This is a genomic window from Streptomyces lancefieldiae, assembly GCF_031845825.1.
Taxonomy (GTDB): Bacteria; Actinomycetota; Actinomycetes; order Streptomycetales; family Streptomycetaceae; genus Streptomyces; species Streptomyces lancefieldiae.
This window is the reverse complement of record NZ_JAVRFH010000022.1, coordinates 57,672-115,035: the sequence shown is the minus strand read 5'-3', so window position 1 is coordinate 115,035 and position 57,364 is coordinate 57,672. Positions and strand designations below refer to the sequence as shown.

At 73.2% G+C, this 57,364-nt stretch carries 47 protein-coding genes (1 of these 47 running past the window's edge); 19 read left to right on the top strand and 28 right to left on the bottom strand.

The annotated features are described in order from the left end of the window. Positions 1–1,238, top strand: the 3' portion of a protein-coding gene (locus tag RM812_RS21975; RefSeq protein WP_311574934.1) for a S28 family serine protease. It extends 187 nt beyond the left edge of the window; the window shows 1,238 of its 1,425 coding nt (coding positions 188–1,425); the start codon falls outside the window, past its left edge; it ends in the stop codon at positions 1,236–1,238. A gap of 67 nt (positions 1,239–1,305) precedes the next feature. Here RM812_RS21975 and RM812_RS21970 read toward each other — a convergent pair whose 3' ends face one another. The 3 genes from RM812_RS21970 to RM812_RS21960 all read right to left on the bottom strand — a co-directional run bounded on the left by RM812_RS21970 (position 1,306) and on the right by RM812_RS21960 (position 5,460). Continuing rightward, positions 1,306–1,956 carry a hypothetical protein gene (locus RM812_RS21970; RefSeq protein WP_311574933.1) on the bottom strand — a complete coding sequence of 217 codons (651 nt, stop codon included), beginning with the start codon at positions 1,954–1,956 and terminating at the stop codon, positions 1,306–1,308. A 124-nt stretch (positions 1,957–2,080) separates the two neighbouring features. Continuing rightward, positions 2,081–3,928 carry a glycoside hydrolase family 3 protein gene (locus tag RM812_RS21965; RefSeq protein ID WP_311574932.1) on the bottom strand — a complete coding sequence of 616 codons (1,848 nt, stop codon included), beginning with the start codon at positions 3,926–3,928 and terminating at the stop codon, positions 2,081–2,083. A 581-nt stretch (positions 3,929–4,509) separates the two neighbouring features. Beyond that, positions 4,510–5,460, bottom strand: coding sequence for a LysR family transcriptional regulator (locus RM812_RS21960; RefSeq protein WP_311574931.1), 951 nt, complete (start codon positions 5,458–5,460; stop codon positions 4,510–4,512). A 130-nt stretch (positions 5,461–5,590) separates the two neighbouring features. Between RM812_RS21960 and RM812_RS21955 the strand changes: the two genes are divergently transcribed. Together RM812_RS21955 and RM812_RS21950 are read left to right on the top strand one after the other, a co-directional pair. After that, positions 5,591–6,535 carry an EamA family transporter gene (locus RM812_RS21955; RefSeq protein WP_311574930.1) on the top strand — a complete coding sequence of 315 codons (945 nt, stop codon included), beginning with the start codon at positions 5,591–5,593 and terminating at the stop codon, positions 6,533–6,535. Then, positions 6,532–7,215, top strand: coding sequence for a GNAT family N-acetyltransferase (locus tag RM812_RS21950; RefSeq protein WP_311574929.1), 684 nt, complete (start codon positions 6,532–6,534; stop codon positions 7,213–7,215). The genes RM812_RS21955 and RM812_RS21950 overlap by 4 nt, the downstream gene beginning before the upstream one ends. Here the strand turns inward: RM812_RS21950 and RM812_RS21945 are convergent. Beyond that, a complete protein-coding gene (locus RM812_RS21945) occupies positions 7,199–7,999 on the bottom strand; it encodes a sugar phosphate isomerase/epimerase family protein (protein ID WP_311574928.1) in 801 nt (266 codons plus the stop codon). The genes RM812_RS21950 and RM812_RS21945 overlap by 17 nt on opposite strands. A 168-nt stretch (positions 8,000–8,167) precedes the next feature. Beyond that, entirely contained in the window at positions 8,168–9,214 is a 1,047-nt protein-coding gene (locus RM812_RS21940; RefSeq protein WP_311574927.1) for a LacI family DNA-binding transcriptional regulator, read from the bottom strand. A gap of 195 nt (positions 9,215–9,409) precedes the next feature. On the opposite strand from RM812_RS21940, the gene RM812_RS21935 reads away from it, so the two are divergent. The 3 genes from RM812_RS21935 to RM812_RS21925 are packed head-to-tail and all read left to right on the top strand — an operon-like array spanning position 9,410 to position 12,557. Continuing rightward, positions 9,410–10,561, top strand: a complete 1,152-nt coding sequence (locus RM812_RS21935) for a Gfo/Idh/MocA family protein (RefSeq protein ID WP_311574926.1) — start codon at positions 9,410–9,412, stop codon at positions 10,559–10,561. Continuing rightward, complete coding sequence (locus RM812_RS21930) at positions 10,558–11,706, top strand: dihydrodipicolinate synthase family protein (RefSeq protein WP_311574925.1); 1,149 nt, start codon at positions 10,558–10,560, stop codon at positions 11,704–11,706. Before RM812_RS21935 ends, RM812_RS21930 begins: the two co-directional genes overlap by 4 nt. Then, positions 11,706–12,557 (top strand): sugar phosphate isomerase/epimerase family protein, encoded by an 852-nt coding sequence (locus RM812_RS21925; protein WP_311574924.1) that lies wholly within the window; start codon positions 11,706–11,708, stop codon positions 12,555–12,557. The genes RM812_RS21930 and RM812_RS21925 overlap by 1 nt, the downstream gene beginning before the upstream one ends. 184 nt (positions 12,558–12,741) lie before the next feature. Here the strand turns inward: RM812_RS21925 and rbsD are convergent, their stop codons facing one another. From rbsD to RM812_RS21895, 6 genes are all read right to left on the bottom strand, one after another. Beyond that, on the bottom strand, positions 12,742–13,131 hold the full coding sequence (gene rbsD, locus RM812_RS21920) for a D-ribose pyranase (protein ID WP_311574923.1): 390 nt from the start codon (positions 13,129–13,131) through the stop codon (positions 12,742–12,744). Between the two features lie 58 nt (positions 13,132–13,189). After that, a complete protein-coding gene (locus RM812_RS21915; RefSeq protein WP_311574922.1) occupies positions 13,190–14,095 on the bottom strand; it encodes a ribokinase in 906 nt (301 codons plus the stop codon). Positions 14,096–14,250: 155 nt separating this feature from the next. Beyond that, a complete protein-coding gene (locus tag RM812_RS21910; protein ID WP_311574921.1) occupies positions 14,251–16,206 on the bottom strand; it encodes an ABC transporter permease/substrate-binding protein in 1,956 nt (651 codons plus the stop codon). Next, positions 16,196–17,725 (bottom strand): sugar ABC transporter ATP-binding protein, encoded by a 1,530-nt coding sequence (locus tag RM812_RS21905; RefSeq protein WP_311574920.1) that lies wholly within the window; start codon positions 17,723–17,725, stop codon positions 16,196–16,198. Before RM812_RS21905 ends, RM812_RS21910 begins: the two co-directional genes overlap by 11 nt. Continuing rightward, positions 17,722–18,774 carry a LacI family DNA-binding transcriptional regulator gene (locus tag RM812_RS21900; protein ID WP_311574919.1) on the bottom strand — a complete coding sequence of 351 codons (1,053 nt, stop codon included), beginning with the start codon at positions 18,772–18,774 and terminating at the stop codon, positions 17,722–17,724. The genes RM812_RS21905 and RM812_RS21900 overlap by 4 nt, the downstream gene beginning before the upstream one ends. A gap of 537 nt (positions 18,775–19,311) precedes the next feature. Then, positions 19,312–19,797 carry a carboxymuconolactone decarboxylase family protein gene (locus tag RM812_RS21895; protein WP_311574918.1) on the bottom strand — a complete coding sequence of 162 codons (486 nt, stop codon included), beginning with the start codon at positions 19,795–19,797 and terminating at the stop codon, positions 19,312–19,314. A 175-nt stretch (positions 19,798–19,972) separates the two neighbouring features. Between RM812_RS21895 and RM812_RS21890 the strand changes: the two genes are divergently transcribed. After that, positions 19,973–20,941, top strand: coding sequence for an RNA polymerase sigma-70 factor (locus RM812_RS21890; protein WP_394816500.1), 969 nt, complete (start codon positions 19,973–19,975; stop codon positions 20,939–20,941). 45 nt (positions 20,942–20,986) lie between these two features. Here the strand turns inward: RM812_RS21890 and RM812_RS21885 are convergent, their stop codons facing one another. Continuing rightward, entirely contained in the window at positions 20,987–21,160 is a 174-nt protein-coding gene (locus RM812_RS21885; protein ID WP_311574917.1) for an SRPBCC family protein, read from the bottom strand. 138 nt (positions 21,161–21,298) lie between these two features. On the opposite strand from RM812_RS21885, the gene RM812_RS21880 reads away from it, so the two are divergent. Beyond that, entirely contained in the window at positions 21,299–21,916 is a 618-nt protein-coding gene (locus RM812_RS21880) for a TOPRIM nucleotidyl transferase/hydrolase domain-containing protein (protein WP_311574916.1), read from the top strand. 78 nt (positions 21,917–21,994) lie between these two features. Here the strand turns inward: RM812_RS21880 and RM812_RS21875 are convergent, their stop codons facing one another. Continuing rightward, on the bottom strand, positions 21,995–22,567 hold the full coding sequence (locus tag RM812_RS21875) for a Uma2 family endonuclease (RefSeq protein WP_311574915.1): 573 nt from the start codon (positions 22,565–22,567) through the stop codon (positions 21,995–21,997). Positions 22,568–22,633: 66 nt separating this feature from the next. Between RM812_RS21875 and recD2 the strand changes: the two genes are divergently transcribed. Together recD2 and RM812_RS21865 are read left to right on the top strand one after the other, a co-directional pair. After that, positions 22,634–24,895 carry an SF1B family DNA helicase RecD2 gene (gene recD2 / locus RM812_RS21870; protein WP_311574914.1) on the top strand — a complete coding sequence of 754 codons (2,262 nt, stop codon included), beginning with the start codon at positions 22,634–22,636 and terminating at the stop codon, positions 24,893–24,895. Positions 24,896–25,132: 237 nt separating this feature from the next. Continuing rightward, entirely contained in the window at positions 25,133–26,431 is a 1,299-nt protein-coding gene (locus tag RM812_RS21865; protein WP_311574913.1) for a citrate synthase, read from the top strand. A 681-nt stretch (positions 26,432–27,112) separates the two neighbouring features. Here RM812_RS21865 and RM812_RS21860 read toward each other — a convergent pair. Continuing rightward, the gene (locus tag RM812_RS21860) at positions 27,113–29,452 is read right to left on the bottom strand and encodes a heavy metal translocating P-type ATPase (protein WP_311574912.1); all 2,340 of its coding nucleotides are present in this window, start codon (positions 29,450–29,452) and stop codon (positions 27,113–27,115) included. 102 nt (positions 29,453–29,554) lie between these two features. Further along, entirely contained in the window at positions 29,555–29,794 is a 240-nt protein-coding gene (locus tag RM812_RS21855) for a heavy-metal-associated domain-containing protein (RefSeq protein ID WP_311574911.1), read from the bottom strand. Positions 29,795–29,950: 156 nt separating this feature from the next. Between RM812_RS21855 and RM812_RS21850 the strand changes: the two genes are divergently transcribed. Continuing rightward, positions 29,951–30,988, top strand: coding sequence for a zinc-dependent alcohol dehydrogenase family protein (locus RM812_RS21850; RefSeq protein WP_311574910.1), 1,038 nt, complete (start codon positions 29,951–29,953; stop codon positions 30,986–30,988). Here RM812_RS21850 and RM812_RS21845 read toward each other — a convergent pair. Both RM812_RS21845 and RM812_RS21840 read right to left on the bottom strand, forming a co-directional pair. Beyond that, complete coding sequence (locus RM812_RS21845) at positions 30,975–31,577, bottom strand: GNAT family N-acetyltransferase (protein WP_311574909.1); 603 nt, start codon at positions 31,575–31,577, stop codon at positions 30,975–30,977. The genes RM812_RS21850 and RM812_RS21845 overlap by 14 nt on opposite strands. Before the next feature lie 50 nt (positions 31,578–31,627). Further along, entirely contained in the window at positions 31,628–31,819 is a 192-nt protein-coding gene (locus RM812_RS21840; RefSeq protein WP_311574908.1) for a helix-turn-helix transcriptional regulator, read from the bottom strand. Between the two features lie 671 nt (positions 31,820–32,490). Between RM812_RS21840 and RM812_RS21835 the strand changes: the two genes are divergently transcribed. After that, on the top strand, positions 32,491–32,622 hold the full coding sequence (locus RM812_RS21835) for a hypothetical protein (RefSeq protein WP_311574907.1): 132 nt from the start codon (positions 32,491–32,493) through the stop codon (positions 32,620–32,622). A 14-nt stretch (positions 32,623–32,636) separates the two neighbouring features. Next, positions 32,637–34,139, top strand: coding sequence for a CoA-acylating methylmalonate-semialdehyde dehydrogenase (mmsA, locus tag RM812_RS21830; RefSeq protein ID WP_311574906.1), 1,503 nt, complete (start codon positions 32,637–32,639; stop codon positions 34,137–34,139). A gap of 66 nt (positions 34,140–34,205) precedes the next feature. Here the strand turns inward: mmsA and RM812_RS21825 are convergent, their stop codons facing one another. Next, on the bottom strand, positions 34,206–35,078 hold the full coding sequence (locus tag RM812_RS21825; RefSeq protein ID WP_311574905.1) for a hypothetical protein: 873 nt from the start codon (positions 35,076–35,078) through the stop codon (positions 34,206–34,208). Positions 35,079–35,420: 342 nt separating this feature from the next. Here RM812_RS21825 and RM812_RS21820 point away from each other — a divergent pair, with 342 nt between their 5' ends. From RM812_RS21820 to RM812_RS21805, 4 genes are all read left to right on the top strand, one after another. Then, positions 35,421–36,881 carry an APC family permease gene (locus tag RM812_RS21820; RefSeq protein WP_311574904.1) on the top strand — a complete coding sequence of 487 codons (1,461 nt, stop codon included), beginning with the start codon at positions 35,421–35,423 and terminating at the stop codon, positions 36,879–36,881. A gap of 134 nt (positions 36,882–37,015) precedes the next feature. Continuing rightward, positions 37,016–39,667: an alpha/beta fold hydrolase gene (locus RM812_RS21815; protein WP_311574903.1), complete on the top strand. Its 2,652-nt coding sequence runs from the start codon at positions 37,016–37,018 to the stop codon at positions 39,665–39,667. Further along, positions 39,664–40,590 (top strand): ABC transporter permease, encoded by a 927-nt coding sequence (locus tag RM812_RS21810; RefSeq protein WP_311574902.1) that lies wholly within the window; start codon positions 39,664–39,666, stop codon positions 40,588–40,590. The genes RM812_RS21815 and RM812_RS21810 overlap by 4 nt, the downstream gene beginning before the upstream one ends. Positions 40,591–40,936: 346 nt before the next feature. After that, positions 40,937–41,905 carry a chaplin family protein gene (locus RM812_RS21805; protein WP_311574901.1) on the top strand — a complete coding sequence of 323 codons (969 nt, stop codon included), beginning with the start codon at positions 40,937–40,939 and terminating at the stop codon, positions 41,903–41,905. Positions 41,906–42,082: 177 nt separating this feature from the next. Here RM812_RS21805 and RM812_RS21800 read toward each other — a convergent pair whose 3' ends face one another. Then, positions 42,083–43,348, bottom strand: a complete 1,266-nt coding sequence (locus tag RM812_RS21800; RefSeq protein ID WP_311574952.1) for an NAD(P)-binding domain-containing protein — start codon at positions 43,346–43,348, stop codon at positions 42,083–42,085. 2 nt (positions 43,349–43,350) lie between these two features. Then, a complete protein-coding gene (locus RM812_RS21795) occupies positions 43,351–44,619 on the bottom strand; it encodes a carboxylate--amine ligase (RefSeq protein ID WP_311574900.1) in 1,269 nt (422 codons plus the stop codon). Between the two features lie 167 nt (positions 44,620–44,786). Here RM812_RS21795 and RM812_RS21790 point away from each other — a divergent pair, with 167 nt between their 5' ends. Next, the gene (locus tag RM812_RS21790) at positions 44,787–46,028 is read left to right on the top strand and encodes a glycoside hydrolase family 26 protein (protein ID WP_311574899.1); all 1,242 of its coding nucleotides are present in this window, start codon (positions 44,787–44,789) and stop codon (positions 46,026–46,028) included. 191 nt (positions 46,029–46,219) lie between these two features. Here RM812_RS21790 and RM812_RS21785 read toward each other — a convergent pair whose 3' ends face one another. The 8 genes from RM812_RS21785 to RM812_RS21750 all read right to left on the bottom strand — a co-directional run bounded on the left by RM812_RS21785 (position 46,220) and on the right by RM812_RS21750 (position 56,077). Beyond that, entirely contained in the window at positions 46,220–46,879 is a 660-nt protein-coding gene (locus RM812_RS21785) for a YveK family protein (RefSeq protein WP_311574898.1), read from the bottom strand. After that, positions 46,876–48,024: a glycosyltransferase gene (locus RM812_RS21780; protein ID WP_311574897.1), complete on the bottom strand. Its 1,149-nt coding sequence runs from the start codon at positions 48,022–48,024 to the stop codon at positions 46,876–46,878. Before RM812_RS21780 ends, RM812_RS21785 begins: the two co-directional genes overlap by 4 nt. Position 48,025: 1 nt before the next feature. Then, a complete protein-coding gene (locus RM812_RS21775) occupies positions 48,026–48,790 on the bottom strand; it encodes a polysaccharide deacetylase family protein (protein WP_311574896.1) in 765 nt (254 codons plus the stop codon). Continuing rightward, positions 48,774–50,360 carry a murein biosynthesis integral membrane protein MurJ gene (gene murJ / locus RM812_RS21770; RefSeq protein ID WP_311574895.1) on the bottom strand — a complete coding sequence of 529 codons (1,587 nt, stop codon included), beginning with the start codon at positions 50,358–50,360 and terminating at the stop codon, positions 48,774–48,776. The genes RM812_RS21775 and murJ overlap by 17 nt, the downstream gene beginning before the upstream one ends. 503 nt (positions 50,361–50,863) lie before the next feature. Beyond that, a complete protein-coding gene (locus RM812_RS21765) occupies positions 50,864–52,207 on the bottom strand; it encodes an O-antigen ligase family protein (RefSeq protein WP_311574951.1) in 1,344 nt (447 codons plus the stop codon). 11 nt (positions 52,208–52,218) lie between these two features. Further along, positions 52,219–53,652 (bottom strand): exopolysaccharide biosynthesis polyprenyl glycosylphosphotransferase, encoded by a 1,434-nt coding sequence (locus RM812_RS21760; protein WP_311574894.1) that lies wholly within the window; start codon positions 53,650–53,652, stop codon positions 52,219–52,221. After that, positions 53,649–54,941 carry a glycosyltransferase gene (locus tag RM812_RS21755; RefSeq protein ID WP_311574893.1) on the bottom strand — a complete coding sequence of 431 codons (1,293 nt, stop codon included), beginning with the start codon at positions 54,939–54,941 and terminating at the stop codon, positions 53,649–53,651. The genes RM812_RS21760 and RM812_RS21755 overlap by 4 nt, the downstream gene beginning before the upstream one ends. Before the next feature lie 44 nt (positions 54,942–54,985). Next, positions 54,986–56,077 carry a DUF3344 domain-containing protein gene (locus tag RM812_RS21750; RefSeq protein WP_311574892.1) on the bottom strand — a complete coding sequence of 364 codons (1,092 nt, stop codon included), beginning with the start codon at positions 56,075–56,077 and terminating at the stop codon, positions 54,986–54,988. A gap of 402 nt (positions 56,078–56,479) precedes the next feature. On the opposite strand from RM812_RS21750, the gene RM812_RS21745 reads away from it, so the two are divergent. Then, positions 56,480–57,241, top strand: a complete 762-nt coding sequence (locus tag RM812_RS21745) for a hypothetical protein (protein WP_311574891.1) — start codon at positions 56,480–56,482, stop codon at positions 57,239–57,241. Positions 57,242–57,364: the final 123 nt, after the last annotated feature.

The following is a 57,364-nucleotide window of genomic DNA, read 5'->3' as shown; positions in this document are numbered from 1 at the left end:
CCCAGCCGGTCGACCACCGGCGCCCGTCCAAGGGCACGTTCCAGCAGCGGATCACCGTGCTGCACAAGGACGTGACGCGTCCGACGGTCTTCTACACCGGCGGCTACAACGTCTCCACGAACCCCAGCCGCCGCGAGCCGACCCAGATCGTGGACGGCAACCAGGTCTCCATGGAGTACCGCTACTTCACCCCGTCCCGGCCCGCGCCGGCCGACTGGTCCAAGCTGGACATCTGGCAGGCCGCCAGCGACCAGCACCGCGTCTTCGAGGCGCTCGAGCCCGTCTACTCCCGGAACTGGATCTCCACCGGCGGCTCCAAGGGCGGCATGACCGCCACCTACTACGAGCGGTTCTACCCGCGCGACATGGACGGCGTCGTCGCCTACGTCGCCCCCAACGACGTGGTGAACCGCGAGGACTCGGCCTACGACCGCTTCTTCGCCCGCGTCGGCACCGAGGAGTGCCGCGACCGGCTGAACGGGGTGCAGCGCGAGGCGCTGGTGCGCCGGGCGCCGCTGGAGAAGAAGTACGCGGCGTACGCGGCGGAGAACGGCTACACCTTCGACACCATCGGCAGCCTCGACCGCGCGTACGAGGCCGTCGTCCTCGACTACGTCTGGGGCTTCTGGCAGTACAGCACCCTGGAGGACTGCGCCGACATCCCGGCCGACGCCGAGAACGCCACCGACGACGTGATCTGGGACTCCGTCGACACGATCTCCGGCTTCTCCGCCTACACCGACCAGGGCCTGGAGACCTACACGCCGTACTACTACCAGGCGGGCACGCAGCTGGGCGCGCCCACGATCCACTTCCCGCACATCGAGAAGAAGTACATCCGGTACGGCTACCAGCCGCCGCGCAACTTCGTGCCCCGGTCGATCCCGATGACGTTCGAGCCGCGGGCGATGCGGGACGTCGACACCTGGGTGAAGAACAACGCCCGCCGGATGCTCTTCGTCTACGGCGAGAACGACCCGTGGGGCGCCGAGCCCTTCCGCCTCGGCCACGGCGCGCGGGACTCCTACGTCCTCACCGCGCCCGGCATGAACCACGGCGCCAACGTCGCCGGCCTGGTGCCCGAGCAGAAGGCCCTCGCCACGGCCCGCATCCTGGACTGGGCGGGCGTCGCCTCGGCCAAGGTCCAGGAGAACCCGTCGGCGGCCAAGCCGCTGGCGGCCTTCGACGCCGAGCTGGACCGGCGGGACGTGCAGCGCGAGCAGTCGCTGCGCCCGTAGCCGGCCCGTGAGTCCGTAGTCGGTCCGTAAGCAAGTCCGCAGCCGTGCCCGGCCGTTGCTGAGACGTTCACAGCGGCCGGGCGCAGCCCACCGGCCGTTCGCCGCCGAGGCGGACGTACAGGCCGGTCGAGGCGGGGCAGTCCGCCCGGACGGTGACCGCGTCGACCACCTTGAACTGCGGTTTCCGCTCGCCCGTTCCGTCGCACGCGGCCTCGCGGACCTTGCCGTCCCCGGCGTCGCGGACGCAGTCGCCGACGATGGTGCGCGGGCCGCCCCCGCCGCCCGGGTCGCCGGGGTGCGGGGGCTGAAGCCTCCGCATGCAGGCGTAGCCCTGCGGCACGGCGCCGTCGCCGTCCTCGTCGGCGGAGGGCCGCTGCTCGCTGATGTGCAGCACGAAGTCCGTGGTCGCCGGGCACGGCGGCCCGTCGCCCGCCCGGCCGCCCTCCCGGGCCACGACCCGCGCCGCCGCCCGCTCACTGCCGCACGGCACCTCGGTGAAACCGGCCGTCCCGAACGAACTGCACTCGTCGATCGCCAGGAACACCGCCCCGTACCCGGAGGGCCGGACGGCCGCCGAGGCCGGCGTCGACGACCCGCCGAGGCGTCCCTCCCCGCCCGCGTCCCCCGCGCCGGACGGGCCGCGGCAGCCCGTCAGCAGCGTCGTGGCGCACAGTGCCGACAGCGCGCAGAGCACTCCCGCGGCCCATTTCTCACGCATCGCCGTCCCCCCGGATCCCCGGTCCAGCGTGACCCGCCGCAGCGGGCGCACGCCAGACGCGCGGGGTGCATTGCGCCCGGGCGACGGGGGCGCCCCCGGCGCGTGGCGTAGGGCGCGCTACGTCCTACGACCGGTACGACAGCCCGTGCCCGAGGGGGAGGAGCACCGTCGCCGGATCGTCCGCCCGCACCACGGGCACCGGCAGCTTCCCGCGCGGCCGTACCCGCCCCGCGATCACCCGGGCCGCCGCCCGCACCTCGACATCGGTCCAGGAGTAGGCCGCGAGGTAGGCGGGGACGTCCGGGAGCTGGGCCACGTCGTACGGATTGCGGATCGCGACCGCGACCACCGGCTTCCCGGTCGCCAGCAGCCGTGTGACGAGGGTCCGCTGGCTGCTGCCCGCCGTGACGTTGTAGGTGGCGACGACCACCGCGTCGGCGTCCCCGGCCACCGCGACCGCGCGGTCGATGACGGCGGCGGAGGGCGCGGTGCCCGTGGACAGGGCGGTGGCCGTGAAGCCCAGTTCCGTCAGCGCGCCCGCGAGGACGCCCGTGGGCGGGCCGGTCGTGCCGGACGGGGAGGCGGGATCGGCGCCGACGACGAGCAGCCTGCGGTGGTCGGACCGGGACAGCGGCAGCAGCCGCCCCTCGTTGACCAGCACCGTGGTGGTCCGCTCGGCGATCCGGTCGGCCGCGGCCAGGTGCGCCCGGGTGCCGACGGTGCGGTCGACGTCCCGCCGGCTGGTGTAGGCGTCCCGGAACAGGCCCAGCTTCGCCTTCAGCCGCAGCACGCGCAGGATCGATTCGTCGAGCCGCGCCTCGGTGAGTTCGCCCTCGCGCACGGCCGTCAGCACGGCGTTCCAGGCGAGGTCCAGGTCGGGCGGGTTGAGGAGCTGGTCGACGCCCGCCTTCAGCGCCAGCACCGGTACGCGCTCGTCGCCGTACTTCGACCGTACGCCCTCCATGCCGAGGGAGTCGGTGACCACGACCCCGTCGTAGCCGAGTTCCTCACGCAGGATGCCGGTGAGGATGGGGCGCGAGAGGGTGGCCGGGTCGCCGGAGTCGTCCAGCGCGGGGACCATGAGGTGGGCGGTCATGATCGCGTCGATGCCGGCCTCGATGGCCGCGCGGAAGGGCGGCGCGTCCAGCTCCTCCCACTGCTCGCGGCTGTGCGTGATGACCGGGAAGCCGGTGTGGCTGTCGGTGGCGGTGTCCCCGTGCCCGGGGAAGTGCTTGGCACACGCGGCGACACCGGAGCGCTGGTACCCCGTCACCTCGGCGGTCACCATCCCCGCCACCGCGTCGGGATCGGCGCCGAAGGAACGGACGCCGATCACCGGATTGGCCGGGTTGACGTTCACGTCGGCCACGGGGGAGTAGTCCTGGCGGATGCCCATCGCGTGCAGTTCGGCGCCCGCGATCCGGCCGAGCGTGCGGGCGTCGGACCGCGACCCGCCGGCGCCGACGGCCATCGCGCCGGGGAACAGGGTCGCCGGCTCGCCCACGCGAGCGACGATCCCGTACTCCTGGTCGGTGGAGACCAGCACCGGAAGGCCGCGCGGCAGCTCCAGGGACGCCTTCTGGATGCCGTTGGACAGGTCCGCGATCTGGTGCGGGTCGCGGGTGTTGTGCGCCCAGGCGAAGTAGATGACGCCGCCCACCCGGTACCTGGCGATCAGCTCGGCCGCGGTGCGGACGCCGAGCTCCTTGAGGTTGGCGTCGATGTCGGCCTGGTCGGGGGCGGTGGCGGAGTGTCCGTACACCCGCGTCACGAAGACCTGTCCGACCTTCTCCTCCAGTGTCATGCGGGAGATGAGGGCGCGGAGCTTGTCGTCGTCGGGCCCGCGGCCGTCGGCGTACGCGGTGCCGCCGCCGGCCGCGAGGGCCGCGGTGACGACCGCGGTGGCGGTGAGGACGGTACGTCTGGAGGGCTGTGCGGTGCTTCCCGGGCCGGCCGTGCTGCTGTGGTGCACGTGCGCTCCTTCCGGAGTGATCCGCTGGGGAATCGCTGGAGAGCTGCTGAAGGAAACTTCCAAGGAGCCACCAATATCCGGGAAGTTTCTGCCAGTCAAGGGAGCGCACAGGAGTCGCCCGAAGCGGTGGCGAGGAGGCCCGAGGGGCCGCCGTCGGCGCCAGGGAGGGGGGCGCGCCGACGACGGCGTGCTGCCGGCCGCGGTACGGCGGAGAGGGTGGTCGGCGATCGCAGCCGGCAGCGAGGCCGACACCGCACCGTTCGGACTCGTCCGGCAGCGTGCGGATTGGACGGACGCGGCCCGGACGGGGTTCCCGGCCGGGCCCGGGAATCCCAAGTCGGTACGGGCGGGGTCACCGTGACGGATGAGGCGGCGCCGGGCGATGGGCACGGCTACGGGCGATGGGCACGGCTACGGGCGATGGGCACGGCTACGGGCGATGGGCACGGCTACGGGCGGCGTGGCGCGGCGGGGTGCCTTCGCGGGCCCGCCCGCTTCCCGGCCCACGCCTTCCTCCCTTCGCCGCGGACCGGGGCCCACCCGGTCCGCGCGGAGCCGCCCCCGCGCGGCGCACCACCTGGTCAGGCGGGGGTGGGGCCGTGTGAGGGGGGTACGGTCGGGGCGGCGTGGGCCGACACGGTCGGCCAGTGCTCCCGCAGCGTGCGCACCGTCTCCGCGATCGCCGGACGGCGCGCCGCACCCGTGCGCCACAGCGCGTACAGCCGCCGTACGGGCATCGGGTCGAGCGGCACCTCCACCACCCCGGCGGGCAGGGGCCCGCGCCCCAGGCGGGGGATCAGCGCGACGCCGAGCCCGGCCGCGACCAGCGCGACGAGCGTCGGGTTCTCGTCGGCCTGGTGGACGATGTCCGGCTCGTGCCCGGCGCCCCGCAGGGTCCGCAGCAGCCAGTCGTGGCAGACCCGCCCGGGCGGCTGGCAGATCCACCGCTCCCCGCCCAGCTCCGCACGCCGTACGGCGGCCCGCCCCGCGAAACGGTGCCCCTCGGGGACCAGCAGATCGCACAGGTCGTCCCCGATCCACGCCTGCTCCACCCCGGCCGGGGCGGGCAGCGGGGCGATGTCCCAGTCGTGCGCCACGACCAGGTCGACGGCGCCCTTCGCGACCAGGTCCACCGACAGGTGCGGGTCGACCTCGGTGAGCCGGGCGTCGAGCGCGGGATGCCGGGCCGCCAGGTCGGCCAGCACGGACGGCAGCAGGCCGCGCGCCGCCGAGGCGAACGCCGCCACGGTCAGCCGCCCCGCCGGCACCCCGCGCCGCTCCTCCAGCCGGGTCTCCGCCCGCTCCACCAGGGTCATCAACTCACGGGCCGTGGCGGCCAGGTGCCACGCCTCGTCGGTGAGCCGCACCCCGCGCCCCTCCCGCTCCAGAAGCACGGTCCTCGTCTCCCGCTCCAGCTTGGCGATCTGCTGGGACACGGCGGACGGCGTGAAGCCGAGCGCGGCGGCGGCCGCGCCGACGGTGCCGTGCACGGACACGGCGTGCAGGGCACGCAGACGCTGGAGGTCGAGCATGACGACTCCCGGGCTCGGACGGTCGGCGAGCGGTTCGCGACGGGTTGGATGCTTCGGTTAGCGATGCTTCATCCAACCATGCAGCAATCATCGCTGGTGCTTCACGGTCGCGGAAGGTGATCCTCGACGCATGCGACCTTCCCACCTGTGCCTCGCCGTCCTCGTCGCCGCCGTCTGGGGCGTGAACTTCACCGTCATCGAGATCGGCCTCGACCACTTCCCGCCGCTGCTCTTCTCCGCCCTGCGCTTTCTGGCGGCCGCCCTGCCCGCCGTCTTCCTCGTGGGCCGCCCGAAGGTGGCCTGGAAGTGGATCGCGTCGGTGGGCCTGGTGCTGGGCGTGGCGAAGTTCGGCCTGGTGTTCGTGGGCATGGACGCGGGGATGCCGGCCGGTCTGTCGTCCCTCGTGCTGCAGATCCAGGCGGTGTTCACGGCGGTGATCGCGGCGGCGGTCCTGGGCGAACGCCCCACCCGGGTACGGGTGCTGGGCATGCTGGTGGCGCTGGCCGGCATCGGCGTGGCAGCGGTCGACGAGGGCGCCTCCGGCCCGCTGGGCGCCTTCGTGATGGTCGTCGGCGCGGCCGCCGCGTGGGGCCTGTCCAACGTCCTGACCCGCAAGGCGTCCCCGCCCGACGCGCTGAACTTCATGGTGTGGGTGTCCACCGTCCCGGTGCTCCCGCTGCTGGCCCTCTCCCTGCTCACCGAGGGCCCGTCCGAGGACCTCGCGGCCCTGCGCGGCCTGGACTGGCAGGGCGCGGGCACGATCCTCTTCGTCGCCTGGGTCTCGACCGTCTTCGGCTTCGGCGCCTGGGGCTGGCTGCTGCGCCGTCACCCCGCCTCCACGGTCGCGCCGTTCTCCCTCCTGGTTCCCGTCTTCGGCATGTCGTCGGCCGCCCTCTTCCTCGGCGAGTCGGTGACCCCGCTGCGCTGGTGCGCGGCGGCGCTGCTGGTGGGCGGGGTGGCCCTGACGACGCTCACCCCCGCACGGCGCGGCCGGGCCCGGATGCCGGAGGTGAGGGCGACCGGACCGGAATTCGTTGGACGGCCCCCCGCACCGGCGGAAGAATCCGTCCGGTGACATTCACCCTGAACGGCCCGGTCCTCGAAGGCACGCTGGTACGACTGGAGCCGCTGGACCACCGGCACGCGGCCGACCTGGCGGTGGCGGCGGAGGAGGACCGCGACACCTACGCGTTTACGTGGGTGCCGACGGCCGACGAGGTGGGCGCCTACATCGACGCCCAGTTGGCTCGGGCGGCCACCGGACGGCTGGCGCCCTACGCCCAGGTGTCCCTCGCCACCGGGCGGGCGGTCGGCGCCACCGCCTACTGGGAACCCCGGTCCTGGCGGACGGACGACGCCCTCGACGCGATCGAGGTCGGCTTCACCTGGCTGGCCCGCTCGTCCCAGGGCACGGGCGTGAACGCCGAGGCCAAGCTGCTCCTGTTCCGGCACGCCTTCGAGGTCTGGGACGTGTCCCGGGTCGACCTGAAGACCGACGCCCGCAACGACCGTTCCCGCGCCGCGATCGAATCGGTCGGCGCCCGGTTCGAGGGCGTCCTGCGCAACTGGTCCCGCTCCTGGGCGCCGGGCGAGGACGGCCGGTTGCGCGACTCCGCGATCTACTCGATCACGGCGGCGGAATGGCCGCAGTGCCGGGAGCGGCTGGAGCGCCGGGTGCGTTCCGCGGTGCCGACGCCCACACTCCCGCCCGCGCCGACGCCCGCGCCCGTGCCCCCGCTCACGCCGCGTCGCTGAGCAGCCGGGTGAGGTGCTCGCGCCCCGCGTCCAGCAACGGGGGCAACGGGGCGGCCGACTCGTACCACCGCTTCTCGTACTCCCAGCACAGCCAGCCGTCCCAGCCGTGGCGGGAGAGGACGTCCACCACCTCGGTGAGCGGCAGCACACCGGCGCCCAGCGGCAGCGGGGTGGTGTCGTCGGGGGAGGCGATGTCCTTGACCTGGACGTAGCCGAGGTACGGGGAGAGGGCCAGGTAGCTCTCGGAGGGCTGCTCGCCGCCCAGCCAGGTGTGCATCACGTCCCACAGGGCGCCGACCTGGCGGTGCCCGACCAGGCCGAGGACGCGCATGGCGTCGGCGCCGGTGCGGTGCGAGTCGTGGGTCTCCAGCAGGACGCGCACGCCCAGGTCGGCGGCGTACTCGGCGGCCGTGCCCAGCCGCCGGGCGGCCGTCGCGTCGGCCTCCTCGGGGCTCTGGTCGGTGCCGCCGCCGGGGAAGACCCGGACGTACGGGGCGCCCAGGTCGCGGGCCAGCTCGAGCAGGGCACGGATCTCGGTGACGACGGCTTCGTCGTCACCCGGGGCGGCGACCCGCGCGTACCCCGCCACGCCCAGCAGCTCGACGCCCGCCTCCTTGAACCGGGCCGTCACCGCGGCCCGTTCGTCCGGACTCAGCCCTGGATGCACCGGTTCCTCGGGGTGGGTGCGCAACTCGACACCGTGGTAGCCGTGCGCGGTCGCGAGCCCCAGGACGTCGGTCAGGGGCAGGCCGGGGACACCGAGGGTGGAGAACGCCAGCTTCATGCCCCCGGAGCGTACCCGCCCCGCCGCACCGCACTCCTCCTCGCGGACAGCAGCGCGTCGCGGCGGTGCATCCAGCCCGTCCGGCGTGCGAGGACGAGGCCGTCCAGGCCGAAAGGTAGCCCCCGGCGAGGCCGGTACGAACGCCGAGGACCCCGGAGCGACGGCGTCCTACCCCCGAGGAACCCCGGAGGACCCCCGCACCATCAACTCCCCCCGCACCGTCGCGATCCCCCCGGGCGGCGCGTCCTCCCGCCCCATCGCGATGCGCCCCGCCCGCGCCCCCGCCTCCGCGAGCGGCAGCCGGACCGTCGTCAGCGCGGGCACCGCGTCGATGCTGAACGGCAGGTCGTCGAAGCCGGCCACCGAGACGTCGTCCGGGATCCGCAGCCCGGAGTCGCGCAGCGCCGCGCACGCCCCCAGCGCCACGGAGTCGTTCGCGGCGACGACCGCCGTCAGCTCCGGGTCCCTGCGCAGCAGCTCGAGTGTGGCCTCGTAGCCGGACTGCCGGTCGTAGCGGCCGTGGACCGACCAGCGGGGGTCCTCCTCGATGCCGTGCGCGGCGAGCGCGGCGCGGTGCCCCTCCAGCCGGTGCCGGGTGGTGGTCCGCTCCTCGGGTCCCGCGATGTAGCCGAGCCGCCGGTGGCCGAGCCCGATCAGGTGCTCGGTCAGCTGCCGGCCGCCCCCGCGGTTGTCGAAGGTCAGCGCGATCGCCCCGGTGTCCGGGGCCGGCGGGCGCCCGCACAGCACGACCCGCGTCCCGGCCTCCACCAGCTTGCGCAGCTTCGTCGCCACGGCCGCCTGGTGCGCCCCGTACTCCATCGCCCCGCCGGTCAGCACGACGGCCGCCGCCCGCTGCCGTTGCAGCAGCGTGAGGTAGGTCAGTTCGCGCTCGGGGACGCCGCCGGTGTTGCAGACCACGGCGAGTCTCTCGCCGCCCGCTCTGCCGCCCGGCCCGCCGATCTCGGACTGGACGGCGCCGGCCATGATGCCGAAGAAGGGGTCGGCGATGTCGTTGACCAGGATGCCCACCAGGTCGGACGTCGCGGCCGCCAGTGCGCTCGCCGGGCCGTTGAGCACGTAGTCCAGCTCGTCGACCGCCTTCAGCACCCGGTCCCGGGTGGTGGCGGCCACGGGATAGTTCCCGTTCAGCACGCGCGACACCGTCGCGGGGGAGACCTGGGCGCGGGCCGCCACGTCCGCCAGGGTCACCGTCATGTCCTCGTCCTCCGCATCGCGCCTGTCGAACGCCGTCCCGGGTGACCTTACGGCCACCGCCCGCCGTCGTTCGCTCCGTCGAACAACTCACCCGGACCACGCTCTTGTCCGGACCACCGTCCACAGGCTAGCTTCGGTATACATAGAAAGCGCTTGCTGTACGGCTTGCCGCATTGTTCGTACGAAGGGAATGACGTGACACGCAAGACGGTGCGTATCGCCATGAACGGTGTGACCGGGCGCATGGGCTACCGACAGCACCTCGTCCGCTCCATCCTGGCCCTCCGCGAACAGGGCGGCCTCGATCTCGGCGACGGCACCGTGCTGTGGCCGGAGCCGATCCTGGTCGGCCGCCGCGAGCACGCGCTCAGGGCGCTCGCCGAGCGGCACGGCCTGGAGCACGTCTCGACGGACGTGGACGCGGTCCTCGCCGACGAGAGCGTCGAGATCTACTTCGACGCCCAGGTGACCTCGGCCCGCGAGGAGGCGATCAGGAAAGCGATCGCCGCGGGCAAGCACATCTACACCGAGAAGCCGACGGCGACCGGTCTGGACGGCGCCCTGGAACTCGCCCGCCTGGCGAACGACGCCGGGATCAAGCACGGCGTCGTCCAGGACAAGCTCTTCCTCCCCGGCCTGCTCAAGCTCAAGCGCCTCATCGACGGCGGCTTCTTCGGCCGGATCCTGTCCGTGCGCGGCGAGTTCGGCTACTGGGTCTTCGAGGGCGACTGGCAGGACGCCCAGCGCCCCTCCTGGAACTACCGCGCCGAGGACGGCGGCGGCATCGTCGTCGACATGTTCCCGCACTGGGAGTACGTGATGCACGAGCTGTTCGGCCGCGTGAAGTCCGTCCAGGCCCTCACCGCCACCCACATCCCGCAGCGCTGGGACGAGAACGGCAAGCCCTACGACGCCACCGCCGACGACGCCGCGTACGGCGTCTTCGAGCTCGACGGCGGCGCGATCGCCCAGATCAACTCGTCCTGGGCGGTCCGCGTCAACCGCGACGAGCTGGTGGAGTTCCAGGTCGACGGCACCGAGGGCTCCGCGGTCGCCGGCCTGCGCAACTGCCGCGTCCAGCACCGCTCCGCCACCCCCAAGCCGGTCTGGAACCCGGACATCCCCGCCACCGAGGTCTTCCGCGACCAGTGGCAGGAGGTCCCGGACAACGGCGAGTTCGACAACGGCTTCAAGGCCCAGTGGGAGCTGTTCCTGCGCCACGTCTACGCCGACGCCCCCTACCACTGGGACCTGCTGGCCGGCGCCCGCGGCGTCCAGCTCGCCGAACTGGGCCTGAAGTCCTCCGCCGAGGGCCGCCGCCTCGACGTACCGGAGATCGCGCTGTGACCCTCCACCTGCCCGACGCGAACGGCACCCTGCGCGCCTACGAGCCGCGCACCGAACCCCTGGCCATTTCCGGGGGAAGCGCTTTCACCTCCCGTACGGTCTTCTCGGCCGCGCACGTCGTCGCCGACCCCTGCGCGGACACCACGCCCGACGGACCCGCCGCCGTCGACTGGGACGCCACCCTCGCCTTCCGCCGCCACCTGTGGTCCCACGGGCTCGGCGTCGCCGAGGCGATGGACACCGCCCAGCGCGGCATGGGCCTGGACTGGGCCGGAGCGGCGGAACTGATCCGCCGCTCCGCCGCCGAGGCCAGGGCGGTCGGCGGCCGCATCGCCTGCGGCGTCGGCACCGACCAGCTCACCGCCGGCACCCTCGACGAGGTCAGGGCGGCGTACGAGGAGCAGCTCGCCGTCGTCGAGGAGTCGGGCGCCCAGGCCATCCTGATGGCCTCCCGCGCCCTGGCCGCGACGGCGAAGAGCCCCGAGGACTACCTGGAGGTCTACGGGCACCTGCTCCGCCAGGCCGCCGAACCGGTCGTCCTGCACTGGCTCGGCCCGATGTTCGACCCGGCCCTGGAGGGCTACTGGGGCTCGCCCGACCTCGACGCGGCGACGGACACCTTCCTGGAGGTCATCGCCGCCCACCCCGACAAGGTCGACGGCATCAAGGTCTCCCTCCTGGACGCCCAGCGCGAGATCGACCTGCGCCGCCGCCTCCCGCAGGGGGTGCGCTGCTACACCGGCGACGACTTCAACTACCCCGAGCTGATCGCCGGCGACGAGCAGGGCTTCAGCCACGCCCTGCTCGGCATCTTCGACCCGCTGGGCCCGCTGGCGGCCGAGGCGGTCCGCGTCCTCGACACCGGGAACACGGAGGGCTTCCGCGCCCTCCTCGACCCCACCGTCGAACTCTCCCGCCACCTCTTCCAGGCCCCGACCCGCTTCTACAAGACCGGCGTGGTCTTCCTGGCCTGGCTGGCGGGCCACCAGGGCCACTTCACGATGGTCGGCGGCCTCCAGTCGGCCCGCTCCCTGCCGCACCTCGCGCGGGCCTACGAACTCGCCGACGGCCTCGGCCTGTTCCCGGACCCGAAGCTCGCCGAGGAGCGGATGAGGAACCTGCTCGCGCTGTACGGGGTGAACTGATGAACGACCAGCTGTCCCGTTTCTCCATCAACCAGATGACCGTGAAGCAGCTCTCGCTTCCGGAACTGGTCGACGCCTGCCAGGAGCTGGGCATCGGGGGCGTCGGCCTGTGGCGTGAGCCGGTGCAGAAGTACGGTGTGGAGGCCGCCGCCAAGCTCGTGCGGGACGCGGGCCTGAGCGTCACCACCCTGTGCCGGGGCGGCTTCCTCACGGCGATCGACCCCGTCGAGCGGGCCGAGGCGATGGGCGACAACCACGCCGCGATCGACGAGGCCGCCACCCTCGGCACGGACACGCTCGTGCTGGTCTCCGGCGGACTCCCCTTCGACAGCAAGGACCTGCGCGGGGCCCGTGAGCGCATCGCGGACGCCCTCGCGGTCCTCGGCCCCTACGCGGCCGAGCGCGGGGTCCGCCTCGCCATCGAGCCGCTGCACCCCATGTTCGCCTCCGACCGCTGCGTGGTCTCCACCCTCGCCCAGGCGCTGGACATCGCCGAGCGCTTCCCCGCGAACCAGGTCGGCGTCACGGTCGACACGTACCACATCTGGTGGGACGACCGGGCGCCCGAGCAGATCGCCCGGGCCGGGGCGGGCGGCCGCATCCACACCTTCCAGCTCGCCGACTGGACCACCCCGCTGCCCGAGGGCGTCCTCAACGGCCGCGGCCAGATCGGGGACGGCGCGATCGACATGCGGGAGTGGAAGGGGTACGTGGACGCCGCCGGGTACACCGGCGCCATCGAGGTCGAGCTGTTCAACGAGGCGCTGTGGGCGCGGGACGGGCGTGAGGTGCTCGCCGAGACGGCGGCACGGTTCGCCGCGCACGCGGGGGAGACGGGGACGGAGGAATAATCCCGGCGACCCGCGCAACCGTTCCGACGCTCAGCGGGTCGTACTCGGCATCAGAACCCATGGGGGTCCGAGGGGGGACCTGGGGGGACCTCGGGGGGATCACGGGGTTCTGAAGGGGACGGGGAGGGAACGCCGAGGGGGGGCCCGGTCGTCGACCGGGCCCCCCTTGAAGCCCTCCCGGTGGTCAGAAGAAGACCCCGCACCGCAGCAGCACGTTCGCGTACGGCCGGGCCTCCCCGGTACGGACCACGAGCCGTGCTCCCGCGGACAGTTCCTTGAGGCGTTCGTGCGGGACCAGGTCCAGGGCGGGGAAGTACCCGCCGAGCAGCGCGGCGGCCTCCGCGTTGGCCTCCCGGACCTCCGTCGCCGCCGTCGCCCCCTCGATCACCAGCTCGGCGAGCAGGCCGTCCAGCACCTCCGCGAAGGAGGGCACCCCGGCGCGGAACGCCAGGTCGACGACGCGCGGTCCGTCCGGGATCGGCATGCCCGCGTCGCAGACCAGGACCCCGTCGCCGTGGCCGAGTTCGGCCAGGGCCGCGGACAGATGGCGGTTGAGTATCCCGGCCTTCTTCACAGCGCTTCCCCCGTCACGGCTTCCCCCGTCACGGCTTCCTGCGTCACGGTCCCCTCGCTCACAGCGCCTCGGCCTCCGCCGCCGTCGGGTACGACGCCTGCGCCCCCGCCTTCGTGACGGCCGCCGCGCCCACCCGGGCCGCGTACGCCGCCGCCTCGGCCAGTGAGGCGCCCGTGCCGAGCCGCCAGGCCAGCGCCGCGGTGAACGCGTCGCCCGCGCCGGTCGTGTCCACCGCGTCCACCTTCACGGACGGGACGTGGGAGACTCCCTCGGCGGCCGACGCCACCAGCGCGCCCTCCGCGCCCAGCGTCACGACCACCGAGCGCGGCCCCTTGGCCAGCAGGATGCGGGCCCAGTCCTCGGGGCGTTCGCTCACACAGGACTCGCCGAGGATCACCCTGGCCTCGTGCTCGTTGACGATCAGCGGGTCGCAGGCCGCCAGCACCTCCGCGGGGAGCGGACGCGGCGGCGACGGGTTCAGCACGAAGCGGCTGTCCGGCGCCAGACTCCGGACCACCTCCACGACCGTCTCCAGCGGGACCTCCAACTGCGCCGAGACCACGCGGGAGGCGTGGAAGAGGCTCGCGGCGGCGCTGACGTCGCCGGGTGCCAGGCGGCCGTTGGCGCCCGGCGAGACCACGATGCTGTTGTCCCCGGACGGGTCGACGGTGATCAGCGCGACGCCGGTCGGGGCCCCGCCCACCAGGACGCCGACCGTGTCGACACCGGCCGCCCGCTGCGAGTCCAGCAGCAGCCTGCCGTACGCGTCGTCACCGACCCGGGCCAGCAGGGCCGTACGCGCCCCGAGCCGGGCGGCGGCCACCGCCTGGTTCGCGCCCTTGCCGCCCGGGTGGACGGCCAGGTCGGAACCGAGCACCGTCTCCCCGGCCCCCGGCCGCCGCTCGACGCCGATCACGAGGTCGGCGTTGGCCGACCCCACGACCAGGAGGTCGTAGTCGTACATGAATCGCTCTCCGATCCGACTGATCCGAGTGAACCCAAGCGGATCCGAGTGAACCCGAGTGGATCCGTGTGAACCCGAGTGAATTCGAGTGAGGGGCGGGCGGTCGCCGTGACCGCCCGCCCGTGCTGCTCCCGTGCTGCTTCCGTGCGCCCGCGTCAGCCCTCGAAGCCGGCCACGTTCTCCTTGGTGACCACCTTCACCGGCACCTTCACCATCGTCTCCACCTTCTCGTCCTCGGCCGCCCGGAGCGCGTTCTGCACGGCGATCCTGCCCAGTTCCTTCGGCTGCTGCGCCACGGACGCGAACAACGTGCCGCCCTGCACCGCCTTCAGCCCGTCCGGGGTGCCGTCGAAGCCGACGACCTGGACCGACTTGCCGGCCTTGGAACCGAGCGCCTTGATCGCGCCGAGCGCCATCTCGTCGTTCTCCGCGAAGACGCCGTCGACGTCGGGGTGAGCCTGGAGCAGGTTGGTCATCACGTCCAGGCCCTTGGTGCGGTCGAAGTCCGCGGGCTGCTTGGCGACGACCTTGATGCCCGGGTAGGCCTTGAGACCGGCAGCGAAGCCCGCCCCGCGCTCCCGGCTGGCGGAGGTGCCCGCCTGGCCCTGCAGGATGACGATCGTGCCCTTGCCGCCGAGCTTCTCGGCGAGCGCCCTGGCGCCCAGTTCGCCGCCCTCGACGTTGTCGGAGGCGACCAGCGCGGCCGTGTCCGCCTTGTTGACGCCGCGGTCCACCGCGATCACGGGGATGTCGGCCTTGTTCGCCGAGCGGACGGAGGGGCCCGCCGCGTCGGAGTCCACCGGGTTGACGACGACCGAGGCGAGGCCCCCGCTGACGAAGTTCTGGAGCTGGTTGGCCTGCTGCGAGGCGTCGTTCTGCGCGTCCGTGACCGTCAGGTCCACGCCCAGCTTCTCCGCCTCCTCCTCGGCGCCCGCCCGGATCTGCACGAAGAACGGGTTGTTGAGGGTCGACAGCGACAGACCGATCTTCTGGGTCTTCCCGTCCGAGGAGCCGTTGTGCAGCAGCGAGGTCGCGCCGACGACGGCCACCGCGACGACCGCCGCGATCACGTACGTCAACGCCTGCTTGCCCTTGTCGCCCCCGCCGGCCCCGGCCGCGGGCGTGGTCGCCCCCGCCTTGCGGCGCAGGGTGTCCAGCAGCACCGCCAGCGCGATGACCACACCGATGACGACCTGCTGCCAGAACGCGGAGACGGACAGCAGGTTGAGCCCGTTGCGCAGCACCGCGAGGATCAGCGCGCCGATCAGCGTGCCCGACGCCTTGCCGGTGCCGCCGGCCAGCGAGGCACCGCCGATGACGACGGCGGCGATGGCGTCGAGTTCGTAGCCCTGCGCGGCCTGCGGCTGCGCGGAGGAGAGCCGCGAGGCGAGCACGATGCCCGCGGCTGCGGCGAACAGCCCGGAGAACGCGTAGATGGCGAGCTTCTGCCGCCTGACCCGCAGGCCGGACAGCCGCGCGGCCTCCTCGTTGCCGCCGATGGCGTACATGGAACGGCCGATGTAGGTCCGGCCCAGGACGAAGGCCGTGACCAGCCCCATCAGGATCATCACGAGCACCGGCACCGGCAGCCACCCGCCGAGCGTGTCGCCCAGGTGGGAGACCGAGTCGGGGAAGGCGATCGGCGAACCCTGCGAGATGACCAGCGACAGACCGCGCCCCACCGACAGCATGGCCAGCGTCGCGATGAACGGCGGCAGCTTCCCGTACGAGATGAGGAAGCCGTTCACCAGACCGCAGGCGATGCCCGTCGCGACGGCCAGCACCACCGCCAGCACGACCGGCATCCCGGCCTCGGTGGCGCTCCAGGCCAGCACGGTGGCCGACAGCGCGGCGACCGAGCCGACGGACAGGTCGATGCCCGCGGAGACGATGACGAAGGTGACGCCGAAGGCGAGGATCGCGGTGACGGCGGCCTGGACGCCGACGTTCAGCAGGTTGTCGGCGGTCAGGAAGTCCCCGGACAGCGCCGACATGGCGACGACGAGGACGATCAGCGCGGTCAGCGCGCCGTTGTCGAGCAGCAGCCGGCGCAGACCGGCCGCGGCGCCGCCCTGCGCGCCCGGCTTGCTCTTGAGCGTGTCAGTGGCCACGGGAGGCCTCCGTTCCGTTGCTGGGAGGGGTACTTACGGCGAGCGCCATCACGGCGTCCTGGGTGGCCCGGTCGGCGGGCAGCTCGCCCGCGATGCGTCCCTGGGCCATGACCAGCACCCGGTCGCTCATGCCGAGCACCTCGGGCAGATCGCTGGAGATCATCAGGACGGCGGCGCCGGCGGCGGTGAGTTCGTTGATGAGCTGGTAGATCTCGACCTTGGCGCCGACGTCGATGCCGCGCGTCGGCTCGTCGAGGATCAGCACCTTGGTGTCGGCCAGCAGCCACTTGCCGATGACGACCTTCTGCTGGTTGCCGCCGGAGAGGGTGCGCACGTGCTGGCCGAGACCGGCCATCCGCACACCGAGCTGCCCGGCGATCCGCTCCGCCGACGCGTGCTGCCCTTTGAGGTCGACGACCCCCGCGCGGGAGGTGGAGCGGAGGGTGACCAGTCCGAGGTTCTCCTCGACGGAGGCGTCCAGGACGAGGCCCTGGCCCTTGCGGTCCTCGGGCACGAGCCCGATACCGGCCGCCATGGCGGCGTTCACGTCGTGGCGGCGGAGCCGGCTGCCCCCGACGTGCACGGACCCCGCGTCGTACGGGTCCGCTCCGAACACGGCCCGGACGACCTCCGTCCGCCCGGCACCGACGAGCCCCGCGATGCCGACGACCTCACCGGCGCGCACCTCGAAGCCGACGTCGTGGAAGACGCCGTCGCGCGTCAGCCCCTCCACCTTGAGCAACGCCTCTCCGGCGTCGGCGCGTTCGCGCGGGTACTGCTGCTCGATCGACCGCCCGACCATGAGCCGTACGAGCTCGTCCTCGGGCGTGGAGGCGGGCACCTGCCCGACACTGCGGCCGTCCCGGATCACGGTGACCCGGTCCCCGAGGGCGGCGATCTCCTCCAGGTGGTGCGTGATGAACACGATGCCGACGCCGTCCTCGCGCAGCCGCCGCACGATGGCGAACAGCTTCTCGACCTCCTCGGAGGTGAGCACGGCCGTCGGCTCGTCCATGATGAGCACGCGCGCGTTCAGGCTGAGCGCCTTGGCGATCTCGACCATCTGGAGTCGGGCGATGCCGAGTTCACGCACGCGCGCGCGGGGCGACACGTTCACGCCGACCCGCTCCAGCAGCACTTCGGCGTCCGCGTCCATCTTCTTCCGGTCGATCATCCCGAGGCGGCGCGGCTGGCGCCCCAGGAAGATGTTCTCGGCGACGGTCAGATCGGGGACGAGGTTGAACTCCTGGTAGATGGTGGCGATCCCGAGGCGCTCGGAGTCCTGCGCACCGTGGATGCGCACCTCCTCGCCGCCGGCCAGGATCCGCCCGGCGTCGGGCGTGTAGGCACCGGAGAGCATCTTGATGAGGGTGCTCTTGCCCGCGCCGTTCTCACCGAGGAGCACGTGCACCTCGCCCCGGCGCAGGTCGAAGTCGACGCTGTCGAGCGCCACCACGCCGGGGAAGGTCTTGCGGATGCCCTCGATGCGCAGCAACTCGTCCGGACTGCGGCTGCTCACGGCGTACTCCTTTGTACGGGGGAGGGGGAGGGGGAAGGGGAGGGGGACGGAGCGGGCGCCGGCTCGCCGCACGAGCGGCGCACGACGAGCCGCGCCGGCAGGGTGACGGACTCACCGGTCCGGCCCTCGATGCGGTCGACCAGCGCGCGCACGGCCGCCCGTCCGAGGTCGCCCGTGGGCTGGGCGATCGCGGTGACCGGCGGAGCGGTGTGCACGAACCAGGGGATGTCGTCGAACGCGGCGAGGCCGATGTCCTCGGGGACCCGCAGCCCGCGCGCGCGTACGGCGTCCAGCGCGCCCAGTGCCATCAGGTTGTCGGCGGCGAAGACGACCTCGGGCGGCTCGGGCAGGTCGAGGAAGCCCTCGGTGACCCGGCGCCCGCTGCCGGCCTGGAAGTCGCCCTGGCCGATGTAGGCGTCGGGAAGGGGGAGCCCGTACGCGCCGAGCGCCTCGCGGAAGGCGTCGACGCGCTCGCGTCCGGTCGTGGTGGCGGCCGGCCCGGCGATGATCGCGAGCCGGCGGTGCCCGAGCCCGTGCAGGTGCGCGACGAGGTCCCGTACGGCGGCCCGCCCGTCCGACCTGACGACGGGCACGTCCACGCCGGGGATCCAGCGGTCGACGAACACCATCGGCGTCCCGGCCCGGGCGGCCTCCAGCATCCGCGGCGAGCCGCCGTCGGTGGGGGAGACGAGCAGCCCGTCGATACGGCGGTCCAGCAGCGTCGTGACGTGGTGGTCCTGGAGGTCGGGCCGCTCGTCGGCGTTGCCGATGATCACGCTGTAGCCGAGCGCGCGGGCCTCCTCCTCGACGGAGCGGGCCAGCTCGGTGAAGTACGGGTTCATGACGTCGCTGATGACCAGGCCGAGGGTGCGGGTCTGGGCGGTGCGCAGCGACCGGGCGACGGCGTTCGGGCGGTAGCCCAGCGCCTCGACGGCGGCCAGCACGCGCGTGCGTGCGTCCGGGCTGACGGACGGGTGTCCGTTGAGGACACGCGAGACCGTCGCGACGGACACGCCCGCTTCGGCGGCGACGTCCTTGATGCTCGCCATCGTCGTTCCACCTCCTTGTGGAATCGATTACAAGGAGGATTGGAAACGATTACACGAGGCGGGGGCAAGAGCCGGAAGCCGGCCGAGACCCAATCGTGACCGGAGCGGTGGGCGCCCCCGGGAGGGGGTGGATCACGTCACCGGACCGGCCGCGCGGCAACGCCCGCCGCGGTACGGGCTCGAGCACCTGCACAGGGGCGCCCGCCGGCGGCACGTGGGCCCGACCCCTGCGCCGGCCGCTGGGGGCACGTGAGCCCACCACCCCCGGCGACGGCGGCCCCGCCCCGGGGCGGCGGCAGGAGAGCGCGGCGCACGGACCCCTGCAGGTCGGCCGAGGTACGCCAGGCGAGCACCGCGACCGCCCCGGGCATGCGTCGGCCCGGCTCCGGGCCGATCCGGAGCCGGGCCGAGTCGAGCTGGGCCGAGTCGAGCTGGGCGGGGCCGACGCGAGCTGGGCCGCGCTGAGCCGATCCGGAGCCGGGCCGAGTCGATCCGGAGCCGAGCTCAGCCCGGCCCAGACAGGCCGTGTTGCGCCGGTCAGTCGAACGCGGCGGCGAACATGCCGGGCTGGTAGGAGCCTCCCCGCTGGTGCGTGATCACGGCGAGCCGGTTGGCCGCGTTGATCAGGGCGACCAGGGAGACCAGCGCGGCGATCTGGTCGTCGTCGTAGTGCTTGCGCACCTGGGCCCAGGTCTCGTCGGACACGCCCTGCTGGGCGTCGGCGAGCCGGGTGCCCTCCTCCGCGAGCGCCAGCGCGGCCCGCTCGGCCTCGGTGAACACGGTGGACTCGCGCCAGGCGGCGACCAGGTGGAGCCGGACCGCGCTCTCACCGGCGGCCGCGGCCTCCTTGGTGTGCATGTCGATGCAGTGACCGCAGCCGTTGATCTGGCTGGCGCGCAGCGACACCAGCTCCTGCGTGGACTTCGGCAGCGACGACTGCTGGACCACCAGCCCGGCACCTGCGAACCGCTTGGCGAACCGGCTGCCGACCTCGTTCTCGAACAGGTTGAATCGGGTGTCCATGACCTCGTCCTCACTCGTGGTGGTGCACTGACGCACACAAGATGCCGACGCCCCGGTTCCTGTGACGGGGCACCGGTGTGACGTGAGCCACCGTCGAGGGATGTCACACGACGGCGGCGTCCGGCGTCCTGTGCGCGTGACACCGTCGGGAGCACACAAGCGGGAGCAGCCGGTGATGAGCGGACACAGCGGGCACGCACAGGACCCACAGGACCCACAGGACGACACGACCACGACCACGACCGAGCGGCGCGGCGGCGGACACACGGACCCCGCCACCGAGGCCTTCGTCACCCACCGAAACCTGCTCTTCACCGTCGCCTACGAGATGCTCGGCTCGGCCGCCGACGCGGAGGACGTCCTCCAGGAGACCTGGCTGCGGTGGGCGGGCGTCGATCTCGGCGCGGTGCGCGACCGGCGCGCCTACCTGGTCCGCATCACCACCCGCCAGGCGCTGAGCCGGCTGCGCACGCTCGGCCGCCGCAAGGAGTCCTACGTCGGCTCCTGGCTGCCCGAGCCGCTGCTCACCGCGCCCGACGTGGCCGAGGACATCGAGCTCGCCGACAGCGTCTCGATGGCGATGATGCTGGTCCTGGAGACGCTCACGCCGACCGAACGAGCGGTGTTCGTGCTGCGCGAGGTCTTCGACCTGGAGTACGAGGAGATCGCCGAAGCCGTCGACAAGAGCCCGGCCGCCGTCCGGCAGACCGCCCACCGGGCACGCGCGCACGTCGCGGCACGCCGGCCGCGCGGGGTCGTCTCCCCGACGGAGACCCGGGGCGCGCTCGAGGCGTTCCGGCGCGCGGTCCAGACGGGGGACCTGCAGGGCCTGCTCGACATCCTCGCGCCGGACGTCGTCCTGCTGGGCGACGGCGGGGGCATCAAGCAGGCCGTCCTGCGGCCCGTCACGGGGGCCGACAAGGTGGCCCGCCTCATGGTCGGCGGGCTGATCAAGCAGGCCGCCGAGGTCTCCCTGGCACCGGCCCAGGTCAACGGCCACCCGGCCCTGATCCTCCGACTCGACGGCGCGCTCGACACCGTGATGGCGGTGCGCTTCGACGACGGCCTCATCACCGGCCTCTACGCCGTGCGCAACCCCGAGAAGCTCACGCACATGCGGCGGGAGACCGCCCTGCACCGCTGAGCGGGCCTCCCGACCACCCCTGAGCGGGCGGTCGCCCACGGTCGCCTACGCGGGATCCGGGAGCGCGTCGCCGGTCTCCAGCAGGGTCTTGAGGCTGGAGAGGAGGGCCGGCCAGCCGTGCTGGATCATCTCGCGGGCGGTGCTCCCGGGCTCGAAGCCGTCGTGGACGACGGTCAGTTCGCCGTTGACCCTCCCGACGCCGTCCCCTCGGTCCCGCACGAGACCTCCGACCGCTGTCCGACCGCCATCCGGCGGCGAGCCGGGCGAGGGACCCGGCGTCGGCTCCGTTGGACGCACGTCCGTCGTCGGCTGCGAAATCCACTACCGCCGTGGCCGGAGAGGAAGCAGACTCGTGCCATGGCGGACATGGCATCGTTCCGGGACGCGGTCACGGCGTGGGCGGCGGATGGCCCGGCAGGCCCCGCACACGAACTGGCCGGGCGCCTGTCCGTCCGGACGGCGGTGCTGCTCGAGGGGCCGAGCGACACGGCGGCGGTCGACGCACTGGCCGCGCACCACGGCCGGGACCTGGCGGCGGAGGGCATCTGCGTCCTCGCGATGGGCGGTGCGATGAGTGTCGGCCGCTTCGCCGGCCTCCTCGGCCCGTCCGGCCTGGACCTCCGCCTCACGGGCCTGTGCGACGAACGGGAACGGGGCTACTACGTCCGCGCCCTGGACCGCGCGAACGCCGACGCGCACGACCTCTTCGTCTGCACGGCCGACCTGGAGGACGAACTCATCCGGGCGCTCGGTGAGGAGCGGGTGAGGGAGCTCATCGAGACGGAGGGCGACCTCCGCCCCCTGCAGACCTTCCTCCGTCAGCCCGCCCAGCAGGGCCGCACCGCCCGGCAACAGCTCCGTCGCTTCCTGGGCACGAAGAAGGGCCGCAAGATCCACTACGGCCGCGTCCTCGTCGAGGCCCTGGACCCCGCCCGCACACCCGCCCCACTGGCAGGGCTGTTCGCCGCGCTGTGACCCGTACTGTCCGAGGAATCGCAGGAATCGCAGGAATCCGAGGAATCCGAGGAATCCGAGGAGTCCGACGAAACCGGCCTAACCGTCCCTGCCGTACCTGCGGAACTCCGACGTCTCCACCGTCCAGGGCCCGAACGGCACCGAGTCGCCGAAGATGTACGGCTCCTTGCTGCTGTAGCGGCCCTTGCACGGCTCGGAGTGGACCTCGATCGTGCCGGTGCGCGGGTCGACGATCATGTAGTGCGGGATGCCCATGGCCGGGTATTCGGCCAGCTTCTCGTCGTAGTCGTTGCCCGGGTTGGACGGTGAGACGATCTCGACGGCGGCCAGCACCTGCGTCGCGTCGACGGCCAGGCCCTCTTCGTCGAGGGTGGCCTCGGGGATCACCACGGCATCGGGTCGGCGCATGCGCCCGATGGCCGGGTGCTCGATCTCGGGTCCGTTCGCGCAGATGTGACCGGGGTGGGTGCGGGGCAGTTGCGCGTCCAACTGCTTGCAGATGCGGCGGACAGTCCCCTCGTGGCGCTTCGACGGGCACATCATCGCCAGTATCGGACCGGACGGCCCGATCTCGACACTCCACGACCCCTCGAGCTGCTCCGAGTAGGCCCCGAGCTCCGCGGCGATGGCGCGCATCCTGGCGTAGTCCATGAGCCCAGAGTACGGAGAAGGCGACTCTCCGGCCGCCCTGTCACAGCCCACCGGTACCGTCGGATCATGCCCAACCAGCCCCCCGCGGCCCCCGGTGAACGGCGACTCGCCACCCTCGAAGGCGTCCTCGAGCGCATCACGTACGCCAACGAGGAGAACGGCTACACGGTCGCCCGCGTCGACACCGGCAGAGGCGCCGGCGACCTGCTCACGGTCGTCGGCGCGCTGCTCGGTGCCCAGGTCGGGGAGTCCCTGCGGATGGAGGGCCGCTGGGGGTCCCACCCCCAGTACGGCAAGCAGTTCCACGTGGAGAACTACACGACCCTTCTCCCGGCCACCGTCCAGGGCATCCGGCGCTACCTCGGCTCGGGCCTGGTCAAGGGCATCGGACCGGTCTTCGCCGACCGCATCACCCAGCACTTCGGCCTGGACACCCTCCAGATCATCGAGGAGGAGCCCAAGCGGCTCATCGAGGTCCCCGGCCTCGGGCCCAAGCGGACGAAGAAGATCGCCGACGCCTGGGAGGAGCAGAAGGCGATCAAGGAGGTCATGCTCTTCCTCCAGACCGTCGAGGTGTCCACCTCCATCGCCGTCCGCATCTACAAGAAGTACGGCGACGCCTCGATCTCCGTGGTGAAGAACCAGCCCTACCGCCTCGCCGCCGACGTCTGGGGCATCGGCTTCCTCACCGCGGACAAGATCGCCCAGTCCGTCGGCATCCCGCACGACAGCCCGGACCGGGTGAAGGCCGGCCTCCAGTACGCCCTGTCGCAGGCCACCGACCAGGGGCACTGCTACCTCCCCGAGGAGAAGCTGATCGCCGACGCGGTCAAGCTGCTCCAGGTGGACACCGGCCTGGTCATCGAGTGCCTCGCCGAGTTGGCCGCCGAGCCGGAGGACGACGGAGAGGACCCCGGGGTCGTACGCGAGAAGGTCCCCGACCCGGAGGGCGGCGACCCCGTCACCGCCGTCTACCTCGTCCCGTTCCACCGTGCCGAGCTCGCCCTCTCCGCCCAGCTGCTGCGCCTGCTGCGCACCGACGAGGACCGGATGCCCGGCTTCCGGGACGTGGCCTGGGACAAGGCGCTGGGATGGCTCAAGCGCCGTACCGGCGCCGACCTCGCTCCGGAGCAGGAGGCGGCCGTCAAGCTGGCGCTGACCGAGAGGGTCGCCGTCCTCACCGGCGGGCCGGGATGCGGCAAGTCCTTCACGGTCCGCTCCATCGTCGAGCTGGCCCGCGCCAAGAAGGCGAAGGTCGTCCTCGCAGCTCCGACCGGCCGCGCCGCCAAGCGCCTCGCCGAGCTGACCGGCGCCGAGGCGTCCACCGTCCACCGCCTGCTGGAGCTCAAGCCCGGCGGCGACGCGGCCTACGACCGTGACCGGCCGCTGGACGCCGACCTCGTGGTGGTCGACGAGGCCTCGATGCTCGACCTCCTCCTCGCCAACAAGCTGGTCAAGGCCGTGCCGCCGGGTGCCCACCTCCTCTTCGTCGGGGATGTCGACCAGTTGCCCAGCGTCGGCGCCGGGGAGGTGCTGCGCGACCTGCTCGCCGACGGCAGCCCCGTCCCCGCCGTCCGCCTCACCCGCGTCTTCCGCCAGGCCCAGCAGTCCGGCGTGGTGACCAACGCGCACCGGATCAACGCCGGGCAGCACCCGCTCACCGACGGCATGAAGGACTTCTTCCTCTTCGTCGAGGACGACACGGAGGAGGCGGGGCGCCTCACGGTGGACGTCGCGGCCCGCCGCATCCCGGCGAAGTTCGGGCTCGACCCGCGCCGGGACGTGCAGGTCCTCGCGCCCATGCACCGGGGCCCCGCCGGCGCCGGCACGCTGAACGGGCTGCTCCAGCAGGCCGTCACCCCCGGCCGCCCGGACGTGCCCGAGAAGCGGTTCGGCGGTCGCGTCTTCCGCGTCGGCGACAAGGTCACGCAGATTCGCAACAATTACGACAAGGGTGAGAACGGTGTCTTCAACGGCACCGTGGGCGTGGTCACCTCGCTCGACCCGGTGGACCAGCGCCTCACCGTGCTGACGGACGAGGACGAGGAGGTCCCGTACGAATTCGACGAACTGGACGAACTCGCCCACGCCTACGCGGTGACCATCCACCGCTCCCAGGGCAGCGAGTACCCGGCGGTGGTGATCCCGGTGACGACCGGCGCCTGGATGATGCTGCAGCGGAACCTGCTGTACACGGCGGTCACCCGGGCGAAGAAGCTCGTCGTCCTTGTCGGTTCGCGCAGGGCGATCGGGCAGGCGGTGCGCACGGTGTCGGCCGGCCGGCGCTGCACGGCGCTCGACTTCCGGCTGGCGGGCTCCCGGGCCTGAAACCCTCCGGTGAACCTCTCGACGGGTGTGAAAAAAATGATCGATCAAACGAGTCGGAAAGGTCACACAGCACTTCCGGAAGGGGTCGAGAGGGGGCAGGATGAGCAAGTTGGCGGCACTGAGTGCCGCCGATAGGCCCGATGGTCGACCCCGAGTGCACTCTCCTGAGCCAAGTGGGGGATGGTAGAGACAGTCAGGGCACCTCGAAGATGAGGCACTACGTCGGTGAGGGAAGACGTGAGCGAGCACACCAACAACTCGGTAGTACTGCGGTACGGCGATGGCGAGTACACCTACCCGGTGATCGACAGCACCGTCGGCGACAAGGGCTTCGACATCGGGAAGCTCCGCGCCCAGACCGGTCTGGTGACGCTGGACAGCGGTTACGGCAACACCGCCGCCTACAAATCCGCCATTACGTATCTGGACGGCGAGGCGGGCATCCTCCGGTACCGCGGCTACCCGATCGAGCAGCTGGCCGAGCGCTCCTCCTTCGTGGAGGTCGCCTACCTGCTGATCAACGGTGAGCTGCCGACCGTCGACCAGCTGGCCGCGTTCAAGGACGAGATCACGCAGCACACCCTGCTGCACGAGGACGTCAAGAACTTCTACAAGGGCTTCCCGCGCGACGCCCACCCGATGGCCATGCTGTCGTCGGTCGTCTCGGCGCTGTCGACCTTCTACCAGGACAGCCACAACCCGTTCGACGAGCGTCAGCGCAACCTCTCCACGATCCGGCTGCTCGCCAAGCTTCCGACGATCGCGGCCTACGCGTACAAGAAGTCGATCGGCCACCCGTTCGTCTACCCGCGCAACGACCTCGGTTACGTCGAGAACTTCCTGCGCATGACCTTCTCGGTCCCGGCGCAGGAGTACGAGCTCGACCCGACGGTCGTCGCCGCCCTGGACAAGCTGCTGATCCTGCACGCGGACCACGAGCAGAACTGCTCGACCTCCACGGTCCGCCTGGTCGGCTCCTCGCAGGCGAACATGTTCGCCTCGATCTCCGCCGGCATCAACGCCCTGTGGGGCCCGCTGCACGGCGGCGCCAACCAGTCGGTGCTGGAGATGCTCGAGGGCATCCGCGACTCCGGCGGCGACGTCGACTCCTTCATCCGCAAGGTGAAGAACAAGGAGGACGGCGTCCGCCTGATGGGCTTCGGCCACCGGGTCTACAAGAACTTCGACCCGCGCGCCAAGATCATCAAGGCCGCCGCGCACGACGTGCTCTCCGCCCTCGGCAAGTCCGACGAGCTGCTGGACATCGCCCTGAAGCTGGAGGAGCACGCGCTCTCCGACGACTACTTCGTCTCGCGCAGCCTCTACCCGAACGTCGACTTCTACACCGGTCTGATCTACCGGGCCATGGGCTTCCCGACCGAGATGTTCACGGTCCTGTTCGCCCTCGGCCGCCTGCCGGGCTGGATCGCCCAGTGGCACGAGATGATCAAGGAGCCGGGTTCCCGCATCGGCCGCCCGCGCCAGATCTACACGGGCGTCGTCGAGCGCGACTTCGTCCCGGTCGAGGAGCGCTGAGCGTCCAGCACCCCCGCAGCGCACTCGTCGAGCCCCGCGCCGCCCCGAGCGGTACGGGGCTCTTCCGCGTCCGGAGGCGTCCGAAGGCGACCGGACGCGTCTCGCGTGAGCGCGAACAGCAGAAGGCGCCCCGGCGTCAGTCCCCCCACGGGCCGACGGCCAGGGCGCCTTCCCATGTCCCGGTGCGGATTCCCCCCACGGGATCCGGCCGGGCGTCTGTGAGGACAGCGCCTGAATCGCTGTGTTGAGCACAACGAGCAGAACTCGCCGTACTACTGGTTGCTCTGCTACTGCTGAGTGCTGCTGAGTGCTGCTGAGTGCTGCTGAGTGCTGCTGTGTGCGGTCTGCCGGGACAGCGCACGCCCGGGAGGGCCGCTCAAAGCTTCCCGGTGTACGTGTCCCGGCAACGCATCTCTGGGAAAGTCCCCCAAGACATCCCCAGATGCCAGGTGGCGCCCCCCAAGACGCTGCCTGACATCGCCAACTTAGACCCTCGAACCCCTTCGATGGTTACGTTCGCGTCACTGTGATCTGCGTCTCTTGCATATGTCCCTTAGGTGCGCAAGAGCCCCGATACGGTGAACGGGACCCAAGCGTAAGGAAGATGCGCGAGCCTTGTGAAGAGCTTATGTGAGGCGGGTGCCGGACTCCAGAGGCACTTGACCACACTTCGCCCGGACCTCAGCGAAACGCGCGCAGCCTGAGGCTGTTGGTCACCACGAACACCGAGGAGAAGGCCATGGCCGCCCCGGCGATCATCGGGTTCAGCAGCCCAGCGGCGGCCAGCGGCAGCGCGGCCACGTTGTAGCCGAAGGCCCATACGAGGTTGCCCTTGATCGTCGCGAGGGTCCGCCGGGACAGCCGGATCGCGTCCGCCGCCACCCGCAGGTCCCCGCGCACCAGCGTCAGGTCGCCCGCCTCGATCGCCGCGTCCGTTCCCGTACCCATCGCCAGACCCAGATCGGCGACGGCCAGCGCGGCGGCGTCGTTGACGCCGTCCCCGACCATGGCGACCGTACGACCATCGGCCCGCAGCCGCTCCACCACGGCGACCTTGTCCTCGGGCAGCACCTCGGCGATCACCTCGTCGATGCCGACGGCCCGGGCGACCGATGCGGCGACGCGCCGGTTGTCGCCGGTCAGCAGCACGGGCGTGAGACCCAGCCGGCGCAGCTCGGCCACCGCCTCGGCGCTGGTCTCCCTGACCGCGTCGGCCACGGCGACCACCCCGCGCGCCTCCCCGTCCCACCCGACGACGACGGCCGTACGGCCGTCCCTCTCGGCCTCGTCCCTGGCGCGGGCCACCCGGGGTGGGAGGTCGTCGTAGAAGCGCCCCACGGCCACCTCACGGCCTTCCACGCGCCCCCGTACGCCACGCCCGGGGACGCTCGTGAAGTCCTCGACGCCCGGCAGCGTGCCGACCCGTCGCTCGGAGCCGGCCGCGACGGCCCGGGCCAGGGGGTGTTCGGAGGCGTGCTCGACGGCCCCCGCGAGCCGCAGCACCTCCTTCTCGTCGGTGCCCTCGGCGGCGTAGACCTCCTGGAGGGTCATGCGGCCGGTGGTGACGGTGCCGGTCTTGTCCAGGACGACCGTGTCGACGCGCCGCGTGGACTCCAGCACCTCGGGGCCCTTGATGAGGATGCCGAGCTGGGCGCCCCGCCCGGTGCCGACCATCAGCGCGGTCGGCGTGGCCAGGCCCAGCGCGCACGGGCAGGCGATGATCAGAACGGCGACGGCGGCGGTGAACGCGGCGACGGTGTCCCCGGTGGCGCCCAGCCAGCCGCCGAAGGTGGCGAGGGCGATCAGCAGCACGACGGGCACGAAGACGCCGGAGATCCGGTCGGCCAGCCGCTGCACCCGGGCCTTGCCGCTCTGCGCGTCCTCGACCAGCTTCGCCATCCGCGCCAGCTGCGTGTCGGCGCCGACCCGGGTCGCCTCGACGACCAGCCGGCCCCCGGCGTTCACCGTGGCACCCGTGACGGCGTCGCCGACGCCCACGTCCACCGGCACCGACTCGCCGGTCAGCAGGGAGGCGTCCACGGCCGAGGCGCCCTCGACCACCGTTCCGTCGGTGGCGATCTTCTCGCCGGGCCGTACGACGAACCGGTCGCCCACGGCCAGCCGGGCCACCGGAATCCACACCTCGCGCCCGTCCCGCAGTACCGCGACCTCCTTCGCGCCCAGCTCCATCAGCGCCCGCAGCGCGGCGCCGGCGCGGCGCTTGGAGCGGGCCTCCAGCCAGCGGCCGAGGAGCAGGAAGGCGGTGACGCCGGCGGCGGCCTCCAGGTAGATCGTGGAGGCGCCGTCCGTGCGGGACACGGTGAGGTCGAAGCCGTGCCGCATGCCCGGCATGCCGGCGTCCCCGAAGAACAGCGCCCACAGGGACCACCCGAACGCCGCCAGCGTGCCCAGCGAGACGAGGGTGTCCATGGTGGCCGCGCCGTGCCGGAGGTTCGTCCAGGCGGCGCGGTGGAAGGGCAGCCCGCCCCAGACGACGACGGGGGCGGCCAGGGTGAGCGAGAGCCACTGCCAGTTGTCGAACTGGAACGCGGGGACCATCGCGAGCAGCACGACGGGCGCGGCGAGGAGGACGGAGACGGTGAGGCGTCGGCGCAGGGCGGACGTCTCGGGGTCGTCGTCGCTCTCCGGGGGCGCGGCCTCGTCGGCGGGTTCCGGCGGCGGTGCCGGTTCCTCGGCGGTGTACCCGGTCTTCACGACGGTGGCGATCAGGTCGGCGACCTCGGTGGTCGCCGGGTAGGTGACCCTGGCCTTCTCCGTCGCGTAGTTCACCGAGGCGGTGACGCCGTCCATGCGGTTGAGCTTCTTCTCGACGCGGGCCGCGCAGGACGCGCAGGTCATGCCGCCGATGAGCAGCTCGACCTCGGCGAGGTCCGGATCGGCGGCCGTGGGCGTTCCCACGGCGGCGCCGGTCCCGGTGCGGGCCGCGTCGGTGCGGGACTCGGTGGCGCGGGCCGCGTCGGTGCGGGACTCGTTGGTGCTGGACTCGGTGGTGCTGGTCATGGTCCGGACTCCAGACGGCCGGCCGGGCCCGCCGTGCGCGGCTGGTGCGCGCCGGTCGGCGCGGCCCGGTCGGAGGGGTGGGTGCTGCCGGGGCGCGGTGGCTCAGGCCCTGCCGACGAGCTCGAAGCCCGCCTCGTCCACGGCGGCGCGTACGGCCTCGTCGTCGAGGGGCGCCGCGGAGACGACGGTGACCTCGCCGGTCGAGGCGACGGCCTGCACCGAGCCGACGCCCGCGATCTCGGAGATCTCGCCGGAGACGGCGCCCTCGCAGTGTCCGCAGCTCATACCCTTCACCTTGTAGACGGTGGTGACGGAGCCCTGGGTGTCGGTCTGGGCGGTCATGTCGTTACTCCTCGCCTGGGCGTGCAGGGGGCGGGCACCCGTGAGTACCCGTGATCCAGCGTGGACCACATACTCCACTGTACCCCTAGGGGGTATGGAAGCCGCTTAGCCTTCCGTGAGACATGGGATTGCCGGGTACGGAAGTGAGGTCGGCGGATGCGCGCGGTCGTGTTCGAGCGGTTCGGGGAGCCTGCCGAGGTGCGGGAGGTGGCCGATCCGAGGCCCGCCCCGCACGGCGTCGTGGTCCGTGTCGAGGCCACCGGGCTGTGCCGCAGCGACTGGCACGGATGGCGGGGCCACGACCCGGACATCACGCTGCCGCACGTCCCCGGTCACGAACTCGCCGGTGTCGTCGAGGCGGTCGGCGACCGGGTGGCCGGATGGCGGCCCGACGACCGGGTGACCGTGCCCTTCGTCTGCGCCTGCGGGAGCTGTGGGGCGTGCGCGGCGGGCGACCAGCAGGTGTGCGAACGGCAGACCCAGCCCGGCTTCACCCACTGGGGCTCGTTCGCCCAGTACGTGGCGCTCGACCACGCCGACGTCAACCTCGTCGCCGTACCCGAGGACATGTCGTACGCGACGGCCGCCTCGCTCGGCTGCCGGTTCGCCACGGCTTTCCGGGCCGTGGTGCAGCAGGGCCGGGTCGCGGCGGGGGAGTGGGTCGCGGTGCACGGCTGCGGCGGCGTCGGCCTGTCGGCGGTGATGATCGCCGCGGCCGCGGGCGCGCGGGTCGTCGCCGTGGACGTGTCCCCCCGGGCGCTGGAGCTGGCACGGACGTTCGGCGCCGCCCAGTGCGTGGACGCGGGCCGGACGCCGGACACGGCGGCGGCGGTCCGCGACCTCACCGGCGGCGGCGCCCACCTCTCCCTGGACGCCCTCGGCTCGCCCGTCACCTGCGCCGCCTCCGTGAACGGCCTGCGCCGCCGGGGCCGGCACGTGCAGGTCGGCCTGCTGCCCTCACCGACCGGCGCCACACCGGTGCCGATGGCCCGCGCCGTCGCCCTGGAGCTCGAGCTGCTCGGCAGTCACGGGATGGCCGCGCACACCTACCCGCCGATGCTGGAGCTGGTCCGCACCGGAGCGCTCCGGCCCGACCTGCTGGTGACGTCCACCCTCGGGCTGGACGCGGTCCCGGCCGCCCTGGCCGCCATGGGGACCGCGCCCGGCGCGGGGGTGACGGTCATAGAGCCGTGACGCCGGTGCCGGGGTGTGCGTGCCCGGTCCGGGGGCGTCCGCGGTGGACGGCCCACTGGTGGTCCAGGACGGCCATCAGCACCTCGTCCACCCACACGCCGTCGCGCCACTCCACCTCACGCCGCGTTCCCTCCCGCACGAACCCGACCTTCTCGTAGACCCGCAGGGCCCGGTGGTTGTAGCCGTAGGCTTCCAACTGGACGCGGTGCAGGCCGAGTTCCTCGAAGCCGTATCCGACGATCAGCCGGGTCGCCTCGGTGCCGACACCCCGGCCGCGCCCCCGTGGGCCGATCAGCGTGCGGAAGGTGCAGGAACGGCTCTCGGGCTCCCACTCGTAGAGCACGACCTCGCCGAGGAGTTCGCCGTCGGCCGGATCGGTGACGGCCAGGTCGAGCCGGTCGGGCTGCGTGCTGCGGGAGCCGTACCAGGCGCGGAGCAGCTCCGGGGTGAGCTCGTGTCCCGGCGAGCCGGTGAAGCGCTGGATCTCGGGATCGCCGATGATCTCCCACATGCGCTCGGCGTCGGCCTCGGTGAACGGTCGCAGCACGGTCCTGTCACCGGTCAGGACGGGTTTGACGGAGAAGTCCATGGGCGGAACTGTGCCCCACGTGACCGTGGGGCACGGAACGGTTTTCCGGCCTACCGGTTCCGGTTGCGGGGGCGGGACGCCACCCAGGCGCGGATCGTGTCCGCGTACCAGTAGGGCTTTCCGCCCTCCACGTGGTCGGGCGGCGGGAGGAGCCCGTGCTTGCGGTACGACCGCACGGTGTCCGGCCGTACCCGGATGTGGGCCGCGATGTCCTGGTAGGACCAGAGCCTTCGGTCGGTCACTGGTTGCACCTCCCCGCGCGCACCGCGGCGGCGACCGGGGACGGCCGCCGGGGGGAGCCGGGTGCTGCGCTGACGATCACCAAGCCTTGCCGGGTGAACGACACCGAGTGAGGGACGGTCAGGGTCCGTTCCCGGATGTGACGGAAGACCCGTGTGCCCGTGACACGTGTGACAGGAAGAGAGCTTTTGTGACACGAGTGCCGCAAAGGCGTACGCCGGAGTTCAGGCGTGGCGCGTTGACTTCGGTGCAGCGGGGCGTCCCGGGTGCGCGGGCGGGGAGCCGACCGGACCACGTCGTCCGAATGTCCGGACAAAACATTGACAGGCCGCACGCGCGGGGCTAGAAACCGGGGGAAGACCCAAGAACACCTCAGGACACCTCAGGACACCCAACGACGGGCACGAAGGGGAACGCGATGGCGTACGACCCGATCGCCGAGGGGCCGGGTCCGCTGCCGCCGTCGCGGGTCCCCCCACGAAACGCCTCCGGCGCGGGATGGCCGCTTCGCCCTGGCAGGAGCGAAGTGCGAGCGTCGACTCCCCGCCCGCCTCGGCTCCGCGCCGGAGGTTCCCGACGGGCCGCCGACACTGCCCCACATGTCTATGCGGACACCCGAACCGCAGACACAGTGTCGGGCCCGTACGAAGCGCCCGGCTGCTGGGATGGACCCATGGCACCCATGGCGTCCACGGCACCCATGGCGTCCATGGCCCCCGTGGCCGCGACCACGACCACCGCGTCGCCGGTCACGGCCCGTGAGCAGCACCAACGGCACGCCTCGACCCGTCGCCGCCATCTGTGAAGGAGTTCTCGGTCATGACGAACATCGTCAACCACTGGATCGGCGGCAAGCCCGCCGAAGGCACCTCGGGCACGTACGGGCCGGTGACCGACCCGGCGACCGGTGCGGTCACCGCCAAGGTCGCCTTCGCCTCCGTCGACGAGGTGGACGCCGCGGTCGCCGCGGCCAAGGAGGCCTACCTGACCTGGGGTCAGTCCTCGCTGGCACAGCGGACCTCGGTCCTCTTCAGGTTCCGGGCGCTGCTGGACGCGCACCGCGACGAGATCGCCGCGCTGATCACCGCCGAGCACGGCAAGGTGCACTCCGACGCGCTCGGCGAGGTCGCGCGCGGCCTGGAGATCGTCGACCTGGCCTGTGGCATCAACGTGCAGCTCAAGGGCGAGCTGTCGACGCAGGTCGCCAGCCGTGTCGACGTGTCCTCGATCCGGCAGCCGCTCGGGGTGGTCGCCGGCATCACGCCGTTCAACTTCCCGGCGATGGTGCCGATGTGGATGTTCCCCCTCGCCATCGCCTGCGGCAACACCTTCGTGCTCAAGCCGAGCGAGAAGGACCCCTCGGCGTCCGTCAGGCTCGCCGAGCTGTTCTCCGAGGCCGGTCTGCCGGACGGTGTCCTCAACGTCGTCCACGGCGACAAGGTGGCCGTGGACCGCCTCCTGGAGCACCCGGACGTCAAGGCCGTCTCCTTCGTCGGCTCGACCCCGATCGCCCGCTACATCCACACCACCGCCTCCGCCAACGGCAAGCGCGTGCAGGCGCTGGGCGGCGCCAAGAACCACATGCTCGTGCTGCCGGACGCCGACCTCGACGCGGCGGCCGACGCGGCGGTGAGCGCGGCCTACGGCTCGGCCGGCGAGCGCTGCATGGCCATCTCCGCGGTCGTCGCGGTCGGCGCCGTCGGCGACGCGCTGGTCGAGAGGATCCGCGAGCGCGCCGAGAAGATCAAGATCGGCCCGGGCAACGACCCGGCCTCCGAGATGGGCCCGCTGATCACCAGGGCGCACCGCGACAAGGTGGCGTCCTACGTCGCGGGAGCGGCGGCCGAGGGCTGCGAGGTCGTCCTGGACGGCACCGGGTACACGGTCGACGGCCACGAGGACGGCCACTGGATCGGCATCTCCCTGCTGGACCGGGTGCCGACCACGGCGAAGGCGTACCAGGACGAGATCTTCGGCCCGGTGCTGTGCGTGCTGCGCGCCGAGACCTACGAGGAGGGCGTGGCCCTCATCAACGCCTCGCCGTTCGGCAACGGCACCGCGATCTTCACCCGGGACGGCGGCGCGGCCCGCCGCTTCCAGCTGGAGGTCGAGGCCGGCATGGTCGGCGTGAACGTCCCGATCCCGGTCCCCGTGGGCTACCACTCCTTCGGCGGCTGGAAGGACTCCCTCTTCGGCGACCACCACATCTACGGCAACGACGGCACGCACTTCTACACCCGCGGCAAGGTCGTCACCACCCGCTGGCCGGACCCGGCCGACGCCCCGGCGGGCGTGGACCTGGGCTTCCCGCGCAACCACTGAGACCGGGACGCACGGTGCCCCCGTCCCACCGCGCGGGGTGGGGCGGGGGCACCGCCGTACGTGGGGTCAGCCCTGCTGCGCTCCGGCGTCCTTCACTTCCTCGGTGAGGTCGCCGGTCTGCTCGGCGGGCGGGGCCACGATCTTCTTGGTGGCACCGAACTTGTCGAAGTCCATGGTGACCGTCATGGCCCCGAACTCCTGCTTCAGGCGCACCGGCAGGTCCTTGTCGCCCACCCAGATGTCCATGGTGATCGAGCCGCTGCCGGCGGCCGAGTTGAGCAGGCTGTCGGCGCCGCTCAGCGCCTCCTTGAACTTGCCCATGTCCTTCTGGTCGAGCACGGCCCGGTAGTGGGTCGTGGGCTTGCCGTTGACGGTCTCCTTGCCGAGGTCCTCGACGTCGCTCGCGTACTTCAGGCCCTTCATGGAGTCCGCCGGGCTGCCTCCGCCGCCCCCGCTCATCGCGGCGGCACCCGACTCGCCGAACACGGCCGACCCGTCGATCTTCATCCACTCCTTGCCCTCGAGCGGGCCGGCGGGCTGCGGGTCGATGTCGTAGTAGTAGGCGCCGTCCACGAACAGGGTGCGCACCGTCGCGGAGTCCGTGAGCTCCTGCATCTGCGCGGCCTCGGCGTCCATCTCGACGTCGAGCGCGTAGCCGTCGCCCCAGGAGTACGTGCCGTCCATCGCGATGGGCTCGCCCGTGCCCAGCTCGGTCGTCGTCCGGACCTCGGCGGAACCCAGCTCCTCGGTGCGGTCGGTGGCCCGCGAGAGCGCCGCCATGATCACGTCGGCCTTGCCCGCGGCCTTGTCGGTGGCCGTGTCCACGGCCTTGTCGGCGGTCTCGGCCGCCGTCTCGGCACCGTCCGAGCCGCACGCGGTCGCCGTGATCATCGCCGCCGCCGCCAGCCCCACCCAGGCCGCGGTGTACTTCAGCTTCATGAGTCCCCACCCGTTGCCGTGTTCCTGTGATTCGCCTGTGCCGAGGACTCCACCGGCCCCCACCGACAGCGCTCGCGGGCCGGACGGCGGCACGTTTTTTCCTCCGGCCCCTACGGTTCCCGTACGCCTCAAGGGTCTTCTCTCCGCAGGATTCTGATGCGGTTCCAGGTGTTCCATCGACTTCGCACAACGGATTCCGTAGGTAAACACCCATTGACGCAGTGGTTTTCGTCGGGATTCCATCTGGCGTCGGGAGCGGACGAGAACCACGTACGACCAAGCCGCCGGAGGCGATAGCGCTCCCGCCCGAACCACACCGCACGAGTCGATCGGAACCGCTGGATGACCGACACGCTCCGCCCTGCAGAGACCGCCGCCGCAGCGCCCCCGGACGTCCCGGACCACCCGGACCACCCGGACCACCGGGGCCGGCCGGACCGGGCGGAGACCCGGACGCTCAAGCGCTCCATCGGCGTCGTCGGCGGCACCCTCCTGACGCTCTCGTGCGTGACCCCCGCCTCCACGCTGTTCGTGGTCGTCCCCGACCTCTTCGGCTCGCTCGGCACCGCCACCGCCCTGACGATCGCCATCGGCTCCCTCCTCTGTATCGCCGTGGCGTTCTGCTACTCGGAGCTGGGCACCCTCATCCCCAGCGCGGGCGGCGAGTACGCCATGGTGTCGACCATGGCCGGGCGGCTGGCGGGCTGGCTGGTCTTCGTGCTGTCCCTGTTGGTCGTCGTGATCGTGCCGCCGGTGATCGCGATGGGCACGGCCGACTACCTCGAACCGGTCGTCCACCTCGACCCGTCCCTCGCGGGCGCCGGCGTCATGCTGCTCGCCACCCTCGCCGGCCTGCTCGACCTGCGCGCCAACGCCTGGATCACCGGCGTCTTCCTGGTGCTGGAGGTCATCGCCGCGGCCCTCGTCGCGGTGCTGGGCTTCGCCCACGGCGAGCGCGGCCCCGGCAGCCTGGCCTCGATGGAGGTGGCCGGCGCGGACGGCGCCACGGACCCCGTGACGGCCGCGCTGGTCGTCTCCGGGCTCGCCATCGCCCTGTTCGTCACCCAGGGCTTCTCCACCGCCGTCTACCTCTCCGAGGAACTGGAGAACCCGCGCCGCAACGTCGCCCGCACGGTGCTGGCCACGCTCGGCATCTCCACGGTGATCATCCTGGTGCCGGTCGTCGCCCTCACGCTCGGCGCCTCGGACCTGACCGAACTGACCGGCGGAGACATCGGCTCCATGGTCACCGCCTGGTCCAACTCCGCCGTCGGCACCTTCGTCAGCCTCTGCGTGGCCCTCGCGATCATCAACGCCGGCATCGTGATGGTCATCCAGAACTCGCGCGTGCTGTTCGCCTCCGCCCGCGACAAGGCGTGGCCCGAGCCGGTGAACCACCTCTTCGCCAAGCTCGGCCGGTTCGGCTCGCCGTGGGTCGCCACCCTCGCCGTCGGCGTGCCCGGAGCCGCGCTGTGCTTCGTCAACCTGGACACCCTGTACGGCGTCACGGGCGTCTCCGTCACCGGTATGTACCTGCTCGTCGCGATCGCCGCCCTGCTCGCCCGGCGCGGGTCCCACCGGCACGCGCACGCGTGGCGCATGCCCCTGTGGCCCGTCGTGCCCCTGGTGCTGATCGTGGTCCTCGCCTACATCCTGACCCAGCAGGAGCCGGTCCACCTGCTGTGGACCAGCGGCATCACCGCCGTCGCCACCCTCTACTGGGCCCTGTACCTGCGCCCGCGCCGCGACACGCGCTGGCTGGTGACCGTCCCCGACGACGTCCGCGAGCCCGCCCGGCCGTAGCGCCCGCCCGACAGGCCCGACCGGGCCTACCGCACCCGCGGTACGCGGGGCCGGCCCCGTACTTCCGTGGGAGGTGCGGAGGTTCGGCCTCGGGGCTGCCCCGGTTGTCGCCGGCGGCCCGTACCGTGGGGCGCATGGATCTTCGACTGTCCCGAGTACGAGGGCTGCTGCGGGGCCCGCGGCGGACGGTGGCCGCCGCTGCCGCGGTCTTCGTGCTCGCCGGCGCGGGTACGTGGACGGCCGTCGCCGACGACGACGCGCCCGCGGTGCACCGCGCCGACCGGGTGATGGCCGTGGGTGACGGGGTGCGCCTGGACACCTCGTACTTCACGGCCGGCCCCGCGGGCCGCCGCCCTGCCGTCCTGCTGGCGCACGGCTTCGGGGGCAGCAAGACCGACGTCCGCGAGCAGGCGGAGAGCCTGGCCCGGGACGGGTACGCGGTGCTCACCTGGTCGGCGCGCGGCTTCGGCAGGTCCACCGGGAAGATCGGACTCAACGACCCGGACGGCGAGGTCGCCGACGTCTCGCGGCTGCTGGACTGGCTGGCCGAGCAGCCGCAGGTACGGCTGGACGACAAGGGCGACCCGCGCGTGGGCGTGGCCGGCGCCTCGTACGGCGGGGCGGTCGCGCTGCTGGCCGCCGGGTACGACGACCGGGTGGACGCCATCGCCCCGGCGGTCACGTACTGGAACCTCGCGGACGCCCTGTTCCCGAACGGCGTGTTCAAGAAGCTCTGGGCCGGCATCTTCGTCAACTCCGGCGGCGGCTGCGCGAAGTTCGAGGACCGGCTGTGCCGGATGTACGACCGGGTCGCCGAGTCCGGGCAGCCGGACCCCGAGGCCCGCTCGCTGCTCCAGGCCCGCTCGCCGTCCGCCGTGGGCGACCGCGTCAAGGTGCCCACCCTGCTGGTGCAGGGCCAGACCGACTCCCTCTTCCCGCTCGGCCAGGCCGACGCGGCGGCGAAGGCGATCCGCGCGAACGGCGCCCCCGTCCACGTCGACTGGATCGCGGGTGGGCACGACGGCGGGAACATGGAGACCGACCGCGTCCAAAGCCGCGTACAGGAGTGGTTCGACCGGTACCTCAAGGGCGACAAGGGCGCCGACACCGGCCCGGCCTTCCGGGTCACCCGCACCGGCGGCGTCGACACCACCGACGGCCAGGCCCTGCTGCGGGGCGCGAGCGCGGACCGGTACCCGGGACTGGAGAGCGGGCGGCGGACCATCGCCCTCAGCGGTCGCGAGCAGCGCTTCGACAACCCCGCGGGCGCCAACCCGCCCGCCGTCTCCGCCCTGCCCGGACTCGGCGGCGCCGGCGGGCTGGCCCGGCTCTCCTCGCTCGGCGTCGGCGTGTCGCTGGACTTCCCCGGCCAGCACGCCCGGTTCGACTCCGCCCCCGTGCGGGACGACCTGCGCATCACCGGATCGCCCACGGTGACCGTCCACGTCCGCTCCACCCGCGACGACGCCGTGCTGTTCGGGAAGGTGTACGACGTCGGCCCCGACGGCACCGGCCAGGTGCTGCCCGCCCAACTGGTGACGCCCGTGCGCGTCGGGGACGCGAAGGCCGGCGAGGACGTGACGATCACCCTCCCGGCGATCGACCACGAGGTCGAGAAGGGCCACCGGCTCCGCCTGGTCCTCGCCTCCACCGACCTCGGCTACGCCTCCCCGGCGGCCCCCGCGGAGTACACCGTCTCCCTCAAGGGCGACCTCCGGGTGCCGACGGCACCCGGCGTGACGACCGCCGCCGCCCCGCTGCCCTCGTGGGTGTGGTGGCTGCCGCTCGCGGGCGTCCTGATCGCGGCGGCCCTGCTGCTCACCGGACGCCGCCGCACCGCCACCCCCGCCCCGGACCCGGCGCTGGCCGACGTGCCCCTGCAGATCACCGGACTCAGCAAGCGGTACGCCGGATCGGCGGACCGGTACGCGGTGCGCGAGCTGTCCCTGCGCGTGGACAAGGGCCAGGTCCTCGGCCTGCTCGGCCCCAACGGCGCCGGCAAGACGACCACCCTGCGCATGCTGATGGGCCTGATCGCGCCGGACGCCGGCGAGATCCGCGTCTTCGGCCACGCCGTCCGGCCCGGCGCCCCGGTGCTGTCACGGGTCGGCGCCTTCGTCGAGGGCGCGGGCTTCCTGCCGCACCTGTCCGGCCGGGAGAACCTGGAGCTGTACTGGCGGGCGACCGGCCGCCCGCCCGAGGACGCCCACCTGGACGAGGCCCTGGAGATCGCCGACCTCGGCGACGCGCTGGCCCGCGCGGTGCGCACCTACTCGCAGGGCATGCGCCAGCGGCTCGCCCTCGCCCAGGCCATGCTGGGCCTGCCCGATCTGCTCATCCTGGACGAGCCGACCAACGGCCTCGACCCGCCGCAGATCCGCGAGATGCGCGAGGTGATGATCCGGTACGCCGCCGGGGGCCGCACCGTCATCGTCTCCAGCCACCTCCTCTCCGAGGTCGAGCAGTCCTGCACCCACCTGGTGGTCATGGACCGCGGCCAGCTCGTCCAGGCGGGCCCGGTCGGCGAGATCACCGGCTCCGGCGACACCCTCCTCGTCGGCACCGACGTGCCCGTGGAGGAGCCCCTCGCCGAGAAGGTCGCCGCGCTGCCGGGCGTCGTCTCGGCCGTCCGCACCGACGACGGGCTCCTGGTCCGGCTCGACGCCGACGGCACCGCGGCCCGCCTGGTCGCGGAGCTGGTGCGGCTCGAGGTGCCGGTGTCCTCGGTGGGCCCGCACCGCCGCCTGGAGGACGCCTTCCTCACCCTGATCGGAGGTTCGGCATGAGCACGCTCACCGAGCGCAACCCGCAGCCCGGACAGCCCGGACAGCCCGGACAGCCCGGCCGGCCCGGGTACGCCGGGTCCGTCGACGCGGCCTCCGGTTACCGGCCGGGCCGCACCCTGCCGCTGCGGGTGGAGCTGGTGCGCCAGCTCAAGCGGCGCCGCACCCTGGTGATGGGCGCGATCCTCGCCGTCCTGCCGTTCGTCCTCCTCGTCGCCTTCGCCATCGGCGGCGGGCCCGACGGCCCCGGTGACCGGATCACGCTGATGGACACGGCCACCGTGTCCGGCGCCAACTTCGCCGCCGTGAGCCTGTTCGTCTCGGCGGGCTTCCTGCTCGTCATCCCCGTCGCCCTGTTCTGCGGGGACACCGTCGCCTCGGAGGCCGGCTGGTCCTCCCTGCGCTACCTGCTCGCCGCCCCGGTGCCGCGCGCCCGGCTGCTCGCCTCCAAGCTCGTCGTCGGCCTCGGCCTGAGCCTCGCCGCGATGGTGCTGCTGCCGCTGGTGGCCCTCGCCGTCGGCACGGTCGCCTACGGCTGGGGGCCGCTGGCGATCCCCACCGGCGGCTCGCTCGCCCCGGGAACGGCGGCGCAACGCCTGGTGGTGGTCGTGGCGTACATCTTCGTCTCCCAGCTGGTGACCGCCGGCCTCGCGTTCTGGCTGTCCACGAAGACCGACGCCCCGCTCGGCGCGGTCGGCGGCGCGGTCGGCCTGACCATCGTCGGCAACGTCCTGGACGCCGTGACCGCCCTCGGACACTGGCGCGACTTCCTGCCGGCGCACTGGCAGTTCGCCTGGGCGGACGCCGTCCAGCCGCGTCCCGAGTGGGCGGGCATGGTGCAGGGCACCGCGATTTCCGTGACGTACGCGCTCGTGCTGTTCGCGCTGGCCTTCAGGGGGTTCGCCCGCAAGGACGTGGTGTCCTGAGCGGCCCTGCCGCGCCGGCGCCTTCCCCGCTTTTCCCGATGCAGTGCGGGCCAACCGGGTGAACCTGCGAAACCGTTCGTCGTCCGCCGGGTTGATGAAGCAGTAGGGCATGCGACGTCACGAGAAAGGAACGCGCGGTGCTCAAGAAGGCAAGGTCCGTCGAGGCGGCCGCTTTCCCGGCGCTCGCACCGTCGCCTGCTCCGTCCGCGGTCCACGGGCTTTTCCCGCAGGAATTCCCGTCCCTGAGCCGAGGGTCGAACACGTAGCGACGCAAGGCGGACGGGCACCTCACGTTCTGCGGTGTTCCCTCGCCTGGGCCGGCTTTCCCCGTTCTTCAAGCAGGAAGATGACCACATTGCGACAGACCCTGAGCAGGGGAGTGCTCGCGGCGGCCGCCGCCACGGGCATTCTGTCCCTGACGAGCGCTCCCGCCCTCGCTGACTCCATCGCGGTGGGAGCCACCGAGGACTCTTCCGGTGTGTTGGCCGGGAACAACATCCAGGCACCGATCGAGCTGCCGTTGAACCTCTGCGGCAACACCGTCAACGCGGTCGCGGCGCTCAACCCCGCGCACGACAACTCCTGCGGCAACACCTCGCAGGGCAGCCACTCCTCCGCGTCCTCGTCCACCGGCTCCCACGCCGGTGGCAGCCAGGCGGTGGGAACCAGCGAGGACTCCTACGGTGTGCTGACCGGGAACACCATTCAGGCGCCGGTCAGCGCGCCGGTGAACGTGTGCGGCAACGGCGTCAACGCCGTCGCGGCGCTCAACCCGGCGTACGACAACTCCTGCGGCAACACCTCGTACGGGGACCAGTCGTCGTACGGCGACCAGTCGTCGGCCTACGGGGACCAGTCGTCCTCGTACGGCACCTCCTCCACCGGTGGCAGCGAGGCGGTGGGAAGCAGCCAGGACTCCTACGGTGTGCTGACCGGGAACACCATTCAGGCGCCGGTCAGCCTGCCGTTGAACGTGTGCGGCAACGGCGTCAACGTGGTCGCGGCGCTCAACCCCACGTACGGCAACTCCTGCGGTGACGAGGGGCCGGGCTACGGCACCGAGGACGAGACGCCTCCTCCTCCGTCGTCCTGCGACGACTGCGACACGCCTCCGACCACCACCACTCCCACCACCCCGCCTCCCACGCGCGTCGTCGACACGCCGCCGTCGGTCGGCGTCGAGGTGCCCGGCGACACCCCCCAGCTGGCCGAGACCGGCAGCGAGGGCATGCTGTTCGCCTCGGTCGCGGGTGCCGCACTGCTCACGGGCGGGGCGGTGCTGTACCGCCGCGGCCGCAGCGCCGCGCGCCGGTAGCCGCTCCCGGGTGCCGGACTCGACCCGTCCGGCACCCACGCCCCTTCCCCCGTCGCCCCCGTACCGACGCGAGCCACCCCACGAGGTGGCCGAGCCGGTACGGGGGCGCACCGCTGCGTGGGGCAGGCCGGCCGTCTCCGGCCCCGCCCGGCGGCCGGAGGCGGGCGGGCCGCTTCCTCAGTGGCTCACGGGCGCCGGCGCCCCGCTTCGCTTGCCGGTCCCCGGAACGGGGACCGTGCCGTGCGTCGGGGTCGCCCCGAGCCGGCGACGCACCCCCTGGACGAGGGTCGTCGCCGTGAACGCCGCGCCCTGGACGAAACGCATGGCCGGGCCGAAGCCCGAGGCGGTCACCAGACCCGCGAGGAACAGGCCGGGCTGGGAGGACTCGAAGTCGCGCCCCGTCGCCGGGGAACCGTCGGGCAGGACCGCCAGCGTCCCGCGCAACTCGGCGGCGAGCATCCCCATCCGCTCGCAGCGCGGCCGGAACCCCGTGGCCGCGACGACGTGTTCGGTCTCCAGGGTGCGCGCGACGCCCTCGCGGCTCACCGTGTCCAGTCGTACCCCGCCCGGCACCGCACAGGCCGCGGTGACCTCGTGGCCCGGCAGCAGCTCCACCGCGCGCTCCACCCGGTCCCGCACCCACCACGCGCCCGCCGGCCCCAGTGCCGTGGCCGCGATGCGCGCCCGGGTCTGCTGCGGCAGGTTCCGGAAGAGGCCGGGACGCTCGGAGTAGAACCAGTTCCGCCAGCCCGGTCCGAGGCCGCTGTGCGGGGCGCGGACCGACTGCCACCAGGGACGCTCCCAGGGCGGCGGCACGTCGTTCCACTCCAGCCGCTCAGCGCGCGCCAGCACCCGTACCCGGGTGCCCTGTTCGGCGAGGAGCGCCGCCGTCTCCAGGGCAGCCTGGCCACCGCCGATCACCGTGACGTCCTTGCCGCGGAAGGGGGTGAGGTCGCTGTGGTGGCTGCTGTGCGTCACCAGGGAGGGGTGCAGTCCGCGCAGCGCGGGCGGCACCTCGATGAACGGCATCACACCGACCGCCAGCGCCACCGTCCGCGCGTACACCACCTCACCGTCCCCGGTGACCGCCGTGAAGCCGCCGGGGCCGGCCGCCACCCGGGTCACCATGCGCTCGTCCACCGCCGGTACGGCGTGGCGCGCGAACCACAGGCCGTACCGCGCGTACTCCTCCACCGGGATCGGCTGCGCGTGGCGCGCCGTCAGCCCCCGCTCCGCGCAGTACGCGTCCAGGCGCCAGCGCCCCTGCGGGTCGGACAGGTTGGACGCCCACGGCTCCGACTTCAGGAACATGCCACCGGGCATGTGGTCCCGCCAGGACTCCATCGGCCGGCCGAACACGCGCAGGTTCAGCCCGGCGGCCGCGGCGTGGGAGGCGATCGACAGACCGTACGGGCCCGCGCCGACCACCAGAAGGTCGTACATCATCAGCTGCTCGCTTTCTCGTTGTCGGTCCGGGGGGCCGAGGCCGCCCCGGGGATCAGGTGTGCCGGTGCCACGGGTGCCGCCGGTGCCAGCCTCGGCGCGCCCAGGCGTTCCCGCAGTCGGCCGGACACATGTCGGCACCACAGGCCCCACATCGCCCGTCCGGGGTCGCGGTCGTCCGGGGCGTACCAGGCCAGTTCGCGTCCGTTCGGCGCCGGACGCAGCGCGGCGAGCGGCGCGTAGTTCTCCACCACGAACGCCCGCCCGGCCAGCGGGGCCCCGTCCGGGATCGGGCGGCCCGTCAGGTCCAGGTGCAGGGCGCGTACGACGTCCAGTCCCGCGCTGTCCGCGAAGAGCCGGAACTGGGCGCCGGGGCGCGGGTTGAAGTCGAGCAGGTGGTAGCGGCCCGTCTCGCCGCAGCGGCGGAAGTCGAGGTCGAAGACGCCCCGGTAGCCCAGTTCGCCGGTGAGCCGCTCGGCCAGCGCCCGCACCCGCGGGTTGGGCGTCCAGTGGCCCACCGCGGTCAGGCCCGCGCCACGCGGCCAGGCCAGTTGCTTGCGGCCCGGCCCGCCCGCGCGGACGGCGCCCGTGTGGTCGGCGTAGCCGTGGAAGAACCAGTCCCGGTTCGGTCCCGGTGGCAGATGTGCCTGCAGGAGCAGCGGGCTGCCCGCCTCCTCGGTGCGCAGGTACAGCTCCCGGGCCTGCTCGACGGACCTCACCAGCAGTGTGCTGCGCAGCCCGCTGCCGGCCGGCAGCAGCCAGGGCCGGCTCCACTTCGCCACCACCGGCAGCCCGAGCCGGCGTACGGCGTCGGCGGCCCGATCCGCGCTGTCGGGGACCAGCGTCACCGGGTGCGGAACGTCCGCGGCCGCGCACACGGCGGCCAGTTCCGCTTTGTCGGCGACGCGGGCGGCCAGCGTGGCCGGCGTCGCGGGCAGGAGGTAGGAGGGGGCGAGGTCGGTCCGCGCGCGGCCCACGGCGATCGCGCTCGCGTCGTCCATCGGGACCAGGACGGCCGGTGTCCTGATGTGGTCGGCGACCCGGCGCAGCACGGCGACGATCTCGTCCTCGGACGCGCCCGGGAGCGGCGGGGGATGCATCCGGCGTACGTAACGGGACGTGGGGACGGGGCTGCCCGCCGGGTCGGCGACGACATGCACCTCCACGCCCGCCCTCCCGAACGAGCGCACGGCGCCCAGCGTTCCGTGGTGAAAGGGATTCCGGTCGATCCGCAGCAGTACGGCGGGGACGCGGGTGTCGAGCAGGGACACGAACTCTCTCTTTCTTTCGCCTGTCTCACTCGCACGGGCGAGCGCGGCACTCGAAAGCCCCAAGGGCGGTGGCGGCATGGGATTTCCTGTGCGTGACTTCATATGACTGTTCGTCAATAACGAGAACAGGGGCCGGAAGGCGGACGAGAACGAGGAAAGGAACGGAAATGGCTCCGCAGCACGAGCGAATCCGGGTCCGTCGCAGGCTGGCCGTCGGCGCGGCGGCGATCGCCGTGTCGGCCGCCCTGGCGGCCGGCAACGCGGCGGGAGCGGAGGGGGTGCCGGTCGACGACCCGCGCCCGGCCGTGCCCGTGCCGTCGACGACGCCCCCGCGGACCACGCCGGTGCCGGTCAAGGAGGCGTCGGGCAAGGAGGTTCCGGCCTTCGGCGCCTTCCTCAGGTCCGATGCCCGCGGCGTCGCCCGCATGACGCAGCTCAGTCACTGGCTGGGAGGTGCCGAACTCCGCGTCGGCCACACCTACCTGCCCGGCAACCGCTGGAGCGACATCGAGGGCGACATCCACTTCCTCGAGGCGTGGGCGAACTGGCGCAACGAGAAGGACGACCGGATGCTCGTCCTCAACGTGCCCCTGCAGGAGCGCAACGAGGCGGGCGTCCCCGACGGCGAGGTCCGGCGGTTGCTGCGGCGGGGCGCGGCCGGGGAGTTCGACCATCACTTCCGTGCCCTGGCCGAACGGCTGGTGCGGCTGAAGGTGCCGGACACGGTCCTCGTGCTCGGCTGGGAGATGAACGGCACCACGTACACCCACCGGTGCGGGCCGGACCCGGAGTCCTGGAAGAAGTACTGGAACCGGATCGTCACCACGATGCGTTCGGTGCCGGGCCAGAAGTTCCGGTTCGATTTCACACCGAGCCGCGGCCGGGACGCCGTGCCCTGGACGCAGTGCTACCCGGGGGACGACGTGGTCGACATCGTCGGCATGGATTCCTACGACCAGCCCGCCGGGATGTCCTTCGACAGGCAGGTGACCGAGCCCTACGGGCTGCAGGCCCATGTGGATTTCGCCAAGGCCCACGGCAAACCCGTTTCCTATCCCGAGTGGGGGCTCTTCCGTAACGGCGACAATCCCGAGTACATGCGGCGCATGCTCGCGTGGATCGACGAGCACGAACCGCTGTACAACACGCTGACCGACTACTGCCCGCACGGCGTGTGGCAGTGCGACGACAACCCGGTCTCGTCCCGCGTCTACCGGTCCGTTCTCACCGGCCGCACCGACGGGACGACCCCCGCCCCGACGCCCGTGCCGACGCCCGAACCCACCCCCGCGCCGACCGCACCCCGGCCCCCGGAGGACTGCTCGCCCCTGGACCCGGGCAGCTGGGTGGAGTTCTGGCTCGGAGGGAGGCTCTGCCTGCGCTTCGACTGGTGGTCGCCCACCGACTAGTGCCGCGGCGGGCAACGTTCGCCCGTGAAGGAGCGGCGTCCGGTGCGTGCTCTCGGCGTGCCGGCCGGAAGCCCAAGTACATCCAGTACGAGGGCTTTCGGCCGGTGCGGCGAGAGGGCGTGCCGGGCGTCGCGACGGGGCGAACGTTGCCTGCCGCGGCACTAGCGCACCCGCGGCCGGGCCCACCGCCGTCACCGCTGTCCGGACACATCGGCGGCGGTGGCGGGGCCGGGCACCGAGGGGCCGGGGCGGAGCGGGGCGTCGTCCCGTCCCGTCCGCCGGGGCCGTGCCAGCAGGACCAGCCCGCCGAGCAACCCGCCCGCGCTCGCCCCCACCAGGGTGGTCACCGTCGGCGACGCGGACGTCGGCTCGCTCGGCTTCACCGCACGCGAGAACTGCACGAGCCGTACCTGCGTGCTGCCCTTGGTGTGCTCCGCGTGCTGCGTCAGCGCGCGGGAGACCGCGTTGGCCATGTCGACGGCGAGCCCGGGCCGTGAGGAGGTGGCCGAGACGGCGACCATCGGCGCGTCCGGCGAGGTCGCCGCGCGCACGTGGTCCCGCAGCGTCCGCACCGGCACGCCCGCCCACACCTGCGCGTCCCCGAGCACCGCCAGGTGCGTGGCCACGCGGCCGTACGCCTGCGCGAAACCGCGGGCGGCCTCCGGGGTGGAATCCGAGGTCGGTACGGCGACGACGTAGCTGGTGGCCGTGTAGGTGACGGGGGTGAGCACGCCGTACGCGCCGCCGAGCAGGCCGCCGAGGAGGGTGCCGGCCGCGAGCGCGGACCAGGCCGGGGGCCTCCTGAGGCGAGCCAGGGGCTTCGGGCGCTGACGGGTCGTGGTGTCGGTCATGACGGGCTCGCTCCGAGGGGTGAGGGGGATGACGGCGGACGGGAGACGGCTGCCGCGTACACGTCCATGAGGCGGGCCGTGCTGCGGGTGATGCTGTAGCGGTGCGCGGCCTCGGGGGCCGTGCGCGGCCGGGCGCCCACGGCGCGCACCCCGGCGATCGCGCCGGCGTACGCATCGGGGCCGCCGCGCACGCGCCGGGCGGTGGCCGGCGGTGGCAGGTCCTCGATCGCCGGGCAGGAGGCGTAGAGCACGGGCAGGCCCGACGCCAGCGCCTCCACGGCGGCCAGGCCGAAGGCCTCCTCCGTGGACGGGGATGCGAACAGGTCCATCGCCGACGTGAGCGCGGGCAGGTCGGGTCCCGGCGAACCGTCGGGGAGGTAGGGGCGTTCGCCGGTGAACAGCACGCGGCCGGCCACACCCGCCTCGTGGGCCGCGCGCCGCAGGACGTGCTCCTCGGGGCCGCCGCCCACCAGCAGCAGCCAGTGGTCGTCCCCGAGCCGGGTGAGCGCGTGGATGAGGACGTCGAACCGTTTGCCCGGGGTGAGCCGGCCGACGCCGCCGACGACGAACGCGCCCGGGGGCAGGCCGAGGCGCCGGCGCGTGCGTTCGCGCCGTTCCCGGTCGAAGCGGAAGCGGTCCAGGTCGATGCCGTTCGGGACGACCTCGATGCGGGGCGCGGGCACGCCCCAGCGCTTCAGGCGATCGGCCACCGCGGAGGAGACGGCGACCGTCGCGGAGCCGAGCCGCTCGCTGGCGAGGTACAGGGCGCGTACCCCCGCCGTCAGGTCGCGGCCCTCCATCTGCGAGTCGCCCAGGGAGTGCTCGGTGGCGACGACGGCGCGGACCCCGGCGACGCGCGCGGCGAGCCGGCCGTAGACGCAGGCCCGGTACAGGTGGGTGTGCACCAGGTCGTAGCCGCCGGCGCGGATCAGCCGGACCAGCCGGGGGAAGGCGGTCAGGTCGCGGTTGCCGCCCATGCCGAGGTGCACGACGCGGACACCGTCGGCGGCGAGGCCCTCGGCGACCGCGCCGGGGTTGGTGAGCGTGACGACGTCGCAGTCGACGGGAAGGTGGCGCAGCAGCAGCCGCAGCTGCTGCTCGGCGCCGCCGACACCGAGGCCGGTGATGATGTGCAGGGCTCGCATCTCAGGTGCCCTCCACCGGGCGCCGTCGCAGCCGGTGCAGACGGTGCTTGAGGAACAGCCGCCAGGCCGTGTCGTTCTGGCCGACGTGGACGCGCGGCAGGGCGTGCGGGCCGGTCAGGGGGCCGGGGTCGATGGCGCAGGCGTAGGCGTACCCCGCTTCCCGTACGGCCTCGACGGCACGGGCGTCGACCGTGCCGTACGGGTAGCAGAAACCGTCGACGCGGGTGCCGGTCAACTCCTCGAGCAGCGCGCGGCTTTCGGCGGTCTCGGCCTTGAGGGCGACGTCGTCGGCCCGGGTGAGGTCGACGTGCGTCAGGCCGTGCGAGCCGATCTCCACCCCCTCGGCGGCCGCCCGCCGGACGCCGTCCGCGCTCAGCAGCGGCTTGCGCGGGCCGAGCGGGTCCCAGGCGTTGTCGCCGCCGAGCCGGCCGGGCAGGACGAAGAGGGTGGCACCGCAGTCCCAGCGGCGCAGCAGCGGCAGGGCGCCGGTGACGAAGTCGGCGTACCCGTCGTCGAAGGTGAGCCCGACCAGACCCTGTCCCCGGCCCCGGGCACGGGCGGCGAGCAGGTCGGCGACGGACACGCCCCGCAGTCCGCGCCGGCGCAGCCAGGCCAGCTGCCGTCCGAGGCGCTCGGGCGTGACCGTGATGCGGTACGGGTCGTCCGAGCAGTCGCCCACCGAGTGGTACATCGCCACCCACGGCGGCGGGCCCGGGCGTGGGGCGGGGAGGGTGCCGGTCTCGACGGATTCAACGGAAGCGGCCATGGGGGAGCCTTCGTGTGACGGTGCGTACGGAGCGCAGTGCGGACGGGGAACCGGGGCCCAGGGCCCAGGCGAGCGGGACGAAGACGGCGGTCACGGTCAGACAGCCGGCCGCGAGACCCGTCACCGGGGACGGGAACCGGCTCGCGACGAACGCGCCGGCGACGGTGGCGGCGACCGCGGCGAGCACCGGCCCGATCAGCTCGGCCAGGACCTGCCGGACGCGGAGCGAGACACCGTGCGGGTCGCCGCGCCGGGCCGTTCGCAGCCCGGCGAGCATGAGGGCGGCCGTGAGGGTGATGCCGAGGGCGTTGGCGGCGGCGATCCCCACCACACCCCAGGGACGTACGGCCGCGGCACCGGTCAGGGACGTCACGGCGATGCCGGCGGCCATCGCCCCGACGGGGTACCAGCGGGGCCGGCCCGCCGAGAAGTACGAGCGGAGCAGGGCGCCCACCAGGGTCTGGCCCAGCAGTCCGAGCGCGTACACCCGCATCACGCCGGCCGTCGCCACGGTGTCGGTCGCGGTGAACGCGCCCCGCTGGAAGAGCAGTCCGATCATCTGCGGGGCGCAGGCGAGCACCGCGCTCATGCCCAGCAGCACCACGCAGGAGGCCAGCACCAGGTCCCGTTCCACCCGGGCGCGGGCGCGTTCGGTGTCCCCGTCGGCGAGCGCCCGCGCCACCACGGGGAAGGTGACGGTGCACACCATCAGCGACAGGGTCATCGGGATCTGGGCGACCTTCTGCGCGTAGTTCAGGTGCGAGATGGCCCCGGCGGGCAGAGAGGAGGCGAGGAAGCGTTCGACGAGGACCTGCGACTGGCGGCACAGGGCGAACAGGAGCACGGCGGCGACCAGGGCGAGCCGCATCGGCCGCTCCTCGACGTCGTCCCCGGGCCCGTCGACGGCCGGCGTGCGCGACGTCAGCTGCCGCCACAGCGACGGCAGTTGCACCGCCACCATGAGAAGGCCGCCCACCGCGACCCCGGCCGCCGCGGACCGTACGCCCCACCGGCCGCCGAACAGGAACATCGCGGCGACGATGCCGGTGTTGTAGGAGACGTAGATCGCCGCGGGCGCGAAGAAGCGGCGGTGGGCCCGCAGCGCGGCGCTGCAGTACCCGGCGAGCCCGAAGGCCAGCACGCTGATCGCCGTGAGCCGCGTGCAGTCGACGGCGAGACGCGGGTCGGGCAGGCCCGGCGCCAGGACCCGGACCAGGAAGGGAGCCGCGGCGGCGACCAGCACGGCCACCGCGGCGAGGGCGAGGCACAGCCGGGGGAGGGTGGCGGCGACCAGGGCACGCACCGGGTCACCGGCGGCGCCCCGGGCGCGTCGGGCCAGCGCCAGGCTGAACGCCGGGATCAGCACCAGGGCCAGCCCCTCCTCGATCAGCACCGTGGAGGCCAGCTCCGGCACGGTCCACGCGACCAGGAAGGCGTCCGTGTCGCTCCCGGCACCGAACAGCCGCGCCAGGGACTGGTCACGCACCAGGCCGAGCAGCGAACCGGCGACGGACAGCGACGCCGTGACGAGCGTGGCCCGCGCGAGAAACCTCCGAGAAGCCCCAGCCACCCCCGAGTCGGCCCCGGCCCCGGCTTCCGCCCCGACTTCTGCCCCGGCCCTGGCTTCTGCCCCGACTTCCGCCCTGGCTCCGGCCCCGACTTCTGCCCGGGCTCCGGCCTGGGTGGTTGGCGCTGGGCCCGCTCCGACCCCGGCTTGGGTGGTCGATCCCGGGTCGGTCCAGGCTCCGGCACGGGCTTCGGCTTCCGTCACGGCCTGGGTGGTTGGCGCTGGGCCCGCTCCGAGCCCGGCTTGGGTGGTCGATCCCGGGTCGGTCCAGGCTCCGGCACGGGCTTCGGCTTCCGTCCCGGCCTGGGTGGTTGGCGCTGGGCCCGCTCCGACCCCGGCTTGGGTGGTCGATCCCGGGTCGGTCCCGGCTCCCGGCCCGGCCTGGGCAGCCGAGCCCGGGTCTGCTCCGGCGCCGGCCTCCGCCCCGGCCGTGGTGGCCGCGCGTGCCGCGGGTACGGTTGCCGCCCCGCCGGTCCCCGGCCCGGGGGGCTGTGAAGGCACCACCGTCATCGCGCCACGGCCTCCTCGACGCGTTCCCCTGCCCCGCCCCGTGGCGCGACGTCCCGCGGCTCGCCGTCGGCCAGCGCCCACCACGCCGCGAGTCCCAGGCCCATGCCGGTCAGCAGGGTCGAGGGGCCGCCGATGTCCCCGTACACGAAGTCGGTCAGCAGCCAGACCAGCAGCCCGCAGGCGACGAGCGCGCAGTCGAGGCCCGGACCGCGACGGCGGGCGCGCGGCAGCCGCCGCACCGCGCACACCAGCAGCGCCAGCCAGCTCCCGGCGAGCGTGAGCAGCCCGATCAGGCCCTGCTCGCTCAGCAGCAGCAGGTACATGCTGTGCGGCGAGAGCAGTGCCTGCCGCTGGTACTCCACCCCCGCGCCCTCGACGTCGCTGCCCGACGACAGCGCCAGCGTGGCGTGTCCGTCGCGGTACGCGGGAAAGTTCTTCAGGCCCACGCCGGTCAGCGGGTGTTCGCGCCACATGCCGGCGGCCGACGACCACAGGCTGTACCGGTCGACGACGGACTGGTCCGGGGCGTCGGTGACCCGCGCGATGCTGTCGATCCGCTCCTGCAGCTGCGCCGTGCCGACGCCGAACCCGCCCATGAGGATCACCCCCGCGGCGGTCAGCGCCGCGGCCACCTTCAGCGCGCGCCGCAGCCCGGCCAGCGCCAGTTGCACGGCGCACGTCAGGGCGGTCGCGATCCAGGCACCCCGGCTGAAGGAGACCGCGAGCGGCGCCAGCAGTGCCAGGGCGCAGCCCGCCGCGGTCACCCGCTGCCACACCGGTGCCCGGCCGAGCGCGATCCCGACCGCGCACACCACGCCGAGGGAGACCGCCGACGCCATGCCCATCACGTCGTGCGCCCCGAAGGTGCCGACCGCCCGGATGTCCTCGCCCTGGTAGGAAGCACCGCTCCCCGTGACGTACTGGTGCACGCCGACGGCCCCCTGCCACACCGCGAGCCCCACGAACGACCAGGCCAGCAACCGGAAGTCGGCCCGATGGCGGACCAGCACCAGCACGGTGGCCGGGACGAGCACGAAGAGCTGCAGATAGCGGCCCGTGCCGACGAGCTGGGCCTGGGGCGAGGACGCCCCCGCCGCGGCGAGCGCGATCCCCACGACCGGCAGGCCCAGCACCAGGACCGCGGTGGTCGACAGCGGGCGCCGCCGTTCGCGCAGCAGACGGATCACGCAGTACGCCACCACCAGCCCGGAGGCGACGTCGGCGGGCCCGGCACCGTCCCCCGTCGGCGGCAGGGCCAGCAGCGCGAGCACCGCCACCAGCGGCAGGACCGGCACCAGCGCGGCGGCCCGGCGCGGGAGCGGTGCGAGGGTGTGGCTCACGCTCACGTCGGTCAGCTCCCCGTCGGACGGACCAGCAGGGCCGCGGTACGCAGCAGAATGCAGATGTCCTGCCACAGCGACCAGTCGTCGATGTAGGCGTTGTCGAACCGGCAGCGGTCCTCGATCGAGGTGTCGCCGCGCAGCCCGTGGACCTGGGCGAGACCGGTGATACCGGTCCGCATGCGGTGGCGGGCCGCGTAGCCGGGGTAGGCCTGGCTGAACTGGGAGACGAAGTAGTGGCGTTCGGGCCGCGGCCCGACCAGGCTCATGTCTCCCCGCAGTACGTTCCACAGCTGGAGCAGCTCGTCGAGCGAGGTGCGCCGCAGCATGCGGCAGAACCAGCGCATCTCGCTCTCGTCGGCCACGCTCCACCGGGTCGCCGACTCGTGCTCGTCGACCGGGCGGTGGGTACGGAACTTCAGCAGCGTGAACGGCTTTCCGTCCCTTCCGACGCGCTCCTGCCGGAACACGACGCCCGGACCGTCACTGAACCGCAGTACCGTCGCGCACACCAGCAGCAGCGGACTGACCAGCAGCAACAGCGTCCCCGACACGAGGATGTCGAGCATCCGCTTGCCCGCCCCGGCGCGGCGCGCCGAGGAGAGGTCCAGACGCCGGCAGGAGAATCCGGCCAGCCGTTCCCCCGTGGGGTACGACGGGGAGTCGGCGTCGAGCTCCCAGACCGCGCAGCCCGACGCGGCCAGCGTGCGCAGCAGCGGCCCCTGTTCGGCGCGTACCGAGGGGTGGACGGCCAGCACCGCCCGCACCCCGTTCTGGATGACCGCCCGCTCGACCTCCTCGCCGGTCCGCAGCACCGGGATTCCCCCGGTGCCGTCCGGCTGTTCGGCGACGATCCCCACCGGGCGTACGCCGCACGGCGGGTGGCGCAGTACGGCGGCGGCGACGCGCTGCGCGGTCGCGACCGGGCCGACGACGAGTGCGGCGTGCGGGTGGCGCAGCAGTGCTGCGCGCCGCCGCCCGTGCACGACCGCGCGCAGCACGCAGCCCGCGGACGCCTGCACGGCCAGGCCCGTCAGCACGGTGCCGGCGGACAGCGCGTGTTCCGGCCGGTACGCCGCCCAGAGCGCGGCGGACGCCAGCCAGGCGACGGCGATACGGCCGCAGACGGCGGGCAGTTCCTCCAGCACCCCCGGCCCCGGCACCGGCGGCCGGCCCTCGCGCGGGCGCAGCAGCAGCGATGCGACGATCAACAGGGCGGCGAGCAGCGGGTGGCGCTGGGCGTCGGCGAGGGCCGTCGTCCCCAGCAGCGCGGCGCCGGCGTCCGCGGCGACCAGCTGGAGGGACGGGGCCGGCCGGGCCGGGGTCCGCGGGGCGGGGAACCGGGAACCGGTGGCGGTGCCGAGCGGCGGCCTGACGGAGACGGGTGGGAATCCGTGGTCCCGTGGCGTTACGCCGGGGGAGGGCACGGTTCGTTCGGCAGTCACGAGTGGATGGACTCCCTGTGTTCGGTGGACTCGACGTGCTGGGTGGTCCGGTTCGCCTCGGTGCCACGGCCGGTGCCGAGCGGCCGCCGGTGCTCGGTGCCGCGGGCCGTGGTGTTCCCCCGGCCCGCTCGGGACGGGCGCTCCGCTGCCGAGGCGGGCCAGGTGGCGAGCAGGTCGCGGTAGACGTCCGTGATCCGCGCGGCGGTGTGCCGCACGTCGTGGAGGGACAGCACGTGGCGGCGGCCCCGGTCGCCGAGGGACTCGCGCAGCGGCGGGTCCAGCAGCAGTGCGGCGACGGCCCCGGCCAGCTCCGCCGGGTCGTCCGGCCGCACCAGGCACCGCGCGGCGAGGGACGGCGGCAGGCTCTCACGGGCGCCGTCGACGTCCGTGACCACCACCGGCCGTCCGCAGGCCATCGCCTCCAGCGGGGCCAGCGCCATGCCCTCCCAGCGGGACGGCAGGACGACGAGGTCGGCGGCCTGGTACCAGCGGGAGGCGTCGCTGACGGCCCCCGTGAACAGCACGGAGCCGGGGGCGTCCCGGCGCAGCCGGTCGAGGTCCGGTCCGTCGCCGACCAGGACGAGACGGGCGTCGGGCACCCTGCGCACGACGGCGTCCCACGCCCGCAGCAGGACGTCCTGCCCCTTCTGCCGGCACAGCCGCCCCACACAGACCGCGAGCGGCGCCGCCGGGTGGACACCGGCGAGCGGTGCGAGCCGGGCCCGTACGGTGCCGGCGGCGGCCGGGTGGTAGTGCCCGGGGTCGATGCCGTTGGGAACGACGGTCCACCGGCCGGTGATCCCGGCCCGCACGCCGGTCGCGCGTTCGGCCTCGCTCACGCACACCACCCGCGTGGCCCAACGGGCGCCCCACCGCTCCCACCTGAGCGCCAGGGCGGCGGTGCCCGCGCCGACCGCCTCGAACGACCAGGCGTGCGGCTGGAAGACCGTCGGAATCCGCCCGCGCACCGCGCACCGCCCGGCGAGCCCGGCCTTCGCGCTGTGCGCGTGCACCAGATCGGGGCGCACCTCGTCGATCAGCCGGGCGAGCTGCCGTACCTCCCGCACGAGCGCCGGACCCGGCGACCGCGTCGCCTGCCAGGGCCGCACCTGCGCGCCGAGTGACCGCAGCCGGGCGGTGAGCGGGCTGTCGGGGCAGACGGCGGTGACGTCCAGGCCGTGCGTCAGCTGTTCCCGGACCAGGTCCGTGACGACGCGCGCGACCCCGCCGTCCACCGGTTGGGTGACGTGCAGGATCCGCGGCCGACGGCCGGAGGGTGACGGGGCCACGGTTTCCTCGCTCGGGTAGGCACTGGGGCCGGAGGGCGGCGCGTTCACCGCCGGGCGTCGACCGCGGCGAAGAGCACACCGGCCCACGCCGCGTCCCGCTCGGAGGTGAGCCGGAAGGTCGCCTCGTCACCGGCGTGCGGCAGGCGTCCCGCGAGGCCGAACACGTCGGAGTCGTACCCGAGCGTGTGGGCGTACGCCGGCACACGCGTCGGGGCGGATTCCCCGGGCCCGCTGATGCTGGAGTTCAGGATGTCGGCGGCGGGGTTGGCCGCGTCGGTGAACGAGGCGGAGCCGGACCCGGTGGTCAGGGTGAGCGAGTCGCCGCTGGTGCCGCGGTCGCCGTCGTACGCCACCAGGCCCACGCTGCCTCCGGCGCCGGCGGGGAAGGGCAGGCCGCGCAGCCGGAGTTCGGCCGCGCGGGACTGCAGCGGTGCGAAGCCGTCCCAGAGCGCGAGGTGCCGCAGCGGTTCCGCCGGGTTCTCGTAGGCCACCACCAGCGTCCAGCCGCCCCACGCCCCGGCCGCCGACCTGCCGCCGGCCACGTTGACCTGGCCCACGGTGTACAGACCCGGCCCGCTGTCCCGCACCAGCCCCGTCACGTCCGCCGAGGCCTGGAAGGCGTCCGCGCTGTCCGTCACGCGGTGTCCGACGACCGTGTCCGCGAGGAGCTCCTTGTACTCCCCGCCGGGTTCGGCGATCAGCACCCGCCCGTTGTCCTGCGACGGCTTCTGCTCGCCCACGCGCAGGTTGCCGCCCCAGTACAGGCGGGCGTACGTCACCCGGGCGCCGGCGGGCAGGCGGACCTCCGCGCGGGAGGAGTTGTAGGTGTTCGGGTCGTGGTCGACGTCGACGTAGAACATGTCGAAGCCGCCGTTCACCCCGGCGCCGCCCGTCTGCACGCCCGGGCACGAGGGTGCCTGGCCGGTGCGGCAGGTGATGGAGGTGTTGGCCGCGCGCACGATGCCGCCGTGCTGGAGCGCGGCGTACCGCTGGGCGAACGGGAGGTCCGCCGCCTCGGGTGCGGGCGGTGCGGCCGGCGCCGCCGCGACCGCGGAGCCGGCGGGTGCCCACATCGTGGTGAGGGCGAGGACGCCCACCGTCGCACTGCGAAGCCGCTGACCCAGGGAGTGGCGCATGACCGTCGGTGCCCTTTCGGAACGGAAGGTGGTGGCGGGCAGCGGCACGAGCGTGATGCATCCGCCTGCAGAGGTGTGTCAGGAGGTCGCAACTGTAGCCATCAAGTGGGCGAATTCAGGGAAAGTCGGGGCATAACGCAAAGTGTGTTGGGAATGTGAAGACCCCTTCGGGCGGCCGTCCACCCGAACGCAGACCGACGCGGCCACGGTCGTCGCGCCGGACGTCGCGCCGGGCGTTGCGCCGAACGGGGACGCGGCACGGCCGACCTGGCACAGCCCCTGACCAGGCAGGCCGGGGCAACAGGGTGAAGGGCGGGACGGCGAACGGGTCCCCCCGGTTGCGGGGCCCCGTGGGCGCGCTGACGGTGGGCTCAAGCTCCGAGCTCCGTCGAAAGGAACCCCATGCCTGCTCTGCCCGCACGGCGCATCGCACTCGGCGCATGCTGTGCCGCCCTCCTGGTCGGGATCACCGGCCCCGCCGCCGTGGCGGCCGACCCGGTCCGCGAACGCACCCCCGGGGCGTCGTCCCACGCGCTGCTCGTGCAGGTCAGGAGCCTCGACGCGCACGCGGGCGAACTCGCCCCGGTCGTCGACCTGCTGGAGGCCGTGCTCGCCGCGGACGGCGGCCACCTGTCCTCCGCCGAGGCCAAGAGACTGGGCGAGGCCGCCAGGGAGGCCCTGGAAGAGGCGGCCGCCAAGGCCCGGGAGGCCATGGCCGCACCCGGGGCACCGGCTCCGGCGACCACGGACACGCCGGACGAGTCGGAGTCGGCGACCACGGACACGCCGGACGAGTCGGAGTCGGACTCGGCGACCACGACCACGGACACGCCGGAGCTGTCGGACCCGTCGGACGACACGCTGATCATCGAGACCGAGACCGACGTCACGAGCGATCTGCTGGACACCGTGCGCGAGGCCGTCGACGAGCTCCTGAAGCTGCTGCTCTCCGACGGCGGGGAGGACGCCACCCAGGCGCCCTCGGCGCTCGACGGCCTGCTGGCCGAGGTGAAGGAGCTCATCGACGCGCTGCTCGGCAACGACGACCCGCAGGTGTCGACCCTGCCCGCCCCGGCCGACCCGGCGCTGACGGCGACGGTGCAGGTGCCCCTGCTCGCGGGTCTCAAGCTCCCCCTGCTGACACCGCTGCTCCCGGCCTCCTGAGCGTCGTGCGGTAGGCGCTGGTCCGGCGCCCGAGTCCCGGGGTCCCCACCGGCTCGGGCCCGGACATCCAGAGATCTCATATGAGGACTCGTCCATCCGCGGCCTCCCGGTTTCCGCGGGACC

What these genes read in the sequence shown, in the direction of transcription:
- RM812_RS21750 (WP_311574892.1), bottom strand. Translation starts at nt 56,077, where the DNA reads ATGCGCCACTCCCTGGGTCAGCGGCTTCGCAGTGCGACGGTGGGCGTC.
- RM812_RS21820 (WP_311574904.1), top strand. Translation starts at nt 35,421, where the DNA reads ATGACCGACACGCTCCGCCCTGCAGAGACCGCCGCCGCAGCGCCCCCG.
- RM812_RS21900 (WP_311574919.1), bottom strand. Translation starts at nt 18,774, where the DNA reads ATGGCGAGCATCAAGGACGTCGCCGCCGAAGCGGGCGTGTCCGTCGCG.
- RM812_RS21915 (WP_311574922.1), bottom strand. Translation starts at nt 14,095, where the DNA reads ATGTACGACTACGACCTCCTGGTCGTGGGGTCGGCCAACGCCGACCTC.
- RM812_RS21960 (WP_311574931.1), bottom strand. Translation starts at nt 5,460, where the DNA reads ATGCTCGACCTCCAGCGTCTGCGTGCCCTGCACGCCGTGTCCGTGCAC.
- RM812_RS21860 (WP_311574912.1), bottom strand. Translation starts at nt 29,452, where the DNA reads ATGACCAGCACCACCGAGTCCAGCACCAACGAGTCCCGCACCGACGCG.
- RM812_RS21845 (WP_311574909.1), bottom strand. Translation starts at nt 31,577, where the DNA reads ATGGACTTCTCCGTCAAACCCGTCCTGACCGGTGACAGGACCGTGCTG.
- RM812_RS21810 (WP_311574902.1), top strand. Translation starts at nt 39,664, where the DNA reads ATGAGCACGCTCACCGAGCGCAACCCGCAGCCCGGACAGCCCGGACAG.
- RM812_RS21925 (WP_311574924.1), top strand. Translation starts at nt 11,706, where the DNA reads ATGAACGACCAGCTGTCCCGTTTCTCCATCAACCAGATGACCGTGAAG.
- RM812_RS21780 (WP_311574897.1), bottom strand. Translation starts at nt 48,024, where the DNA reads ATGCGAGCCCTGCACATCATCACCGGCCTCGGTGTCGGCGGCGCCGAG.
- RM812_RS21815 (WP_311574903.1), top strand. Translation starts at nt 37,016, where the DNA reads ATGGATCTTCGACTGTCCCGAGTACGAGGGCTGCTGCGGGGCCCGCGG.
- RM812_RS21945 (WP_311574928.1), bottom strand. Translation starts at nt 7,999, where the DNA reads ATGAAGCTGGCGTTCTCCACCCTCGGTGTCCCCGGCCTGCCCCTGACC.
- RM812_RS21800 (WP_311574952.1), bottom strand. Translation starts at nt 43,348, where the DNA reads ATGTACGACCTTCTGGTGGTCGGCGCGGGCCCGTACGGTCTGTCGATC.
- RM812_RS21805 (WP_311574901.1), top strand. Translation starts at nt 40,937, where the DNA reads ATGACCACATTGCGACAGACCCTGAGCAGGGGAGTGCTCGCGGCGGCC.
- RM812_RS21940 (WP_311574927.1), bottom strand. Translation starts at nt 9,214, where the DNA reads ATGACGGTGACCCTGGCGGACGTGGCGGCCCGCGCCCAGGTCTCCCCC.
- recD2 (WP_311574914.1), top strand. Translation starts at nt 22,634, where the DNA reads ATGCCCAACCAGCCCCCCGCGGCCCCCGGTGAACGGCGACTCGCCACC.
- RM812_RS21775 (WP_311574896.1), bottom strand. Translation starts at nt 48,790, where the DNA reads ATGGCCGCTTCCGTTGAATCCGTCGAGACCGGCACCCTCCCCGCCCCA.
- RM812_RS21875 (WP_311574915.1), bottom strand. Translation starts at nt 22,567, where the DNA reads ATGGACTACGCCAGGATGCGCGCCATCGCCGCGGAGCTCGGGGCCTAC.
- mmsA (WP_311574906.1), top strand. Translation starts at nt 32,637, where the DNA reads ATGACGAACATCGTCAACCACTGGATCGGCGGCAAGCCCGCCGAAGGC.
- RM812_RS21955 (WP_311574930.1), top strand. Translation starts at nt 5,591, where the DNA reads ATGCGACCTTCCCACCTGTGCCTCGCCGTCCTCGTCGCCGCCGTCTGG.
- RM812_RS21970 (WP_311574933.1), bottom strand. Translation starts at nt 1,956, where the DNA reads ATGCGTGAGAAATGGGCCGCGGGAGTGCTCTGCGCGCTGTCGGCACTG.
- RM812_RS21890 (WP_394816500.1), top strand. Translation starts at nt 19,973, where the DNA reads ATGAGCGGACACAGCGGGCACGCACAGGACCCACAGGACCCACAGGAC.
- RM812_RS21825 (WP_311574905.1), bottom strand. Translation starts at nt 35,078, where the DNA reads ATGAAGCTGAAGTACACCGCGGCCTGGGTGGGGCTGGCGGCGGCGGCG.
- RM812_RS21880 (WP_311574916.1), top strand. Translation starts at nt 21,299, where the DNA reads ATGGCGGACATGGCATCGTTCCGGGACGCGGTCACGGCGTGGGCGGCG.
- RM812_RS21790 (WP_311574899.1), top strand. Translation starts at nt 44,787, where the DNA reads ATGGCTCCGCAGCACGAGCGAATCCGGGTCCGTCGCAGGCTGGCCGTC.
- RM812_RS21785 (WP_311574898.1), bottom strand. Translation starts at nt 46,879, where the DNA reads ATGACCGACACCACGACCCGTCAGCGCCCGAAGCCCCTGGCTCGCCTC.
- RM812_RS21855 (WP_311574911.1), bottom strand. Translation starts at nt 29,794, where the DNA reads ATGACCGCCCAGACCGACACCCAGGGCTCCGTCACCACCGTCTACAAG.
- RM812_RS21835 (WP_311574907.1), top strand. Translation starts at nt 32,491, where the DNA reads ATGGCACCCATGGCGTCCACGGCACCCATGGCGTCCATGGCCCCCGTG.
- RM812_RS21895 (WP_311574918.1), bottom strand. Translation starts at nt 19,797, where the DNA reads ATGGACACCCGATTCAACCTGTTCGAGAACGAGGTCGGCAGCCGGTTC.
- RM812_RS21745 (WP_311574891.1), top strand. Translation starts at nt 56,480, where the DNA reads ATGCCTGCTCTGCCCGCACGGCGCATCGCACTCGGCGCATGCTGTGCC.
- RM812_RS21850 (WP_311574910.1), top strand. Translation starts at nt 29,951, where the DNA reads ATGCGCGCGGTCGTGTTCGAGCGGTTCGGGGAGCCTGCCGAGGTGCGG.